This window comes from uncultured Salinibacterium sp. (assembly GCF_963974405.1).
Taxonomy (GTDB): domain Bacteria; phylum Actinomycetota; class Actinomycetes; order Actinomycetales; family Microbacteriaceae; genus Rhodoglobus.
On sequence record NZ_CAXBBH010000001.1, the window covers coordinates 1,078,188 to 1,134,036 of the forward strand.

The window sequence follows — 55,849 nt, forward strand, 5'->3', positions numbered from 1 at the left end:
AGCGCTTCTGCGACCGTTGGCGCCGGCTTCACCGTCACGCATCGCGGGGGAGCGGTAACGACCCGCACCGTGCTGATCGCGACCGGGTTGCGCGAGGTGCTGCCGAAGCTGCCGACGCTTCGCGCGTTCTATGGCACGAGCATCCACTCGTGCATGGAGTGTGACGGCTACGAGTACGCGGACAAGCCGATTGCGCTGATCGGGCACACGGATGACTTGGCGGAGCGCGCACTGCTCCTTTCGCAGTGGAGCCGCGATCTAATTGTCTTCACGCAGGGCGTTGGCCACGTGAGCGACGCTGATGAGGCGATGCTCGCGGAGCGCGGTGTTCGCGTGGATCGTCGTGAGGTGGCGGATGTCGCGGGCGACCGTGATGGTCTGAACGGCGTGGTGCTTGCCGACGGCGAAACCGTACCGCGTGAGGCCGCGTTTGTGCGCCCCGACTATGAGACCGCGCTCGACTTTGCGGCGGGCTTGCAGCTCGCACTCGACGCGGAGGGTCTGATTGTCGTGGACGCTGCCGGCCGCACCAGCACGGCGGGAGCATATGCGATCGGTGATGCCACCCCGCCCGGCCCCCAGCAGCTCATCGTTGCCGCGGGTGACGGCGCTGAGGTTGCCGCGGTCATCAACCGCGACTTGCTCTAGAACTCACTTTTCGGCGCGGCCTCGCGTCTTCAGCATGGTGACGAGGCACGCGGCGAACATCACCGCGGTGATGGGGGCCCAGACGGCTCGTTCAACGGCGCTTGGCGTGATGAGGTTCAGGATGACGCCCACACCCGCATAGGCGGTGGTTATCCAGGCGAGCACGGCGATGAGCCGGCGTGGGGCGAATCTCAGGGGGCCGCGTTCGGTGCGAGCAAGCATTGCTGCCGCCATGACGAGAACGAGGGCGGCAGAGACGCCCGCAAAGATGCGGCCCTGAGCGGGGAGCGTGCCTTTGTTCCCCCGCCTTGGGTGTATTCGCCGAGGGGTGCTCCGAGCACGACGGCGAGTTGGAAGAGCGTGACGAGGGTGAAGAGCACGGCAGCGATGGTGGCGCCGATGCGCGCAGCGCGGTGGATGGGGGTGGTGATCTTATTCATCGGGCGGGCTCCTTGTGGTCGGCGAGTTGGGCGCGAAGTTCATCGAGCCACGTGATCTCGGCGCGCGCGTGGGCTCGTCCCGATTCGAGCGTGGCGTATTGCAACTGGGTGGCGAGAGTGGCTTTCGAGATTTTTCGGGGCGCACGCGAGGCGAGAGCGTCGAGCGTAGTGAGGAGTTCTACGGCGGCGGAGCGACGTTGGTCGAGCAGTTCGATAACGCCTGTGGTGCCGAGTGACGCGGCGAAGAACAGCCGCAAGAGAAAAGGTTCGCGGGAGTTATCTGGCTCAAGGGGCGAGGCCAGCCACGCCTCCAATGCTTCGCGGCCTGGTTCGAGCAGCGTGTACAGGCGGCGATCGGGTCGTGTTGCTTGCTCAACGGTGGTGCTTTCTACAAGGCCGTCGGCTTCGGCGCGGTGGAGGGTGCGGTAGAGCTGCGACTGATCGGCGGGCCAGAAGTGTGCGGCGGTTGTCGAGAACGCTTTGCCGAGTTCATAGCCGGTCATGGGCTGGATCGCGACGAAACCGAGCACGGCGTGGAGGAGAGACATGCTCTGAATATAGGACAAGTCCTATATGGCGTCAAGGAGTGAACCACAACCCGCTCAGGATGCGCTAAAGTAGTAAATCGGTTCGGCTGCGGCTGAATCCTGTGGGGTATGGTGTAATTGGCAACACGGAAGATTCTGATTCTTTTGTTCTTGGTTCGAGTCCAGGTACCCCAGCAAAACATCTAGGGAGCAACTCCCGCCCAGCCCGGCTAGGACCGTCCTATAGCTGCAGCGCTCTGATTCAACTTCCAACTCGCTAAAAAGCTCAAGCCGCGATCAGAGCTATTCGCTATGAGCTGGAGTTTAATCGATCGTAATGTGCGGCTTGGCTGCGGCGCCTGCGCTAGCGCGGCATTGGACACGGGTGGCGGAGTATGCCTCTCCCGATCGAGTTTGCTCAAAGCTGTGGTTAACTTGAGGCGAATCGTACGGTGACGTTTGACCAGATTGGGATGCATCGCAATGACTCAGCGCAACGAGCCGACGTTCCTCTACCATTTCACTCACATCGATCACCTTCCGACTCTTGTTGGCCGAGGGTTGCTTTCGGATAACGGAGCGCAGGCTTCTGGTGTGCTCGCGGTAGAGGTCGGGAATACGAGCATCAAGGATCGACGTCGCGGCCAGTCGGTTCCAGTAGGCGACGGGGGTGTCGTGGCAGATTATGTGCCATTCTATTTCGCGCCCCGCAGTCCGATGATGTACGCGATCGCCAATGGAAACGTATCGACTTATTCCGGAGGCACGTCCCGACTCGTCTACTTAGTCACCACTTTGGAGCAACTATGCGCAGAGGGAACTCGTCCGCTCGTGACTGACCGTAACGCCGCGCTTAAATACGCTGAATATCGAGAATTCGACCCGTCGGATTTGCTAGAGGATGGCTTCGTCGACTGGGACGTCATGAACGCAACATACTGGAATGATCATGATGATGGGCGTGAACGGCGCATGGCCGAGTGCCTGATCCATGAGCGCGTTTCTTGGGCGTCGGTAACCGAAATTGCAACCCAGAATAGTATCGTTGCCGGTGAGGTGAGCAGAATACTGGCGTCTGCTAGATCGTCAATTCCGGTGAATGTCAGACCTAATTGGTACTTCTAGGAGTGTGAATAACATGATCAATCAGGCGCAAGGAAACCTGCTGCGCGCGCCCGTCGAGGCTCTCGTGAATACTGTCAATACTGAGGGAGTGATGGGCAAAGGGATTGCGCTTCAATTCAAAAATGCGTATCCCGAGATGTTCAAGAGCTACTCACATGCGTCAAAAGGCGGCGAGGTCAAGCTCGGTAGCATGCACGTCTGGCCAACCAACACTCTTAGCGGGCCTAAATACGTGATCAATTTTCCAACAAAGGGTCATTGGCGGGCGAAGTCTCGGATGCGGGATATTGAGAGCGGTCTGAAGGATCTCGTTCGCGTGGTCCGAGATTTAGGGATCAGTTCGATCGCGATTCCGCCCTTAGGCTGCGGTAACGGTGGACTCGATTGGCGAGAGGTTGAACCTCGAATTCGAACGGCGTTCGATAACCTGCCGGAAGTAGATGTACTGATTTTCGCACCCGAGGGTGCTCCAGCGGCATCAAATATGGTCGTGAATACGACGAAGCCGGCGATTAGCCCGGGCCGTGCTGCGCTCGTTGGAATGGTCGCTCGATACACTCGACAGGCGCTCAATGCGCCTTCTTTGATCGAGACTCAAAAGCTCATGTACTTCCTTCAGCTCGCTGGAGAACCCTTACGGCTAAACTTCGAGGCAAATCGCTACGGTCCTTATGCTGACAACCTTCGCCATGTGCTCGCGAAAGTTGAGGGTCATCTTTTGACTGGGTACGGCGACGGCAGCTCTAAAGTCCTTAGCGCCGCACCCCTTTCGGTAGTTGCTGGTGCAGTTGAGGATGCCGACCGCGTCCTCGATAAGAATCCAGAGACGAAAACTCGTATGCAATGCGTTCTTGATCTAGCTGCGGGTTACGAATCGGCATATGGTTTGGAACTTCTCGCTACCGTCCATTGGGTGGTTAGTCATAACCAAGATGAATTAACCAAAGATGTCATTGCACAGCATGTCGCAGACTGGTCCGAACGCAAGGCTGGAATGTTTACAGCCGCGCACGTGGATAGGGCACTGTCGGAGCTCCGAGAGCATGGGTGGGTAGCTTAAGCAGAGGTTTACGCTCTGCAGTAGTTGAAGCAAGACGGAGACCGCACTACATTGTGCACTCTCGACAGCTGACCACCTCTGGTAATCACGGCTTCGACGGTTGGGAAAGCTCTGTACTGCGTGCTGCGGCTCCCCGTAAGAAGGCGGGCTGCTGACCGAGGCTTAGACCGTGCACGCGCAGCATATGGATAGGGCTCATTCCCGATCGGGCCAGACTTTGATGCTTCTCTTCACCCGAATTGGAACGCACCTGATTCGGGCCAACTATTGCGGATATTACGCATCTCATACTTTCCAATGAGGCTCAGTCTTCACGCCTACTCCCAAATAATCCGAACACGTGGTTGTCCCGTTGTTGTGGGCGGCTGGGCATGCACTAAATGAAACTGCCGTGAGCAAGAGCAAGAGCGGTGCTGGGTTGGATATGACAGTGCCGAGTTACGGCGGTCGCTAAGCAGTAGGGAGCAATGCATCACGTCGCGTTTTGGCTACTTTCTGGTTATTGCTCACTGCTGTCTTCCAGGCTCTGAGTTTTGCTAATTCAGAAACGATCTCGGGATATGTCAGAGGAACTCGGAGACTCGCGGTTGCCTGATCATGGGGTCCTTTTCCCGAGAGTTCGGTCATCGCGACTTCCATTTCGCGCCAGTGCTCGTCAGTAACGTCAACGTTCCTCAGCCTCCCTGTGTGGATAGACGAGCGGAATCGTACGATGCTCTTGAACAGGAGGATATCTTCAACGCCGCGCTCCCACGCAGTGCGCAGATCGCCAGCAAGTCGGCGTGAGACAGGTTCCCAAGCGCCGTCATCTCCTGCATCCCATATTGGTTCACTCTCACTTAGCAGAGATTGAATATGACGCATCTGAGTCTCGAAGTCCCCGCCGGCAGCTGGCAGGTCAACCGACTTGACGCCCGTGCCAGTAGCGGTGTTCTGAATTGCGGAAATACTTGCTGGCGTACCGGCAAGACGCGAGGCCTCGGATAGCTCATCGATGAAAACCAAATCGTGCGTAAAGATGATTACTTGACGATTTAGCGACTCTTTCGCTAAATACCTTGCAACCTTCTCCCGGTAAGCATGGTCCAGCGATGACACAGGGTCATCGAAAACAACGGCCGAACTCGACTCGAGCATCCGGAGCTCCATAAAGAATGCAGCGAGACCAAGCACGCGAAGCTCGCCTTCGCTCATGACTTCGCCGACCAAGGGATCTCCCGAAAGGGAATTCAGACATAGCTGAAATGAAGAAACTGCGCGATCCGTGCGTTTGGTTATCGAAACTGACAAGCGGTCGGCGCCGAGTTCTTCGAGCTCATTGATTAGAATGTCGCGCAGGCGTTCGGTAATCAACTCCTCAGATAGACGCCCGCTTAGATTGGTTGCTGAGTTTGTTTTACAGCCAGCTTTCGCCTTTTCGGCGATGGTCAGGCGAGCTCGCGCCTCGTCGAGCGCGACGACTTCCTCGGAAGAATCGCTGACCTTTTTCCGCTCAAGCAGCAGTGCGAGACGTTCTCGGTCGCTTGCTTGTTTTTCGGAGTCTAATAAGTCTGTCAATGTGCGGCGCCTGTTGGTAAAAATCTGATCCAAGTTCATGAGGTGAGACTCTGCATCCGCTGAGTCGAGTGCCGCAGGGATCGTTGTATCGAGGTTGCCGTTTTCTCGCTGGGCAATCGAGGATGCAACTAGCTTCTTTCCATTCGCCACCAGCTCGAGAAGACATGTTTCGAGCTCCATCCCTTCACCTTGCGCTGCGGCGCACAACTCCAGCGGTGCGATAAGCAGCGGGTTGTCGATAGCAAGCCTTGCTTCGTTCGCCCACTGTGCCGCAGAGTCTCGTAATGCCTTTAGGTCAGCCTGTGAAGCCTCGCTAACAAACTCCTCTAGCCGCCTGAATCTCGCAGAGGCCGCAGCAGCCAAGGGCTGTTCGCATAGAACGCATACAGCGTCGTTGTCGGTATGCGGAAAGTGTTCGCCCGGGTACGCGACAGACTCGGAAAATGCTCTAGCTTTCTCCCACAAGTTACGCCATATTTGTTCGCCAACGCCTGACAGCAGATTGCCTTCGAGAAGCCGCTGGCTCTCTATTGCTGTTTCTAATGTCGTCTGCATCTGGGCGCGAGCACTTTCAGTCGAGGCGATTCCGTCGCTTCCGACGAGAGTAACCAACTGCTGAATTGCTGCTTTCAACCTTCCGAGTTCGTTGGATCTCCGTTGAAGTGCGGCGATTTGTTCTGGGACAGCTGACTTTGAGAGCAACTCGGCCGCAGCGCTCAGGGCAACAAGCTCAGTTTCCTCTTGTGCGCTCAGAGCTATTTGCTGTAAGAATTCTGTCGCGGAGATGTCATTGCCTACTTGAGTAATGAGTTGAGAAAGAGCCGATTCATCAACGACTCCGCTGATTTCCGGGAGTTCGGACTCAATCTCCGAAGCCAATAGCGCCAATTGGTCCCGCACTAGCGCGATTGCTTTGCCCAGGTCCTCGATTAGTCGCACTGGATAGGGCGCGAAGGGGGCCGCAGCGGCGTCGCTCACTGCACCGCTAGCGGCCGCGGAATCAAAAATGTTCACGTGCTTCAGCGGTGATTCGGGTGCCGAGGTTGAATTCCATTCGAAAATTTCAGACAAGGAATCAGCCAGCACGGCGATCGATGCGGTACTTGGTAGGTTGTTCGCTGACTCATAGACGTTCGGAAGTATCTGGCCACTCCCACCCCGTGCTCTGCACGTTTGGCGCAAGATTCTGGTGTACCCAGATTTTCCTGAACCGTTGCGCCCATAGATGATTGTGAGTCCGTTGGGCGAGAACGTGAGCCGCTCGCCGGATGCCAAGCGGTTCACGTTCACGACGTTGTCTATGTACGCAAGGGACACGGAAGGCGAGGACGACCTCGTATCTATCAGGTCGGCAGCTACGACTCTCGTCTCGACTTCAGAACCTTCGGCTTCTGAGATTGCAATATCTGCAATTCGAATCACTTCGTCGTGATCGAAAGTGCTACTCGCTATCGATTTCAGAGCAGCCGATATCCATTGGGGCTGCCGCCCAGCCCATTTGACGATGCTGTCGATAGCGGATTCCATAGAAGGTTCAGTCGCGGCTGTCATGTTGTCATAGTGGCAGAATCACAAATTTTTTGTCACTATTTTCAGTCGCCTGCTGCAGCTAGCGCTTCACGTCGGACGATGTGCGCGGACGAGATTCGACCAACACTCCGAACTCCAATGGTGCCCTAGCTGCTTTCGAGTATCTGATGTTCGCGGCGGTAGCCTCGGCTACTGATTGCATCCACGCAGAAGCGCAGCGTTTCGCTCCTCGAGCAGCGTCTGCATGTAGCGCCGCAGAAACAGCTTCTCGGCGAGGCGCCCGAGTGACCCGAAGGGGGCCGCGAAGGTGAGGCGATCCTGCATGTGAGTGCGTCCGTCGATCTCTTCGAAGAGATGCTCGTGGTGGTAGGCGGCGAAAGGGCCGCGGACTTGTTCATCCGCAAACCGGTGTGGAGCATCCACGTCAAAAATTCGGATCGTCAGCCGCAGTGGCAGGCCGAAGTGGCGTGCCGACCAGGTGACGACATCGCCCTCGACGAACTGGCCCGAGGTGCGGCCAGCAACAACCTTCTCGTGATGGTGCGTCATCGAATCGAGGTGCAGATTCACGCTCAACGACAGCGCGCACACCTCGGCGATCGGGGCATCGAACACCGTATCGAGCACGATCAGCTGCGTCATGATCTGAGGTTACAGTTCAACGAACGCGAACCTCCCGCCGGACTCGCTGCAACGATGATCCACCGCAGCGGCTGTGCGACGCCGCAGGCCCCGCTGCGGTCGCCAGAAAATCAGCGGTACGGCAACGGAACATGCGCAATGCTACGAAACCAGCGGGATTACCGCGACCTTGCCCTTCGCTCCGGCCACGACCAGCACGTGAGCGGCTTCGACCCCGTCGAGGGCAGCGACGACAGCCGCAACATCCGGCTCTCTCGTCACAGGCTCGGCTCGCTGCAGCACCGTCACTCGCGCGCCGGTGGCAGCGCGAACAGCCTCGAGCAGCTCAACGTTGGTGCCCGACGACACGAGCGTGACGCGACCAACGCGGTGCACCGGTTCGGTATCGACATCGGATGCCCGATCCTTGCGCCAAATCATGAAGTGATACGTAGCGACGAGTCCGGTTGCCGTAAGCAAGCCGAGCGCCTGTCGTGATCGTTCGATGAAGCTCTCGCCGCTGCCGCCATCGAGCAAGAAGGCGAACAACTGGAAGCCGATCACGAGCAACGTGATGAGCGCTACGAGAGCACTCAATCCGAAGATGATGACGAGGAAGACACGACGGCCGGGAGTGGCAACGCGCTCCGGCAGAGGGGCCTCACGGGGTCGCCACGTGAGCCACCAGAGCACGCCGCCGACGACGAGTGCGCTGAGACCCGCGAGCAGCAGACTGCGGATGTTGCCCGCAAGCAGCGGATCGCTCGATGTTGCGAGCAAAGCGTTGATCGTGACGCCAAAGCCGGATGCCGCGAAAGCCAGTGAGACACCCGCGGTCGAGAGCGAAGTTGCTGCACGCACGCCGGCGGACCGCTCGGCGACGATTCGCGAGTGGTACGTGAAGACCAGCGCGCCAACTACGGCTCCCGCGATTGCTGTTCCCAGCGGGTCGAGCAGGCTGGCAATCGGCTGCTGCAGTCCGGTAGCGAGCTCGAGAAGGATCGACAGCAGAATGATGAGGCCAAACGCAAACACGGCGAGCGAAGCGATTCCCGTGATGAACACGAGAAGCACCGTGCTGAAGCCAAAGGTCTGGTTTCGCACGCCCAAGCGCACCCAGTGCCACCGCCACAACAGGGCGCCGCCGATGGCCCAGACGAGAGACTGCGCGACGATTTGCCACAGCGGATCGCTCACCACGACCGAGCGCGAGCCGGCGTCCGCGGCGGCATCGATGAGCTGGGCGAGCGCGGAGACGAGGCCTCCGGCGCCGTAGGTCAGCCCAATCAGGGAGGCGAGGGCGGGTGCTGCGCCCTGAAGGCGCGTCGGGCCCTTGGCAGGGTGCTGCCACATCCAGTAGTGCCACCCCCACACGAGCGCCCACACAATGCCGACCGCGAGCCCCGCAGGGTTCCAGCCGTAGCGAATGGTGTCGGCAAGCCAGGAGAGCAGAGCAATGGTGAAAACGAGCAAAGCAACCGTCGACATGACCACGAGATAGACGGGCCAGAGAATGGATGCGCGGTCTCGCGCCATCGTGCCGTCACGCCAAATTAGCCACCAGAGCAGGCCAGCGAGGGGGCCGGCGACCAGCGCGGAGGCGAGAGAAGTCGCGAGCCCGTAATTGTCGTAGCTGACCTCGATGCGATTGAGGGTGAAGAGACGATCGAGCAGCCCGCTAAGGCCGCTCGCCGCAATAATCACCGTCGCGGCGAGGAGCGCATAGGTGATGAAGCGGCGGACGGTTTGCACGCCGCCCACTGCGGGAGGTGCTGCCGGAGAACTAGTTGTAGAGGTCATCCGCGGAATCCTTGGTCGTAGCAGTACGTGAGCTCCCAGGGGGTGGTCGAGATTTTCCAGTCGCCACCTTCCTCGACAAGAGTGAAGAGATCGTCGTAGCTGTAACTAGAGCCGCCGAAACTGCCGCTGCCCTGTTCGAGAGAGACCTTCACTACAGCGGTGGCACCGTCGATAGTGGTGGAGATGACGGTCATCCGCAGTCCTTGGAGCGGGCTTCGGTCGGCTTCTTCGCATTCGTCGAGAACGCCTGCGGAAACGAAGCTGCGTGCCGTTTCGAAGTCGCTGGCGACCATGGCACGCGAGTACGACTGAACGACGCCCTCGGGCGTGGAGGGATCGATATCGGTGGGCCCGCCGCGGGCGAACACCACCACGATGGCAATAACCACGATGGTGGCGATTACCGAGAGGATTACCGCCAACGTTCGATCGGGTCGAGCAGCTTCCTGAGTCATGGGCTAAGCATCTCTCAGAAATGACGATAAATCTATTCGCTGGAACCTCTAATTTTCCCGTCCTTAATCGGGCGAAGCCCGCAACTCACTCGTCCGTTGTGAGACGAGCGCGCTGCGGGCTTCCTAGCCGGTAGAACGATCAGCGTGATCGCCCCACCAACGCCTAAGGCTGACTGCGAATAATCGAGATCGGACCAGAGTGCTCGGTCACGTTCGTGAGTTCGTGAGATTCAGCATCCGGAGCCTCAGTGGCGACAGCATCTTCGTCACCGAGCACGTTGAGTGTCTCGGTAGCTTCGGCGCGGTCGATGGTTGTGGCCAGCGGAACTTCCTTGATGAACATCAAGAGCACGGCCGAGATCAGCACGAGCGGCACCATGTAGAGGAACACGGGAGCGAGCGAGTCGTTGTACGCGCCGACGATGATTTCGCGAACGGCATCCGGAAGGTCGCGAACGGCGGCGGGCGTCAAGGAGTTGGTGTCTCCCGTCGCGCCCGCGGCTGCAGCCGGAAGGCGAGTATCGAGCAGTTCGGTGAGGCGAGCGACGAAGAGGCTACCGACCACCGCAGTACCGATGGAAGCACCGATCTGGCGGAAGTAGTTGTTCGATGAGGTCGCCGTTCCCACTTGAGCGTTCGGGAACGTGTTCTGAACGATGAGCACGAGCATCTGCATGCTCATACCGAGGCCGAGTCCCATCACCGCGAGGTAGCTGCAGAGAATCCAAATCGGCAGATCCGGCGTCATCGTGGAAAGCAGTGCCAAGCCTGTTGCGATCACGAACGAACCCGTAAGCGGAAGCCACTTGTAGCGACCCGTGCGGCTCACGAGCTGGCCAGCGACAATCGAAGTGACGAGCATCGCGCCCATCATCGGGATCATCAAGAATCCGGCCTGGGTCGCATTCACTCCCGTGACCATTTGCAGGTAGGTCGGCATGTACGCGAGAGCGCCGAACATGGCGATACCCGTGATGAGTCCGGATGCCGTGGTGAGAACGAAATTACGTTCCTTGAACATGTGCAGCGGCATGATCGGCTCAGCAGCGGCGCGCTCGACCATCACGAACGAGAAGCCAGCGACGATTGCCAGAGCGATGAGGCCGATGATGATGAGCGAGTCCCAGTCGTACTGAGTTCCGCCCCAGGTGGTGACGAGAACGATCGCCGTCGAGGCGATAGCGAGAAGAACCATGCCAGCGACATCAATCGTGGGCTTGCCGCGAGTGTTCTTGGGCAACTTAAGCAGCATCACGGCAGCGAAGATGGCGAGCGCACCCAGCGGAAGGTTCATCCAGAACGCCCAGCGCCATCCGATGGATTCGGTGAACCAGCCACCGAGCAGGGGGCCAGCGACGCTCGCGAGAGCGAAGACGCCACCGATCGCACCCATGTAGCGACCACGTTCACGGGCGGGAACCACATCGGCGATGATCGCCTGCGAGAGGATCATGAGGCCACCGCCACCGAGGCCCTGAACGGCGCGGCCCACGATGAGCCAGGTCATGTCGGGGGCGAGGCCTCCGATGATCGAGCCAGCCATGAAGATGGAGATCGCGCCGATGAAGAGGCCCTTGCGACCGATGAGGTCACCGAGCTTGCCGTATACGGGCATCATGATGGTGGCGGCCAAAATGTAGGCGGTCGTCACCCACAGCATGTGGTTCACGCCGTCGAGTTCACCCACGATGGTGGGCAGAGCGGTACTGAAAATGGTCTGATCGAGCGCCGAGAGCAGCATGGTGACCATGAGGCCGGCGAACAACAGCAGAATGCTGCGCTTCGTTGCCGGGTCGCTCGTGGCGGTGTCGTCAGGCGCGGTTGTGGGTGGTTCGTTCGTGGTTGTCATTGAAGTGTGTTCAGTGTTTCTCGTGTAAGTCCGATCGAGCGAAGGTACATAGAGTCGATGTCGGCGGTAGCGCCGGCAGCGATCCACTCCTTGACTGCGATTCGAACGGATGCGACGCAAGTGGCTACGGCAATTTCGGCGACGTATTCGGGGTCGCGGGGGAGCGTAGTTTCTCGCTTGTTGAGGAATTCGACAACGGCAGCAGCCATCGTGCTGTTCAGTTGCGTGAATTGGTGAATCTGGCGGCTCAATAGACGCGGGTGCTCTTGCACGAGCGCCATCCGTTGAGCTTTGAGCTGGGTGCGGGCGGCCATCGGGCCAAAGATTTGGAACATGGTGGAGACGATCGCAGCGACGAGATCATCGGTTTCTGCGGAGGCGACTCCGGCGGCAATTGCGCGCTGAACTTCGCCCATGTCTTGAGTGCCGAGGATCGCGTCCTCTTTGCTGTCGAAATAGTTGAAGAAGGTGCGCGGCGAGATGCCGGCGCGGTCGCTGATCATGTCGACCGTGGCGCCGTCGAGACCCTCGGCCGTGACGATGTCGACCGCAGCGGTTTCGATGCGCAGGCGCGTTTCGATTCGTTTGCGGTCGCGAAGACCAAGGGCAGGAGTGTCAGGCACTCAGCAATAATTGCAGAGACTGCAAAAATGCACAACTGCAAAAAGCTGTGAAAATACTTAGGGGCTAGAGCGCGATCGATTCGCCCGGCTGCAGAACGGTGAACTCGCCGCCGTAGCCCGCCATGACATCCGAAATTCGTGCGGCTGACAGGGCGAGTCCCTTGTCGGAGAGCACAGCATCGTGTGTCTGAATCGCGCGCTTAGGGGCCAGCTCAGCCACGTAATCCATGACCTCACTGATCTTGAGCCACGGAGCGCCCGCGGGGATCGCTGCGTGCTGCACGGGCTCGGGCGGAACAGTGAAAGAGTCGCCGCCGTACCAGAAAGTGCCATTAACGAGAACGCCAACGTTATCGATCAGCGGTATCGACTTGTGGATGACAGCGTGCTCGCTGCCGAAGAATTCCAGCGTCCACACTCCAACGGTTTCGCTCGCGCCGTCTGCCACGGTCGTGACGTTCCAGTTCGAGGCAGCGGCCGCGACTCCGGCCGGACCGAAGATGGGCGCGTCGGGATTGTCCTGGCGAATGCGCGCCAGCTGATCGTCGGACCAGTGGTCGGGATGCTGGTGAGTGATCACGATTGCGGTCACGTTCTCGAGTGAGGGGAGCGGGCTCGTGAAGTTGCCGGGGTCGATCACGAGGCGCTCGCCGTCGTGTTCAAGAACGAGGCACGCATGCTCATACTTGGTCACATTCATGTCCTGAGCCTATGCCGGTGGTGCGCCGGATGCGAGGCCGTGCGACATACTGAAGTGTGGAGTCGATCAAACCCCTGCGTCTTGTTGTCGCGATCAATCCCACAGCATCGTTCGGGCGTGGCAGAAATGTCGGCCCGCGTGCTGTTGAAGCGTTGCGCGCTCTTGGGCATGAAGTCACGGCCCTCGAACAACCCAACTTTGCGTTGCTTCTCAAGCGCGGCCGCAAGGCGGTAGCGAAGAAACCGGATGCTCTGCTCGTGGTTGGCGGTGACGGCATGGTCAATCTGGGAACCAATCTCGTCGCGACAACGAAGGTGCCGCTCGGGATCATCCCCTCGGGCACAGGTAATGACATGGCCCGCGGCCTAGGCATCCCTTACTCAGATACGGATGCCGCTGTCGCCAGTGTCGTGCGCGGCCTGGCGCGACCGACGCGGGCGATCGATGCCGGTAGCGTCACCTACGTCGATGAAGCCACAGGGGCGGCGGCTACGCGGTGGTTTGCGTGCGTACTCTCGGCGGGTTTCGATGCGATCGTCAACGAGCGCGCCAATCTCATGTCGTGGCCTCGGGGTGCCAGCCGCTACACAGTCGCTCTCATCATCGAGCTGCTGCGCTTGCGCCCCATCACGTACAAACTCACTCTCGACGGCACGGTAATCGAGACGACCGGCGCTCTCGTCAGCGTGGGCAACAATGTGTCGCTCGGCGGCGGCATGAAAGTGACCCCGGATGCTCTTCTGGATGATGGTTTCGCCGATGTTCTTATCGTCGAAGCTCTCTCACGCTCCGCTTTCTTGCGGGTCTTTCCGCGCGTCTTCAAGGGGACCCATCTCACTGATCCGCGCGTCACGGTGCATCGGGCCAAGAAGATTCGGATCGAATCTGAGGGCATCATGGCCTACGCCGATGGTGAACGGTTCGCGGCCTTGCCCATCGACATCAAGATGGTCCCGGGCGTGCTGAATATTCTCGACCAGCGACCGTAGTCGCGGGTCGGCGGCTCACGCGGGTCAGCGGGTCAGGGAGGCAGCGGGTCAGCGGCGTTTAGGCTTCGGGCGTCGCGCCGTCGGTCGCGATGCAGGCGTAGTCGGTCATGAGGGCGCCATCGTCGGTCGTGCGCTCGGAAATAATGAACTCCTGATCAGGGCGCTCGCCGTCAGCGACAGTTTCCTTGAAGGCGCTGAAGGTTTCTGAGCAGGCTGACGAGACCGCGTTCTGCAATCCGCCGGCCTCAGTAATGGCGCTCTTGGCAAGTTCGCCCTTGCCGATCACGATGTGCGTGTGCTCCGCCGTGCACGGGGTAACTTCGGCTTCGCTGAGGTTAGATCCCTCTACAAACGTGAAGCAGTCATCCACGAGCAGTTGAGTGGAGCCAATGACGGTCGGTTCGAGCACCTGGCCAGCAGCATCCCGAGGAATTTCTGGAGAGAGTAGAGAGCACCCGGCGAGCGCAACAACGGCTGCAATGCTGAGAAACGTGGCGGTGGTGGCGCGCGTGAAGGCAGTCAAGAAAAATCCAGAGGTTCGAAATTGGCAGATGTGGAAAAAGTTGCCCAAAAGATGTGGCATACTTTTCTAGTTGTTGTGAGGCCCCATCGTATAGAGGCCTAGTACGCCGCCCTCTCACGGCGGTAACGCGGGTTCGAATCCCGCTGGGGTCACAGTAGCAAAATCCCGGTCACGTTCGTTCGAACATGACCGGGATTTCATCGTTAACGGGACACCCAGTCAGGGGGTCAACGGCGGCGTTGTGGGAGGCCGTTGGGCGCTCGCGGGAGTGTCATTTCCATTCACTCGGCGTAACAACGAGTAGCCGTACGAAAAAAGGCGACACAAACTCCATATCGTGTTGAATCAGGCACAGGATGTAGTCCACCCATTCAGAAGACGGGGTCTACAACTCAAGGAGTATTGCTATGTCTGATGTCACCATTGCCCGTCCCGCGATCGAGAACCGGTGGGCTGAAATCGCCCGCCCCACCACGCCAGAAGGCTGGCTCGAACGCGCTCAAGAAGTCTCCGACATCCTCGCGGCCGACGCTGTCGAGCGGGATGCCGCGAACCAGCCTCCGCACGCCGAAGTTGCGCTTCTCAAAGACTCGGGGCTCGTCACGCTTCTCGGCCCGGACGAGCATGGCGGTGGTGGGCAGACGTGGGAGACCACATACAAAGTGATCCGCACCATTGCCCGGGGCGATGGCTCCATCGGGCAATTGCTCGGGTACCACTATCTGTGGGCGTGGGCGGCACGCCTTGTCGCGACCGACGAGCAAGTTATTGCCGTAGAGAAGCACTACACGGAGAACAACTTCCTCTTCGGCGGCGCCGTGAACCCCCGCGACTCTGACCTAGTGGTCACGGATGAGGGCGAAGAGATTGTCTTCACGGGCCACAAGTCATTCTCTACGGGCGGCGTCGTGTCTGACCTCACCGTGCTCGAGGGCATCCTCGAAGGAACCGACACCCACGTCTTCGCTATCGTGCCCACAACTCAGCCTGCGATCGTGTTCAATGGAGACTGGGACAACCTCGGCCAGCGCCTGACCGAATCTGGCTCGGTGCAAATCAACGGCGTACGCACCGGATGGTCGTCAGCGCTCGGCTTCGTGAACAAAGAGTTCCAGCCGCTCACCTACGGCACGCTCAATGTGCCCGCCATCCAACTGGTTTTCGCGAACTTCTATCTCGGCATCGCGCAGGGAGCGATCGAAGCAGCATCCTCGTACACTCGAACCAAGAGCCGCGCCTGGCCCTACGGCGGCGATAACAAAGCTCACGCGAGCGAGGAGTGGTACATCCTGGCTGGCTATGGCGAGCTGCAGTCGAAACTCTGGGCGGATGGGGCCCTGCTCGATGCGGTCGGCAGCGAAATCAGCACCGTGCTTCACGCGCCGCGCACCGAGCTCACCGAACGCCGTCGGGGCGAGATCGCGGTGCGCATTGCAGCGGGAAAATTGCGCATCAGCGACGACGGTTTAGAAGTCGCGACGAAGGTGTTCGAGCTGACGGGCGCGCGAGCATCCGCCAACTCAGTGGGGCTCGATATCTATTGGCGCAACCTGCGCACCCACAGCCTGCACGACCCTGCACCGTACAAGAAGCGCGAAGTTGGTCAGTATGTGCTGCTCAATGAAGTGCCCGAGCCGAGCTGGTACACCTAGCCCTTGACTGCGGCGTCAACAGCCTCTGGCAGATTCTCGAGACGGCTCGTCTCGATGTATTCGTCATTCACAAAGAAAGTGGGAGTGCTGTTGACGCCCAGCTCAACACCTGCGTCGAAGTCAGCCTCGACGCGCGCCTGAGTGGCGGGGTCGGCAATGGCGGCATCGTAGGCGTCCATATCGAGGCCGATTTCTTCTGCCAGCGCGCGGAAGGTATCCGTCTGCGGAGGAGTGCCGCCGGCCCAGTCGCCCTGAGTTTCGAAGAGTCGCTGGTACATGGCCTCGAACTCACCCTGCTGGGCGGCAGCTTCGGCGGCGATAGCGGCATCCATCGAGTTGAGGTGGCTGGGCAGCGGGAAGTAGCGAACGACGTAGTTGATGTCGCCCTCGTAGACCTCGCGCATTGCCTCGACGTACGGGTAGAACTGGCCACATGCGCCACACTCGAAGTCGAGGAACTCGACGATCGTCACGGCGTCCGGCCCGACGTTATCGACGTAGTTCGAGTCGCTGGCCACGGTGGAAGCGAGCTCTTGAGAGCCGGTGGTGCTGTCGGTGCTCGCGGTGTCGGAGTCCGCGTTCTTGGCCGTGACGTACACAAATACGAAGGCGGCAACGAGCGCGAGAATCCCCAGCGCGGCAAAAGTGGGCAGGAGGGCTTTCTTCACACGAGACTCCGAACAGGCTGGGGTTGACGGCGATCGCCCAGTGCTGAGCGTGCATCAAGGCTACGTGAAACCCTGGCTGCGCGGAGGCCGTTCAGAATAACGACCAGCTCCGCGAGCTCGTGCACAAGCACAACTCCCGCCAACCCAAGAACACCCGTGAGCGCGAGCGGAAAGAGGCCAATGATGATCGCGAGCGACAGCACGATGTTGCCCGTCATGATGCGACGCCCGCGCCGCGCATGAAGCAACGCCACCGGAATGAGGCGCAGGTCGCTGCCGGTGAAAGCGACATCCGCCGACTCGACCGCAGCAGCGGATCCGGTAGCGCCCATTGCGATGCCCACATCGGCCGTCGCGAGAGCGGGGGCGTCGTTGATGCCGTCGCCGATCATCGCCGTGGGGGAGTCGTTCGTCAGTCTCGAAATCGCGCTGGCCTTGTCAGCCGGTAATAGCTCGGCGCGCACATCGCTGATGCCCGCCTCGCGCGCGATCGTGGCTGCCGTGCGCGCATTGTCTCCCGTGAGCATGAGAGTGCGGATGCCCGCGCGCGCCAATTGTTCAACAGCTTCGGCAGCCTCGGGTCGCAGTTCGTCGCGGATGCCGAGAAGCCCGATCACGATGCCCTCGCGCTCGATCGCCATCACCGTCATGCCGTCGTCGGCCAGGCGCAGGGCGGCAGGCGACAGCTCGCCAGCATCCATCCACCGGGTGCTTCCGGCGCGCACGGAAACACCGTCGAGCGTGCCCGATATTCCGCGACCGGCATCTTCGCGAACGTTCTCGGCTTCGGCGTGCACAGGCCGCTCGGCGAGTACTGCATGGGCCAGCGGGTGCGTGCTGTGAGTTTCGAGCGCGGCGGCGATACTGAGCACGTCGTCACGGGTCACGGTAGCCAGCGTTTCGACCGCAACAACGCTGGGGCGATTCTGGGTGAGCGTGCCGGTCTTGTCGAAAGCAACCGTGCGGATGCTGCCCATCCGTTCAAAAGCGGCGCCCGACTTCACGATGATGCCGAGTTTGCTCGCCGACCCGATGGCCGAGATGACGGTCACGGGAACGGCGATCGCGAGAGCGCACGGTGACGCGGCGACGAGCACGACGAGCGCACGCTCGGTCCAGAGTTCGGGGTCCCCGACGAGGAAGCCGAAGCCGACGATGGCAGCGGCTACCCCCAGCACAATGGGTACAAGGGGGCGCGCGATTCGGTCGGCTAGGCGGGCACGGTCGCCCTTGCGGGCATTCGCTTCCTCAACCAGGCGCACGATCGTCGTTAGTGAGTTGTCGGTACCGTTCGCCGTGGTGCGGATGCGGAGGGCACCGTCTCCATTGATAGAGCCGGCAAGAACGGTGTCGCCGGTATCGACCGCGGCGGGCAGCGATTCGCCCGTAACCGCAGACGTGTCGACGCTGCCGCGACCGCTCGTGACCACCCCATCCGTCGCCACACGTTCGCCCGCGCGCACGACGAGCAGATCGCCGACCACGATGTCGCGAGCCGGCAGGGTGAGCAGTTTTCCGTCGCGCTCGATCAGCGCCGTGTCAGGAATGAGGGAGAGAAGAGCGCGTAAGCCAGAGCGCGCACGATCCATTGCGCGATCTTCGAGCGCCTCGGCGATCGAGAATAGAAACGCGAGGGCGGCCGCTTCGCCGACGTGGCCCAGAAGTAATGCCCCCACGGCGGCGATCGTCATGAGTAAGCCGACGCCCAGCGAGCCGCGCAGGAGACGGCGTACGGCGCCGGGCACAAACGTTGCCGCGCCGGCGAGCAAACTCACCCTTTGCAGCGCGGTAACGAGCCATTCCGCTCCGCCCGACCACAGTGCAATGACGGATGCCGCAAGCAGAACGCCCGAGGCCGCCGGTAGAGCGAGTCCTCGATCGTGCCACCACGGGGCGAGATCGTCGTGCACCGCGACAGCGGGGCTAGCGCTGGCTCCGTCGGCGGGAGCGGCCGCAGAGGAATCGGCGCCGCGGGGCGTACGTGGGGCATCCACTCCGCAGCATTCTTCGCTCACGCGGTCACCTCCGTCGCCGTTGCCGGGGTGCAACAGAACGGATCATTGCAGTTATCGCCAGCGCACGGTGTGCCGTCATCAACGGCGAGCACAACGTTCACGACGTCGTTGAGAGCATGGGCAAGATGGGGGTCCGAAATCTCGTAGCGAGTCGACCGCCCTTCAGGCGTCGCCACTACAAGTCCGCAGCCGCGTAGGCACGTGAGGTGGTTAGAGACGTTGCTGCGCGTGAGCTCAAGGTCGTGGGCCAGCTGTACGGGATAGCCGGGCTTGTCGAGCAGGGAGAGCAGGATGCGCGCCCGAGTGGGGTCAGCCATGGCGCGACCTAAACGGTTCATGACGTCGATGCGAGAAGCAATGGTCAGCATGTGCTGACTATACAGCGAGTACTGACCGAACATCGACGTCTGAAACTGTGAGTTCTCCCGCGTTGCCCGCGCGCACGTCGGCTATCATGGGGCACGCGAAGGGGAGTATCCCACCTCGTTGTCCTCGTCAATACGAACCACTCAGTAGTGGTTCCGGGGCAGCGGCATCCACTCGGTTTCTGGATGCGGGAGAGACTTTCGAGACCTGCTACGCCTCGAAACCCTCGAATGGATTCTCTTGACCACTCTGCCTATCTGGTTCGAAGTCACGTCGCTGACTGTGCTGCTGATCATCCTCGCAGCCGACCTCATCATGGCGTACAAGCGCCCGCACATCCCGAGCACTAAAGAATCCGCGCTGTGGGTTGGCTTCTACGTCACGCTCGCGCTGATCTTTGCGCTCATGATGTTCTTACTGGGCGACGTGGAGCAGGCCGGACAATTCATTGCCGGTTGGGTCACGGAGTACAGCCTCTCGATTGACAACCTCTTTGTGTTCGTCATCATCATGGGGCGCTTCTCGGTGCCGCGAAAGTACCAGCAAGAGGTGCTGATGGTGGGCATCCTGATTGCTCTCGTGTTGCGCGGAATCTTCATTCTGCTCGGCGCTCAGCTCATCGAGAACTTCAGCTTCATCTTCTACATCTTCGGTGCGTTCTTGCTCTACACGGCGATCCGCCAAGTATTCGAAGACCACGACAGCATGGAAGAAACCGAGAGCGGAATCATCCGTTTCTTGCGCAAGCGCATCAACATTTCGCCGACGTTCGACGGCGGCAAGGTGCGCACGGTCATCGATGGCAAGAAGGTCTTCACGCCGATCCTTGTCGTGTTCGTTGCGCTCGGCATCACCGACCTTGTCTTTGCGATCGACTCGATCCCGGCGATCTTCGGAATCACGACCGACCCTTTCATCGTCTTCACGGCCAACATCTTCGCGCTTATGGGGCTTCGCCAGCTGTACTTCCTGCTCGGCGACCTCATCGACAAGCTCGAGTACCTGCACTACGGCATCGCCTTCGTACTCGGCTTCATCGGTGTGAAGTTGTTCTTCCACGCGATGCACGTCAACGAGTTGCCGTTCATCAACGGGGGAGAGCCGCTGCTGTGGGCGCCCGAAATTGGTACGTGGACCTCGCTCGTCGTGATTCTTGTCGCGATGGCTGTTGCCGTGATCGCGAGCCTTCTCAAGATGAGCCGCGACAAGAAGCGTGAAGCTATCTCTGTCGACAGTGAGTAAAGGCAGCTCGCCGGTAGCGCTCGTCGCCTAACGGCTCAGTCTTCACAACAAACGCGCGGTGTCTGCACCCTGAGCTAAAGCTCGTGGGCGCAGCCACCGCGCGTTTTCGTTGTCGCGAAAAGAGTGCCCGAAGGGCTAGATCGTGGTGACGAGGCGAGACTGCGCGAGGCGCTCCGCCGCGTCCAAGGTGGTGATGCCCTGGGCTGAGGCGTCGCGGAAGATGGTCGTGACCGTGTCACCGATAGCTTCGACGCGCTTCGCGATCGCGTCAGCATCCGCATCGGGTTCTGAAGCCATGTCGAGGTAGATCACGCCGCCGCCGTTGACCACGAAGTCGGGTGCCCAGAGAATGCCGCGCTCAGCGAGGGCTTCAGCACCGTCGTGCTGCGCGAGCTGGTTGTTGGCCGCGCCCACGACACCGCTGACGTTGAGTTCGCGGATGACGCGGGGGCTCAGTACGCCACCCAGACCACACGGAACAAAGATGTCGGCCACCACGCTGTGGGCCTCTTCGACGTCAACCCAGTTGGCATCGAGCTCGGCGGCGAGCAGTTTGCGGTCGAGGTTCACGTCGGTGACGGTGAGCACGGCGCCGGCGGCGGTGAGTGAACGCGCGAGGCGGCCACCGACCTGGCCGAGGCCCGAGATGATGAGGTGGCGACCAGCAAGGTCGCGCGTGCCGAAGAGGGCTTCGCAGGTGGCGAGGATGCTCGCGTGAACGCCAGCGGCAGTCGCGTCCGCGGGTTCACCGGCTCCACCCTGATCGGCGGGGAGACCACAGACGTGTTCGGTGCGCTCCGCGACAACCGACATGAGTTCGGCGCTCGTGCCGACATCTTCTGCCGTCATGTACGCGCCGTTGAGGCTTTCGATGGCGTCGCCCAGATCGAGCATCGCCTCGCGCTTCTGTTCGGTCGTCAGCGTGACACCCATCGGAATATGGATGACCGACTTTCCGCCACCGCGGTTGAGACCGGCGGCCGAGTTCTTGAGCGTCATCGCGGCAGAGAGTCGCAGGGAGTCTGCAACGGCATCCGTCCAGTGTGGGTAGTTCCACATTCGGGCGCCGCCGAGGGCCTGACCGAGAACGGTCGAGTGGACTGCGACACTGATGATCAGGCCGGAGCGCTTGCCCGTTGAAACGAGAACTCTCTCGTGACTGAATTCGGCGTTTTCGAGAGCGGAGACCGGGGCCTCGAGCGTCGTGGATGCTTGCGTAATCATGTACTTCTCCTGCGTGTGGGCCTTGTGGGCAAAACAACAAAATGGCAAGTGGTGGTAGCGCGAGGGTGGCGCGCTCTGGTCAGCATACCGCTGGGCTTCGGTGCTGTCGCCCGTTCCCCAGCGGCTTATGATCTGACCATTGCTTAGACCGTCAGGAACGGTCGTCGCCGCCCCGCTCTGCGGTGTGCGCCGATGACAGAGAGTGCAGTTGATGAGTGACATTTCGGCGGCACCCCAGCCGCCCCGCCGCACCCCCGTGTGGAACCTCGTGAAGTTTCTGGTCATCCCATTGATCGTCATCGCGGGCATCGGTTTCGCGACTCTCGGTAACCAAGATGACCGGGCCACGATTCTCGACAAGGGCGTCGTTGCCGAAGCGGTACCCACGGGCAATACGGTGGCGGAGTCACACCGCGATGGCCGCCACACCGTTCAAGTCGTGCGGCTCGAATTCAGCTTCGATGTCGACGGCGAAACGTACACGGCGTTAGGCGACCACACCTTCGACGAGGAGTCCTTTGACAAAGCCGCGGCCCTCGCGGCGAATGTCGCTGCCGAAGTGCACTATCTCGACGACGATCCTGCAGCGGCAGTCGTGCTCGACAATGACTATCGCTAGCCGACTTCGAAGTCGCAAAAGCGCCTTGCGCGCGGCGTAGACTAGAGAGATTGAGCCGCGTTTTTTGTGGCACGATCGTCGATTCGAAAGAGGTGCGCTATGGGCAAGACCCTGGCAGAAAAAGTGTGGGATGACCATCTGGTCGTCAAGGGTGCCGATGGCACCCCCGACCTCATCTACATCGACCTTCACCTTGTGCACGAGGTTACGAGCCCTCAAGCGTTCGATGGACTTCGGATGGCCGGCCGCCCCGTTCGGCGCCCCGATCTCACCATCGCAACCGAAGACCACAACACCCCCACGCTCGCCATCCACAAGCCGATTGCCGACCTCACGAGCCGCACCCAAATTCAGACGCTGCGCAATAACGCAGAAGAATTCGGTGTTCGCCTGCACTCGCTCGGCGACATCGAGCAGGGCATCGTGCACGTAGTCGGGCCGCAGCTCGGGCTGACCATGCCCGGAATCACCGTGGTCTGTGGCGACTCACACACCAGCACCCACGGCGCTTTCGGCGCCATGGCCTTCGGAATTGGCACGAGTGAAGTCGAGCACGTTCTCGCGACTCAAACTCTGCCGCTCAAGGCCTTCAAGACGATGGCGATCACCGTCGAGGGCGAACTGCGCCCCGGCGTCACCGCGAAAGACATCATCCTCGCGGTCATCGCGCAGATCGGAACCGGCGGAGGCCAAGGCTACGTTCTCGAATTCCGCGGCAGCGCCATCCGCTCCCTCTCTATGGAGGGTCGCATGACGATCTGCAACATGTCGATCGAAGCTGGCGCTCGCGCCGGCATGATCGCGCCCGACCAGATCACCTACGACTACCTCAAGGGCCGCCCGCACGCCCCCGAGGGTGCTGACTGGGATGCCGCTGTCGAGTACTGGAACACCCTTGCGACCGACGATGATGCCGTCTTCGATGCCGAAGTCTTCCTCGACGCCAACACTCTTGAGCCTTTCGTGACCTGGGGCACCAATCCCGGCCAGGGCGTTTCGCTCAGCGACAACGTTCCCGTTCCTGCCGAGATCGCTGATCCCACCGAGCGCGCCTCCGCGGAGCGAGCGCTGGAGTACATGGCACTCGATGCCGGAATGCCGATGAAGGACATCCAAGTGGATGCCGTCTTCATGGGATCGTGCACCAACAGCCGTATCGAAGACCTCCGGGCCTTCACTTCCATCATCCAGGGCCGCAAGAAGGCAGACAACGTGCGCGTCATGGTTGTACCCGGCTCCGCACGCGTTCGTCTTGAGGCAGAAGCCGAAGGCCTCGACAAAATCGTTGAAGAGTTCGGTGCCGAATGGCGATTCGCGGGTTGCTCGATGTGCCTCGGCATGAACCCCGACCAGTTGGCTCCGGGGGAGCGTTGCGCCTCCACCAGTAACCGCAACTTCGAAGGTCGCCAAGGCAAGGGAGGGCGAACCCATCTGGTGTCGCCGCTCGTTGCCGCAGCCACCGCCATCCGCGGAACACTCTCAAGCCCGTGGGATCTCGAAAACAGCCCACTGCCCGAGCAGATGGCGCTCGCCGCTACGACCGCTGAGGAGTCACGCTAATGGACAAGATCACGACCATCAGCGGAATCGCTGTTCCGCTCAAGCGCAGCAACGTCGACACCGACCAGATCATCCCCGCCGAGTTTCTCAAGCGAGTCACGAAGACCGGATTCGACGACGCGCTCTTCTTCGGTTGGCGTCAAGACCCCGACTTCATTCTGAACCGCGAGCCCTACAGCCACGGCAAGATCCTGATCGCCGGCTCTGACTTCGGCACGGGCTCCAGCCGTGAGCACGCCGTCTGGGCGCTTCGCGACTTTGGCTTCCAAGCCGTGCTGAGTTCACGCTTCGGCGACATCTTCCGCGGCAACTCGGGAAAGCAAGGGTTGTTGGCCGCGCAGCTTTCTGAGGCAGACATCGAGTCGCTCTGGGCCCTCGTCGAGGCTGACCCTGAACGTGAAGTGAGCGTTGACCTTGAATCCCGCACCGTAACAGCGGGGTCCGCACAGTTCACATTCGAGATTGATGATTACACTAGGTGGCGTTTGCTCGAAGGCCTCGATGACATCGGCCTCACCCTGAGAAACGAAACAGACATCACGGAGTTTGAAAGCCGCCGCGAATCATGGCGACCCAAGACTTTGCCAGCGAGGTAGAGGTAACGATGAATCCATTGGCTCAAGACGCAACAGCGGCGGCCAAGCGATCCGGTCTGCATTCCAACCAAATCGTCATTAATGGTGGAAAGCCTCTTCGTGGACGCATCAACGTTCGCGGTGCAAAGAACCTCGCTACGAAAGCAATGGTGGCGGCGCTTCTCGCTGACACCCCCAGCGTTCTGAGGGACGTTCCGGCCATTAGCGACGTCGGCGTCGTTACCGGGATGCTTGAGGCCTACGGCGTTACGGTCACCGAGACCGGTGACGGCGAACTCACCCTCGACCCCAAGAACGTACTCAAGGCGCACTTCGCCAAGATTGATGCCCTCGCCGGCTCGAGCCGCATCCCGATCCTTTTCTGCGGACCGCTGTTGCACCGCCTCGGCGAAGCGCTGATCCCCGACCTCGGTGGTTGCCGCATCGGTGACCGCCCCATCGACTTCCACTTGGATTCTCTGCGTGCCTTCGGCGCTGTCGTCGACAAGAGCTATGAGGGCATTCGCCTCACGGCCCCCGACGGCCTCCATGGTGCAAACATCGACCTGCCCTACCCGAGCGTGGGCGCGACTGAGCAAGTGCTGCTCACGGCAGTTCTCGCCCAGGGCGTTACTGAGCTCAAGGGCGCGGCAATCGAGCCCGAGATCATGGATCTCATCGCTATCTTGCAAAAGATGGGTGCGATCATCAACGTCGAGCCCAACCGTGTCATCTTCATCGAGGGCGTCGAGAAGCTCAGCGGTTACAACCACCGCGCGCTCTTCGACCGCAACGAGGCCGCGAGCTGGGCATCCGCTGCTCTGGCCACCGGCGGAGACATCTTCGTTGAGGGCGCCATGCAGCAAGAGCTCATGACCTTCTTGAACATCTTCCGCAAGGTGGGTGGCGCGTTCGATATCGCTGAAGACGGCATCCGCTTCTGGCACCCAGGTGGAGCGCTCAAGCCCGTCGTTATTGAGACCGACGTGCATCCCGGTTTCATGACGGACTGGCAGCAGCCGCTTATCGTTGCGCTCACTCAGGCTGAAGGGCGTTCCGTCGTTCACGAGACGGTGTACGAGAACCGTTTGGGCTTCACGTCGGCGCTCGTCGAAATGGGCGCGAATATCGAGGTGTTCGAAGAGGGAATCGAGTCGGTTAGCCGCCGCGTTCCTCGCCGTCCTCTTGAGCAGGCAGCGGTCATCATCGGCCCGACAGCACTGCACGGTGCGGATGTTGAGATCCCCGACCTGCGCGGTGGCTTCAGTCACCTCATTGCAGCGTTGACCGCTGATGGTCAGTCGACAGTCAGCAACATCGGGATCATTGCGCGCGGCTACGAACACTTCATTGACAAGCTCGAATTGCTGGGCGCTGACTTCGTCTACGAGGGATAGCCGCCGGTGACATCCAGCTCACCGCAGCCGAAGCGTGTGAAGTCGGAGAAAACGGCAGCCTTCCGGGTGCTCGCTTTTCTCTTGCTCCCCACGATGACCGCGTTAGCGAAGTTCACACTGCACGACGCTCATCACGTTCCGGCTGAGGGCGCCTTCGTCATGTCGCCCAATCACTACAGCAACATCGATCCCGTCGTTATCGGGGTCGGTATGTGGAAGATCGGGCGCATGCCGCGCTACATGGCCAAAGCGTCGCTGTTCAAGGTTCCCGTGGTGGGGTGGCTGCTCAAGAAGTCTGGTCAGGTGCCGGTCGAGCGTGTACCGCGCGGACGTCAGAGTGGCGATCCCATGAAGGCCGCTCGTCAGATTGCCGACCAAGGCCTTGCCGTAGTGATTTATCCGGAGGGGTCGCTGACCCGCGAACCCGACATGTGGCCGATGCGTGGCAAGTACGGTGCCGTGCGCACCGCACTCGAAGCGGGCATCCCGCTTATCCCCACCGCCAGCTGGGGCGCGCAAGAAATCCTGCCGCGGTACTCAAAACGTATTAGTGTTTTTCCCCGTAAGACAATTCACATTCGTTTTGGTGAACCCATCGATCTCTCGGAGTACGAGGGCAAGCATGTGGATTCGCGTGTGCTCGCTGAGGCAACGGAGAAACTCATGACTGCCATCACGTCGCTGCTCGAAGAATTGCGACAAGAGAGCGCCCCCGCCGTGCGCTACAACCCCGCCGAGCATGGTCAAAGCGAGACCGGCCGATTCGAGAGTAAGTAACGTGATCAACGACAACGCCGAAACGCCCGAAACTCCCCGCCGCGTCGCCGTTCTCGGCGCCGGCTCCTGGGGAACCACGTTCTCCAAGATTCTCGCTGACGGCGGCAACGACGTTGCGCTGTGGGCACGTCGCCCCGAACTGGCTCGCGAAATCTCGCAGTCCAAACGCAACAGCGACTACCTCCCCGGCATCAACCTGCCACGCTCGCTCTGGGCCAGCGACAAGCTGCATGAAGTTTTGGATGGCGCCGAGCAGGTCTACCTCTCTGTGCCGGCTCAGTCGCTCCGCGAGAACCTGCGCATCGTTCGCGAGCTCATTCCAGAAGACGCGATTATCGTCTCGCTCATGAAGGGTGTCGAAAAGGGCACCGGAGCGCGAATGAGTGAAGTGATTCTGCAGGAACTGGGCGTCGATCCCAACCGGGTTGCCGTGGCATCCGGCCCCAACTTGGCTCTCGAAATCGCTAAGGAGCAGCCGACCGCTGCTGTCATGAGCAGTGCGAGCCTCGAAACAGCAACCGCCGTTGCCGTCACCGCACGCAACCGCTACTTCCGTTCCTTCGTGAACACCGATGTCATCGGTACCGAGTTCGGCGGAGTGCTCAAGAACCTCATCGCTGTCGCCATCGGAATCGTGGATGGTGTCGGCTATGGCGAGAACACCAAAGCCTCGATCATCACGCGCGGCCTTGCCGAAATGACAGACTTCTCGGTCGCCTTTGGCGCTCGCGCCGAGACTCTGGCTGGCTTGGCCGGTCTCGGCGACCTCATCGCGACGTGCGAGTCATCGCTCTCGCGTAACAACACCGCCGGCCGCCTGCTGGGTCAGGGCTACAGCTTCTCTGAAGTCATCAAGCAGATGAACCAGACAGCGGAAGGCCTCTCCTCGGTAGCGCCGATTCTCGAGCTCGCGCTCTCGAAGGGCGTAGACATGCCGATCGCTAGCCAGGTGGCCGAAGTCTTGGCAGGCACGCTCGCCCCGCGGGATATCGCGCCGCACCTCACCACTGACGACCTTCCTCAAGGGGAGTAAACGATGACGACTCAGCCCACACCAACCGCGAGTGGTCCTGTGACAGTGGTGCTGCTGTTTGGCGGTCGTTCTTCGGAACACAGCATCAGCTGCGCGACCGCCGGGGGAGTTCTCTCCGCGATTGATCGTGACAAGTACACCGTCATCCCCGTCGGCATCACTCGGGACGGCGCATTTACGCTTCAGCCCGATCACGCCGAGACTTTCATGCTCAACCCCGAGGCGATGCCCGAGGTCGTAGACAACGGCACGCGCGTACGCTGGCCCGACTCGGCTGCTTCCCGCGAAATGACCGTGATGGAGGCCGACGGCAGCGTTCGCAGCCTCGGCTACGTCGACATCGTGTTCCCCATCTTGCACGGCCCCTTCGGCGAAGACGGCACCGTTCAGGGCCTCATCGAGCTCTCGGGATTGCCATACGTCGGCAACGGCGTACTTGCCTCTGCCATGGGCATGAATAAGCACTTCACGAAGCTCGCGCTCGAGGCCGCCGGTGTTGCCGTTGCACCGTGGGTGACCGTGTCGGCGCTCGACTGGCAGCGCACTCCGGATGTGTGGCGCAAGCGCGCATCCAGCCTCGGGTTCCCTGTCTTCGTGAAGCCCGCGCGCGCTGGTTCCTCAGTGGGCGTGACTAAGGTTTCCAGCCCCGAAGAACTCGATGCTGCCTTCGTTGCCGCCTTTGCGGAAGACACCACCGCTCTCGTCGAACAAGCGATGACCGGTCGCGAGATCGAGTGCGGAGTGCTTTCGGGCCGCGATGGTGGCGAGACGCGGGTGAGCCTCGCGGGTGAGATTGTAGTCACCGGCCGCGACTTCTATGACTTTGAAGCGAAGTATCTGGATGTGGCCGCCGCGGAACTTATTTGCCCTGCGCCGTTGCGCGATGGCGAACTCTGGCAGATGCAGCGTACCGCTGCCCGTGCTTTCGAATCGATCGGCGGCGCAGGGCTTGCCCGCGTCGACTTCTTCTTCGACGGCTCTGAGTTCGTGGTGAACGAGATCAACACCCTGCCGGGCTTCACGCCGATTTCTATGTTCCCCAAGTGTTGGGCAGCGAGCGGAATGAGTTACCCCGAGCTGATCAACGAACTCATAGAACTTGGGCTCGAAACCGTTCGCTAACTCGCGTTAGCGGAGACGTTCGATCCCTGCAGGCTGTGCGCGACGTCGCGGCTGTCGTGTCTAGCGAGCTACTCGGGCGACTCTGTCTCGCTCGGCGCGGGAGTGTCCGAGAGAGCGACGCAGAACCGGTCGGCGGGAATCTGGCTTACCGCTCCCGCGACATCACTGAGCGCCTCGAAACCAGAGACCTCGTCGCCGTCAATATCGGGGTCGCCATCGCTGTCGACGATCACTTGAACCGCGGGATCGCGACCGTACGACGTGAAGACATAGTTGGGGGCGTCGCTATCGTCGCGCAGCCAATCGATGCCGTCTTCGGGGGCGGTGACGCACGCAAGCTCCGCAGTGGGATCGGGAACCGCGACACCGCAGCGCAGCAGGATGGTGGCCGGCTCGCCCCACGCGCCCGTGCCCTGAGCATTCGTCTCGCGCTTGTCGAGCCCCGCGACAGTATCGGGCAACCGCACAATGACGTCGGCGCACGACGGGTTACCCGCGTCATCGCCGGGCTCGAGCGGCACGATCGCCGCGCATCCGCCCAGCGTCGCCAGCAAAGGAACCATCGCGAGCAGGGCGATCAGGGGAGTGCGGGTCGTCGTTCTCATCGCCTTCAGGCTACCGTGAGTTCATGACGATTGACCGCGAGAGCGAGACCCCTGACACTCTCGGTGGCGTTGGTGAACTTGCTGCCTTGAAGCGCATTTTTCCCCGCCTGCCTTCTGCCGCAGCCGAGCTCATTGGCCCCGGCGACGATTCTGCCGTGTTGGCGACGCCTGACAAGCGCGTCGTGATTACAACGGACATGATGATCCACGGGCCTGATTTTCGGATGGCGTGGTCGAGCCCGTACGACCTCGGCTGGAAAGCCGCGGCCACGAACCTCTCAGATGTCGCTGCGATGGGGGCTGTGCCCACCGGTCTGGTCGTTGCGATTGCTGCCCCGAACGACACCCCCGTCTCGTCGCTTGAAGCGATTGCCGACGGGCTGCGCGAAGGCTGCGAGGCGCTGGCTCCCGGCAGCGGAGTCATTGGTGGCGACCTTTCGGTGTCGACCGTTCTCACAATTGTCATCACCGCTTTCGGCGATCTCGAGGGGCGCGCTCCCGTGCTGCGCTCGGGTGCCCGCGTCGGTGATGTGATTGCTGTTTCCGGCACGCTGGGTCTTGCGGCCGAAGGGCTGCGATTGCTGTTCACCGAGGGCGTCTTAGACGGGGAACCGGATGCTGCAGCTGCCGCTGCACTCGCGACCCAGCATCCCGACGCCATCGCCGCCCAACTCAGGCCAGCGCCTCCCATCGCGGACGGCAAAGCCGCCGCGCTCGGGGGAGCCACTTCGATGCTCGACCTCAGCGACGGGCTCGCGATTGATGCGCGCCGCATTGCGACGGCTAGCGGAGTGGGTCTCGACCTGTCATCCGAAGCGGTGGGTGGTCGAGTGCAACTCGATGGTGGCGAAGATCACTCGCTGTTGGCGACGTTCCCCGAGGGGGCAACGTTGCCGGCAGGTTTTCGGGCGATCGGCCGCGTGGTCGAGGGGGAAGGGCTTCTCGTCGATGGTGTTGCGTACACCGAGCGTGGTGGCTGGGACCCGTATGCCGGGTGGGATGGCGTGGCGGGGTAGCGCTCGTTCGAATTAGGCCTCGCTGGGCTGAACCCAGTACAGCGTGGTGTCGCCGTAGTCTTTGCGGCGGTCGAGTTCGAGACCGGCGGGCCACTCTGGCTCGGGGTCGCGTGAACTGCGTTCCACGATCACGAGGGCGTCAGGGCTCAGTTGCGGTGCGAGCAATGCGAGAGCAACGTCGAGTTCGGCATTGCCGAGTTCGTACGGCGGGTCGATAAAGACGAGATCCCACTGATCGCCGGATGTTTCCAAAAAGGTGTGCACGGCGCGGGCGGCGGTCAGAATGATCGGTTTTGAGCCGCGAGGAGCTTTAGCGGCGATGAGCGTCGCGTTCTTGCGGCAGGTGTCTGCGGCGCGGGAATTCTTTTCTACGAGCGTCACGTGCGGTGCTCCACGGGAGGCTGATTCGAGGCCAAGGGCTCCCGAGCCTGCGTAGAGATCGAGTACGCGCGCGCCTTCGATGGCGTCGCGTGCTTCGAGCGCGGAGAAAATCGCTTCGCGCAGGCGGTCGCTCGTGGGGCGGGTGCCCGCGCTCGGTACGGCAATCGTGAGGGAGCCGGCGTATCCGGCGATTATGCGTGTCATAGCGATTCGAGCCTAGCCGTCTGAACAACGCCAGTGGTCGCGGGTACTCTTCTAGAGTGACCTCGCCTCTTGATCAGAAGCTCAGCGCTGTGCTGGGCGGGCGTACCGCTACCTCCATGCAGCGTGGGCTCGGCTTGCTCACGGTCGGTGACCTTATGACGCACTATCCGCGTCGGTATGCGAAGCGTGGGGAACTCACGGCTTTGGCCCAATTGCCGTTGGATGAGGCGGTCACGATTGTGGCCGAGGTGCGCGAAGTGCGTAACCGTCCGATGCGCAACAAGCGTGGCTCAATTCTTGAGGTGTCGATCAGCGATGGCACGGGCATCCTGACTCTCACGTTTTTCAATCAGGCGTGGCGGGCTAACGAGCTCACGCCGGGGGTGCGAGGAATCTTTGCCGGCAAGGTGGGGCGATACCGCGGCACTCGTCAACTCGCGCACCCCGACTATGAACTCTTCGACCGTGACGCTCTCGAGCTGAAGAAGCCAGAGCAAGCCAAGGGCTGGGCAGAGCAGCCGATCCCGATCTATCCGGCGACGTCAACGGTCGCGAGTTGGCAGATTCAGAAAGCGGTTGAGGTCGTTCTCGATACGCTCGGCCCGCTTGACGATCCGGTGCCGGATGCCGTGCGTCGCGAACGCGAACTGCTTCCGTTCGGTAAGGCGCTTGAGCTCGTGCACCGCCCCAAGGTCGACTCGGATTGGCGGAGCGCTCGCGATGCCTTGCGTTTCCAGGAGGCATTCGTGCTGCAGTCGGCTCTCTTACAGCAGCGTCAGAAGCAGCGGGAGTCCGAGGCGGTTGCGCGCGCCGCTGGCTCCTTGCTCGAGGGCTTTGATGCGGCGCTACCGTTTACGCTCACGGGGGACCAGCAGTCCGTGGGCGAGCAGATCTTTCACGACCTGGCGGAGCCGGTTCCGATGAACCGCCTCGTGCAGGGTGAAGTGGGTTCGGGTAAGACGCTCGTGGCATTGCGGGCGATGCTCGCGGTGGCACAATCGGGTGGTCAATCGGCCTTGCTTGCCCCCACTGAGGTGCTGGCTCATCAGCACTTCCGTTCGATTGTGCGCACGCTTGGTCCCGACCTCGCCGCCGAACTCCGACCTACGCTCATCACGGGGCAGTTGTCGACGGCTGAGCGTAAGAAGGCGCTACTGGCAACCGTTTCGGGGGCTTCGCGCATCGTGATCGGAACGCACGCTCTCTTGGGCGACGCTGTCAGTTTTGTAGATCTCGGCCTCGTTGTGGTCGATGAGCAACACCGCTTCGGCGTTGATCAGCGTGAGGCCCTGCGGCTCAAGGGAGCCAAGCCGCCGCACGTGCTCGTGCTCACGGCCACCCCGATTCCACGCACCGTCGCGATGACAGTCTTCGGAGACCTCGACATTTCGTCGATCGCGGAGTTGCCTGCCGGCCGCCAACCCATCAGCAGCCACGTAGTGCCTTTGGCCGAAAAGCCAGGCTGGGTGTCGCGAGTGTGGCAGCGACTCGCTGAAGAGCTCGCGATTGGTCGGCAGGGTTTTGTCGTGTGCCCCGCTATCGATGCCAAGACAGCCGAGCCTGGCAGCGAACCCGCGCCGAAAGCATCCGATGATCCAGATGCTGGCCCGCCACGTCCCATCGCTAACGTCACCGAGGTGCTGGCATCGCTGCGCAGCAACGAGGTGCTCGCGGGCAAGAAGATCGAGGCGCTCCATGGCAAGCTCTCGAGCGACGAGAAGGACGAACTGATGCGGGCGTTTGCCGCGGGCGACATTGAGGTGCTCGTCGCGACGACGGTGATCGAGGTGGGGGTCGATGTGCCGAACGCCTCCGTAATGGTTGTGCTCGATGCTGATCGGTTTGGGGTCTCGCAATTGCATCAGTTGCGCGGTCGAGTAGGGCGTGGTGGTGTTCCGGGGCTGTGCCTGTTTGTCACGGCCGCTGAAGTCGAGTCGTTGGCTCGCGAGCGTGTTGAGGCTGTCGCATCCACTCTCGATGGCTTTGAGCTGGCCAATAAAGACTTGGAGTTGCGCCGCGAGGGCGATGTTCTTGGCGGAGTGCAGTCGGGTGGGCGTTCGAGTCTCAAGCTCCTGCGTGTGGCCAACGACGGTCAGCTCATTACTGAGGCGCGCGAGGCCGCGCAGGGAGTGTTGGTCGATGATCCGACGCTCGTCGAGCATCCGGCCCTAGCGGAGGCGTTGAAGCGTCGACTCGACGAGAGCTCCGAAGCGTTCCTGGGCAAGAACTAGGGTCGATATCGGCGAGCAGGGCACGTGGTTGGGCGAGTGCACATTCCCCGCACAGCGAACTCTCACTCGGCGAGCAAGGTTGAGCCACTATCGTGGAGGCATGAGTCGGATCGCTGTTGTTCCTGGGTCGTTTGACCCTGTCACCCTGGGCCACTTAGACGTGATTGAGCGGGCAGCAAAAACGTTTGACGAGGTGCACGTTCTTGTCGTGCATAATCCCGGCAAAACTGCCCTGTTACCCATAGCGCAGCGCGTCTCGCTCATTGAGCAAGCGGTGGCGGATGCCAGGCTCGTCGGCAACATCCGGGTCACGAGTTGGAGCATGGGCTTGCTTGTCGACTACTGCACAGAGGTCGGTGCGAGTGTGATTGTGAAGGGCATCCGGTCTCAAGTGGATGTCGCCTACGAAACGCCCATGGCGATTGTCAACCGAGATCTTGCTGCCGTCGAGACGATCTTCATGCTGCCGAATCCGGCGCACGCGCACGTCTCGAGTTCACTGGTCCGCCAAGTTGCCGCACTCGGCGGAGATGTTGCCCCCTATGTTCCGCGCGCCGTTTCTGATTTTTTACAGGCGCCTCGCGAATAACACCGGCACAATGGAGTTATGACTCTCACTCTCGGATACAAAGCGTCAGCTGAACAATTCGCCCCACGTGAACTCGTAGAGATCGCAGTCGCGGCCGAAGCGCACGGCATGGAGAGTGTTTCCGTCAGTGACCACTTTCAGCCGTGGCGTCACGAAGGCGGTCATGCACCGTTTTCGTTGAGCTGGATGGCGGCCGTGGGGGAGCGCACGAGCACGATTCGCATCGGCACGAGCGTGATGACTCCAACGTTCCGTTACAACCCTGCCGTGCTTGCTCAGGCGTTTGCGACGATGGGCTGCCTTTACCCGGGGCGCGTCATGCTTGGCGTGGGAACCGGCGAGGCGCTCAACGAGATCGCCACCGGATTCCGTGGTGCCGGCGAGCAAGATTGGCCCGAGTTCAAGGAGCGCTTCGCTCGCTTGCGCGAATCGGTTCGCCTCATGCGTGAGCTCTGGACCTCAGACCGTGTGTCTTTTGACGGCGAGTACTACTCCACCCACGGCGCAAGCATTTATGACCGCCCCGACGAGCCGATCCCGGTGTACATTGCTGCCGGTGGCCCGATGGTGGCTCGCTATGCGGGGCGTGCTGGCGACGGCTTTATCTGCACCTCGGGCAAGGGCATGGAACTCTATAACGACGCGCTCATTCCTGGCGTCAAGGAGGGTGCGGCCAAGGCTGGCCGCAGTTTCGAAGACATCGACCGGATGATCGAGATCAAGCTCTCCTACGATACCGATGCCGAACTCGCCCTTGAGAACACACGTTTCTGGGCGCCACTTGCGCTCTCCAAAGAACAAAAGCATGACATCACCGACCCTGTCGAGATGGAACGTGCTGCTGATGCCTTGCCGATCGAGCAGATCGCGTCACGGTGGATCGTGGGCAACGATCCCGACAAGATCGTTGAAGAAATTCGGCAGTATGTGGATGCCGGACTCAACCATCTTGTATTCCATGCGCCCGGCGGCGACCAGCGTCGTTTCCTCGAACTCTTCGAGCGCGACATTGCTCCGCGATTGCGAGCGCTGTAGGGCTGCGGATGCAGGTTTCTTAAGCAACGAGGGCGGATGCGTGAAGCATCCGCCCTCGTTGCTCTGTCGGCTGGAAACGCCGACTCTCTCGGTTGAACTAGCTCGCGACCGCGGCAGTTTCGGTTGCACGTGCCTGGTTCGCCGAGTTAGTGCTGACCTCGATTTTGCGAGGCTTCGCTTTTTCTGAAACCGGGATGATCACGCTGAGCACACCATTGTCGTAGCTGGCGCTGATGTTTTCGCGGTCGATGCCGGCACCAATGCTGAACTGGCGCAGGTACGAACCATAACGACGCTCTTGCGAGAGCCACTTGGCTCCTTCGCGTTCGCCTGCGGTGCGTTCAGCGCGAATCGTCAGGAGCTGGCCGTCAACGTCAACGTCAACGGAGCCGGGGTCTACTCCCGGGAGGTCGGCGCTGAGGACGTACTCGTCGGCCTGGCGGTAGAGATCCACGGGCATGGGCTGGGTGCCGACGCGGGACTGGGCTGCTGTAGTGAGCCGCTCAAGTTCGGCAAAAGGATCAAATGACTGTGTCATGGGAAACCCCTTTCTCAAAGTTGAGTCCCTTTGACTCAACAATGAAAAATTAGCACTCTGACCCTGCGAGTGCCAAGTTTTTTGCCTTCACGTTCGCTGAGAACGTACGCTCCTCAGGAAAGCAGTTAGCGAGCAAGCGCCGCGACGAACCCGCCCACAAAAGTGTCGCCCAAACCGATAGTGGTGGGGGTCAGGGTGTCGAGTTGTAGACCGGGAACGGTCACGGCGCTTGCTCCGAATGTGGCCGCGAGCTCGAGGGCAACAGCGGTGCCGGCAGTGCTCGTGGGGAAGGCTTCGACCCGCGCGTAGTCGGCAGCGGTGAAACCATCGCCATACACATACCGCGTGCTTGCCATCACGACACCGCCGCGCAGGGCGTGTGCGTAGTTGTGCGGTCGATCTCCGAGAGCGATTGACCAGTACTTCGTGTGCACGACAAGCACGCGCGCGGGGATAAGAGCGTGGAGTTGAACGAGGTCGAGGTGCAATTGATGGGCATCCAGAAGCTCAACACGTCGGCCGAGGTAGGCCTGCATTTCGTCTTCATTCATGCTGTACACGTCAATAATGTCGATGAGGGCATCGCGCACACGGATGCTGAGTTCAGGTACGTGGTAACCAGCGTCTTCGTAGAAGACGATGGCGCTGTCGGGAAGGTGATTCATGTGCCGGCGGATGCTCGTCAACCGCTGGGTGAGTACTCCCGGTTCTTGAATCACATTGAAACCCGAGAACATGAAAACGTCAGTGTTAGAGAGTTCTGCGCCTAGCTCATCGCTGAGGCGGAGTTCGCGATTGGGCGGGTCGTTGGTGAAGATCACACGGTTGGGGTGCGGGGAACGGATTGCGATATCGCCTGCGACGACACTCGCACCCTCGCCAAACTGCACGATGAGGTGGGGGTCGAGAGAGTCTTCCTGCGCGCTCGAAATATAGCGCGTACTCTCCGGCAATAAGCGACGCACGTTGTCATCGATGCTGACGAGGTGCACAGTTGCCGGGATATTGAGCGCCTCCATCGCGATGGCTGCCCGCACACACGTGCCACCGAGCGTGATCTCGGTGGAGAAACGCGCCGCGAACTGCTCAACGATGTCGGAGGAGGCGACGAAGCGTTCCCCTCCGACACCGTCGCGCACGAAGGCGAGCAGCGCAACAAGAAGGTCGCGTTCGCTGGTAATGGGCAATCGGGCATCCAACTCTGCTGCAGTCACTGAATACTGGGCCACGAGCGACTCGAGCACGGCGGAATCCCAACGGATCTCGTAGTCGACGGTGCCGCCGAGGCCCAGCATCAGTTTTTTAGTCATGAGTCAGTTGCACTGAGACGCTCAGTACAGGTCGGCCTTTCCTTGAGCGTTGAACAGGTTGATCTTCTGCGCGGCTGTCACCTTCATTGCGGCGATGCTCGGAGGCTGAATCTCGTTCGGCTCTCGCATTCCGATGTCAGCGAGCATCTCACGCATCTTCAAGTGGTACGAGACCTTGATATCGCTCGAGATGTTGATCTTGTTGACGCCGCGCTCAACGGCGCCCGCGATTTCGGTGTCGGGGTTGTTGGATCCACCGTGCAAGACGAGGGGCATGTCGAGCTTGGCCTTGATTTGCTCAAGAAGTTCAAGCTTCAGTTCTGGCTTCATCGTGGACGGGTAGATACCGTGGCTGGTTCCGATCGCGATAGCGAGGCTGTCGACGCCGGTTTCCTGAACAAACTGCACGGCCTGGTCGGGGTCGGTGTAGATGATGGTGTCGGCTCCGTCTTCGCCGTAGTCATCCATCTTTCCAATGGTGCCGAGCTCGCCCTCAACCGAGAGGTTCACGGCGTGTGCAAGTTCCACGACGTGCTTGGTCAATGCCACATTCTCTTCAAACGGGAGCATCGATCCGTCAATCATTACCGAGGTGAAACCTGCTTGGATCGCGGCCAGTACTTGGTGGTGGTTGGCGCCGTGATCGAGGTGAATCGTCACCGGCACCGTCGCGCGGTGAGCGCGGGCGATGACGGAGTGAAGCATGTCGGCACCGATATGGCTGAGCTCATCGGGGTGGATCGCGATGATCACCGGCGCATTCTGTTCCTCGCTGACCTCGAAGATGCCGTTCATCATCGCGTAATCACTGATGTTGAACGCGGGCACTGCGAAGTTGTTGGCGTTAGCCACGGCGAGTAGGTCTTTGCCATTGATCAGCATTCTGGGTGTCTCCTTGTTTGATGTTGTCGTACTGGTGAGATGAAGGGGGCAGACAGCGCTTAGCTCTTGACCGAGCCGGCCGCGAGTCCGCCAATGAAGTACCTCTGGAAGAAGAGGAAGAGGATGAGGACGGGGATGGCTCCGAGGATGCTCATCGCCATCATTTCGTTCCATTCGAACGAGTGCTGGCCCATGAGCAGCTGGATGCCGATAGGCACAGTGCGCATGTCCTCTGTGCGTGTGAGGGTAAGGGCGAAGAGATATTCGTTCCACGAGATCATGAACGTGTAGATACCCACTGACACGATTCCTGGAGTAGCGATGGGAACGAGGATGCCCCACAGCGCCTTCATGGAGCTTGCTCCGTCAACCTTTGCCGCTTCATCCAACTCTCGAGGAAGAGTATTGAAGTACCCGGTCATCATGATGATCGCGTAGGGGAGCGTGAAGACCATGTAGGTCAGGATCAGCCCCGCATAGGTGTTGTAGAGACCCAGGGTGACCATCAGCCCAAAGAACGGAATCAGAAGGGTGATGGGCGGTACTGCTTGAACGCTCACAATGATCATGTTGAGCGTCTTCTTGAAGCGGAACTCATAGCGGCTAAATGCATAAGCCGCCAAGATCGCGACAATGAGTGTCAGCACAGTCACCGATAGCGACACAACATAGCTGTTGATGAAGAAGCGAACCTTGGTGGGGTCGCCGAGGATCGTCGCGTAGGCATCGAAGGAGAAGCTCTCGGTGAGGATGCGCGGTGGGAACTCGAAAATCTCAGAGTTCGACTTGAACGAACTGATGAGCATCCAGAACACGGGGAAGCCGGCAAAGACGGCACCGATGCACAGGGCGACAATAACCCCGCTTTGGCGGCGACTGCTTTTTGCGTTTTAGTCATCGACATTGTTAGTCCCTCGACTTCTGGTGGCGCACGTAGAAGAACGCGAGAACCATAGAGAGCAGCAGCACGATCACGGCGCTCGCCGAGGCCTGGGAGAATTCGTAGCTACTGAATGCGGCCTTGTACGTAAATGTGCTCAACATTTCGGTGTCGTTGATCGGACCACCGCCAGTGGTCATCCAGATCAAGGCGAACTGTTGGGATGTCCAGATCAGGTCGAGCATCGCCATCGAGATGATGATCGGTTTCAGCTGGGGCAAAGTGACGTGGATGAACTGCTGAATCGGATTGGCGCCGTCTACGGTGGCTGCCTCGTAGAGATCACGAGGGATGCCCTGCAAGCCTGCCAAGAGGCTCACCATGAAGAACGGATAGCCCGCCCAGATGTTGATGAAGGTCACGGCGATCAATGCGGTGTCGCGCGACGATAGCCACTCGATGCCGGTGTCGCTGAGGCCAAGAGTGATGATGACGTAGTTGATGACGCCGTTGGGGTTGAGGAGTAGGCGCCAGAGCACCGCAATGATCGCTACCGTGAACAACCAGGGCATGACGTAGATTGCGCGGAACAGGGCCTTGCTGAGCGAGCTGAGAAGTCGCGTATTCAGCAGCATCGCGAAGCTCAAGCCCAAGACGAGGTGAGCGCCAACACTGACGAAGGTGAAGTACAGCGTGTTGCCGAGAGCCTGAGCGAAGACTCCGTCGGTGAGAATCTCGACGTAATTGGCGAGACCAACGAACTCAGGGTTCTTATTGACGATGACGTTGTCGAAGAACGAGTAGCCGATAACAAGAATGATCGGCAGCATCATCAGCACGAGCAGCAGGGCTGCCGTGGGGGAGATGTAGGCGTAGGGAATCAGTGAGCGCTTGAAGGTCGGCCTGGGCTGACGTATGCGCGGCGGTGCATCTTTGAGCAGAGTGTTCACGGCTCAGTCCTCCTCATTGAGTGGGGTCGCGCCAGAGGTGGCCTCTGGCGCGACCAGGGTTCGTTCAGTGGAGTTGTTGCTCCTAGAACTCGCCCATCCACTTTTCTTGAGAGTTCGACAGCATGTCGTTGACTGACTGATCTCCAGTCAGCATCAACTGCAGCTCTTCATCGAATTCACGCATGAGCTGTTCGGCAACGGGAAGTCCGACGAACTCGTTGGCGGGGTAACCGCTGGAGTAGATGTCGAACGCCTGCTTGAAGAGGTCGTCACTCTGCGAGAAGTCGGGCTCCGCGGTGTTGTTGCCGGGGAACGCGTTCGCGAGCGTCGACAGGGTCGAGTTGGTGTCTTTGCTCATCATGAACTCGACGAGCTTCCAGGCCTCTTCTTGGTGATCTGAGCTCTCTGATACTCCGATTCCCCAGGCTGCGTAAGGAATACCGCGATCTCCTTCGAAGCCGTCAACTGCGGGGAGCGCACTGACGCTGAATTCGAGGTCAGGGTTACTTTCGCGGATGAGGTTGATATGAGCGAGCGAGTCAATCATCATTCCGACGCGACCATTGGTGAACTCTTCGACCTTGTCTTGTTCCTTCATCGTGAGCGCACCGGGAGCGATGACGCCGTCATCCCAGAGTCCCTTGATGTAGTCGATGGCGCTTGTCACATCATCGTTGGTGAGGTCGGGCTTGCCATCTTTGAGCATGCTTCCGCCGGATGCCCACACCCACGACATGACGTCGTTCTGGATGCCGTTGGGGGCTTCAGCGGAGAGGGGGAGAACCCAGCCGGAGGTCGTGCTGTCGAGATCGTTGAGGGCGTTCGCCGCTGCCTCGAACTCAGAGCGGGTGCTTGGTGGGGAATCGATGCCTGCTTCGGCGAGAAGCGCGTCGTTCGTGAACATCGGGTAAACGAAGTTGATGACGGGAATCATGTAGGTGGAGCCATCGAGTTCAATCTGAGCGGCGAGCTGGCTGTCGTCATAGTCGGCGTCGTCCATGGGGGTTGAGAGATCAGCGAGCGCGCCCTGTTTCGCAAAGTCGCTGATCCACGCACCGTCGAGTCCGACGACGTCTGACATGGTGCCTGCTGCCGCACCGGCGAAGAGCTGTTCCTTCGTTGAGGCGTAGGGTCCGCTCAACAATTCAACTTTAATTCCGGGGTTGTCTGCTTCGAACTCATCCATGAGACCGCGCAGCGCATCTGCCGGGAGTTCTGGTTCCCACCACTGTGCGAATTCGAGAGTGACCGTTCCGCTACTGTCCCCGCCATCGGGTGCTCCGCTGCATCCCACCATAAGGCTGATGGCAGCAGTTGCACCGAGAATTCCGAGCACTCATCGCTTCGAGTGAGCTTCCTTGCTCATTTCTTGCTCCAATCGTAGTGTGCACTTTTTCGCGGCTGTTTGCGTTTTCATGCACGATTGATTCGAGATTAGATGCACGAAACAGCAAATGTCAACACAAAAGTCGCAGATATATGCTAATAATTGCTTATGTTCGCATCAGAAAACCCGGAAGAGTCGGGATCACCCCGCCGACTGCCCGCCGGTCGAAAGGCCGACCTGGCCAAGTACATATCCGACGCCGGAGAAGTTACCGTCGCGGAACTCGCCGAGCGATTCGACGTCTCGACTGACACCATTCGACGAGACCTTGATCGCCTTGATGCGGATGGTCTCGTGCTGCGTACCCACGGAGGCGCGGTCAGTCTCACCTCAGTGCCGAGAGTCGATACAGGGCTCGACTTGAGATTGCGTTTTCACGCTCTCGCTAAAGATTCGATAGCGGCGGCTGCCGCGAGGCTTGTCGACGACAACTCAGTGATCATGATTAACGCCGGAACCACGACGCTAGCTCTCGCTCGTCAGTTGAGCGAACATCGCGGACTGACGGTCGCCACGAACAGTCTGCTCATTCCCGGAGAAATGTCTCCGGATGTCTATCGGGGCATGTATGTGTTTGGCGGCTCAGTTCATCCCAGCGATCAAAAAACGATCGGTGCGGTCTCGTTTCAAGCGAGTTCGGGAGCAATCGAGATGGACGTGCAGTGCGACCTCGTGCTCTTGGGGGTCGGCGCTGTCTCTATCGAAGCGGGATATTCCACAAGCAACCTCGAAGAAGCAGCAATGATGGGGGAGATGATGGAGCGCGCTAGTCGCGTCGCAATCTTGGCCGACTCATCCAAGTTTGGTCGCAGGCTCTTCGCTCAAATTTCAGAATTGGGCCGTGCGGACTACTTCGTCACGGATGCGGAGCCGCCCGAAGAGCTCGGCAATGCGCTGCGTGGTGCGGGAGTTCAGGTTATCGTCTCGCCGGCAACCGCCCAGTAGTAGACCCGCAACCGCCTTCGCGTTCGTGCGGACGCCCCCTCACGAGCAACGGCGCCTGTGATCATGCGCCCACGAGCGAGGTCGGTTGTGAGGCCGACCGTCGCCGGAGTGATCCGGCGACGGTCGGGTGCGGTGTGCTCATCGAATGATGAACCGCGGGTAGTTCTTTTCAGCACGAGCCCGGGCGTCAGCGAGACGCTCACGCCGGAGCTGGTTCTCAGCCAGCGCCTCAGGGCTCGCGATCAGCCGCGAGGTGCGCGGTCTACGGCTCCACGTAATGAGAGCGACACCAAGATGCAGGGCAACTCGGTCGATGACTCCTACGCGGCGAGTAGCGGCTCGAAGCGACTGTTCGGTCTGGCTGGGTTCGGGCGGATGGCTTTGGCGGTCTTTCAGAGGCGCCAGTGTTGCGTTCATGAGGTGATCTTTCGTGGCAGAGATGAATGATGGAGGTGCGCGGAAACGCGCTGCTAAAGGTGGCGACCCAACGGCATCCCCAGCGATCGCGAGTCGCTAAGCGGCAAAGATCATTGCGTTGCGAGTAGCTCACCCGAATGAGGAGGCAAAGACTCGTCAGTCAATCGCAGTCGTACGATGATCGAGTTGGGTCGAGTGCTCCGTGAGCGCCGCCACCGTCAGAACCGGTGAGCGGGATCGCTAACCGGTCAGGCGGAGAAGGCGCCGACGGAGCCGGCGAATGTCGGAATCATTCCGATTGTTGAAATAAACACGCGAGGCTCCTTTCGATTGTTGGCGTTCGCTCAGTATAGGGCGAGAGTTCGTTCGACGACAAGTACCAAGTTAGGTTCTATCCAACGCCGTGATGATCGCGTCGGCGAGCTCTTCGGGTTTCGTGAACTGGGGCCAATGCCCTGTCGGCAAGTCGATGAGTTCCAGATCGGCGAGTTGTGCGAGTTCCGCTGCGAAAGGTGCACCGTCGCGCATCCACTCCCGCACTTGGGCACTGGGAAACTCGCAGCAGATCACTGTCGCGGGCACGCTGAAGCGCGCCGGCGTGGAAAGCGACTGCGGGCTGCTAGCGACAAGCGCAGGCTGGGGAATCGCGATCTCTCGAAACCATTCGCGCAGTTCCTCGGTGAGATCGACGAGATCTTCGTCGTCGAAAACGCTCCAGTTGGGAAGAGGGATTTCACCTTCCACGATGGGCAGCTCGGCGTTGATGGGCATGCCATCGGGGAGCGGCACAGTGTCGACGTGCACGATTCTCGCGAGACACGTGGGCCGAGCATCCGCTACCGCGTGAGCGATAGGGCCACCGCCGCTGTGAGCCACGAGCGCGATTCGAGGGGTCGGTTGATCACCTTCGCTGCCATCTTCGCCCTCGTCGGTTTCGACGTGGGCGAGTCCATCAACGACCTCCACGACGGCGGCGATGTGGTCTGCCAGTGTGATGGTGGCGCGGTGGGTGTCTCGGCGCCGTAATCCAGGCAGGGTGAGCGGATGCGCCGTGTGGCCGGCATCCCGCAGCGCCCGCGTTACCGGAGCCCACGAATCGCCGTCGAGCCAGAAACCAGGAATGAGAATGACGTGCATGGAAGACCTAACGGTGGTAGTCGACGAGGGGCGAGCTGACAGCCAGACTGATCGAAAACGCGCCGAGATTCATAGTGACTCCTCATTGAGTAGACCGCCCATTATCCGCCCGCTGGCCCGCCAACTCAATGCTTGCGCGATTGGTGGGCCCACATCGTGTCCAGTCCGCGCAAGAATAGACACATGCCCGTTACCCCGACTGCTCCCCATATCGGCTACGCCGCCATGCTCGAGCGGTTTCATCCTCGCGAGGTGATGGGCTTCGCTCAGCACGCTGAAACTCAAGGGTTTCGTGGAGTGATGGCGGCCGATCACTATCAGCCGTGGGTGCCGCAACAGGGCCAAGCCTCGTTTGTGTGGAACGTGTTGAGCGGGCTCGGCGAGACCACGAGCGGCGATCTCGGCACGGGAGTCACGGCGCCAACCTTTCGCTGGCATCCTGCCATGGTCGCTCAAGCATCCGCCACACTCGCTGCAATGAATCCTGGTCGTCACTGGTTGGGGCTCGGCAGTGGGGAAGCGATCAACGAGCACATCGTCGGCCAGTACTGGCCAGAAGCTCCGGAACGTATCAACCGGATGTTCGAAGCGGTAGAAATCATCAAGAAGCTTTTTGCCTCGGGGCTTTCGCACAAAGACGTTCGCCACGACGGGCAGTTCTACCGGCTTGAATCGACGCGGCTCTGGACGATGCCCGAAGTTGCTCCCGAAATTCTGGTTGCCACTGCCGGCCCCGTTGCCGCCAAACGCGCGGGCAAAACGGTCGACGGGCTCATTACCGAAGCAGCGCCCCTCGACAAAATTGACCTGCTACTCACACGCTTCGCCGAGGGAGCGCGAGAGGCCGGGCGTGCGCGAGAAACCCAGAGCCGCGTGCTGCGGCTGCACTTGAGTTGGGCCGAAACCGATGAGCAGGCCATGAATAACGCGCTCACCGAATGGCCGAACGGTGGTCTCCGATTCGCTAAGAACGACATCCGCTCGCCCTTTGAGCTCGAACAACTCGCGCGCATGGTGCGACCAGAAGATTTTGAGGGGCGGATGCCCGTCAGCGCCGACCCTGACGTGCATCGTGCCTACATCCAGAGCTACCTTGACGTCGGCTTCGACCGGATCTATGTGCACAACGTGGGGCGCAATCAGCGAGAATTCTTGGATGTGTTCGGTCGCGACGTTCTTCCCGCACTGCGCAAGTAGGAGCGCGCGCACTCCATGCCTCACACTAGAAGCGTGAGAATGAGCGCCTGGGCTGTGCCCGGCATCCCTGAAATCGTGTCCGGTGACGACCTCGTTGAAGTGATCGCGGCGGCACTCGTTGCCGACTCACACGATGCCAACTCTGGTGGGCTCGTGGACGGGGACATTATCTCTGTCACCTCCAAAATCGTGAGTAAAGCAGAGGGTCGCACGGTCGAAGCGGCGGATCGCGAACAAGCGATTACCGATGAAACTGTGCGCGTAGTTGCGTCTCGGGAGCACCCCAACGGCGTCACTCGGATCGTCGAAAACCGCCTGGGTCTTGTGATGGCGGCGGCAGGAGTTGACTCCAGCAATACCCCAGAGGGCGTTGTGCTTCTGCTGCCCCTCGACCCCGATGCGACAGCGCGCGCGCTCTGTGCGGGGCTAAGACAACGATTCGGCGTCACGCTCGGTCTCATCATCACGGACACCGTCGGTAGGCCGTGGCGTAAGGGGCAGGCCGATATTGCGATTGGTGCTGCGGGCATCCACGTTCTCGATGATCTTCGCGGTACCGCTGACGCCTCTGGTCGCCCGCTCGCGGTGAGTGTGACTGCGCTCGCGGATGAAGTGGCGGCGGCTACTGACCTCGTCAAGGGCAAGGCTGGCGGGTTGCCGGTTGCGGTGCTTCGCGGCCTTGGTCGCCACGTTAGCGATGTTGAGGCGCCCGGTGCTCGCTCTCTCGTGCGCAGCGGGCCCGAGGATATGTTCAGTCTGGGCACGAAAGAAGCATGGATGGCGGGCTTCGATGAAGCTCACGATGAGAGTGCCCTCAAAGGGGAATAATGCTCGACTGTCGGTGAAATTGCCTCTACGATAATCGGATGGGGATCCTCATTTCGCTGGCGTATTTTGCGTTGCTCATCTCAGTGCTTATCGATGTCATTCTGATCGATGAGTCACGAATCAAGAATCTCGGCAAAGTCACGTGGATCTTCATCGTGATCATCATGCCCTTCATCGGCAGCATCCTGTGGTTTGCGGTGGGGCGCGAGTACGACTCTTCGAGCACCAATTTTGGTTCCTTTGGTGCGCCTGAGAGGCAGGCGGCCGCATTTTCTAACACCACCAGTACGACCGAAGCGGAGATCGCGAAGCTCGACGCCGAGATTGAGTATTTTCAGGGGCAAGAAAAGATCCGTGCCCTCGAAGAGGAACTTCGCAAACGTAAGCAATTGCCGTAGCGGCAGACGGGTGTAAGACTCAATTCATGGATGTCCCTAGCTCCGGGTCGCTGCCCGACAACGTGTTCCACGCCCGCTGCGATGCCATTATTCGCAGTGTCTCGACGGTAATTGACGGCAAAACCGACGCGGTGCGCTTAGCCCTGACGGTGCTGCTGGCTGAGGGGCACCTCCTGATCGAAGACGTTCCCGGGGTCGGTAAGACGATGCTCGCACGGGCGCTGGCACGCACCGTGGACAGTACTGTTTCGCGGGTGCAGTTCACTCCTGACCTGCTGCCTGCCGATATCACTGGCGTGTCGGTGTACAACCAGAACACTCGAGAATTCGAGTTCAAAAAGGGTCCCGTTTTCGCCAATATCCTCATTGGTGATGAGATCAACCGGGCTAGTCCCAAGACTCAATCAGCGTTGCTCGAGTGCATGGCAGAGTCCAGCGTCACCGTCGACGGCAACACGTACCGGCTTGAGTCACCCTTCATCGTGGTTGCGACGCAGAACCCTATCGAGATGGAGGGCACCTATCCGCTGCCCGAAGCTCAGCGCGACCGCTTCATGGCTCGCATCTCTATGGGATATCCGGATGCCGCGGCAGAACTTGAGATGCTGCGCTCTCGTGAACTTACGAGCCCCCTCGATGCCCTAATCCCCGTCGTTTCGGTTGAGCAGCTGCGTGAACTTATTGCTACCGTGCGACGCGTGTTTGTGAGCACAGCGGTTGAGGAATATGCCGTGGCCATCGCGCAGGCGACTCGTCGAGATCCCGAAGTGCGGTTGGGCGCAAGTCCGCGGGCCACGCTTCACTTGGTTCGGGCGGCAAAGGCGCGGGCGGCGATCGATGGACGTGACTTTGTCTTGCCTGATGACATTGATGCGCTTGCCGTGACGGTGCTCGCGCACCGCATGATGCCAGCGCGACATTCGGCACAGGCATCCACTGTTTTGACGGGTCGCTCTATTGCGGACGTGATTGAGCGGATTGTCGCGGAAACCCCGGTTCCCGTCAGCTCAGTGTCGGCTTAGCGAGCCGTCATGCCTCGCTTGCGTCCCCTGAGAAATCTCTACGTCGCGCTGAGGGTCGTGCGGCTCACTCGCCGTGGTCGTACTTTCGCCGCGCTGGGAATTCTCGCGATTCTGGGGGGCTATGCGCTCAGTATGCCCATTTTGTTATATGCCGGATGCTTCGCTCTCGCGTTGCCGCTCATGGCGGCTGTGTTCGTGCGTTCGAGAGATTCTGCGCTGTCGGTGACTCGGCGGTTCGCCTTCCCCGTTGTGGAGGCAGGAACCACGAGTCGTGTCACGCTGCGAGTCGATAACAACGCACGCACCGCTCTTCGCGGAGTGCACTGGGCAGATGGGTTGCCGTGGCATCCTTGGGGCACAGCGAGCGGCTGGTTGCCTCCGCTTTCGGCTCGACTGGGAGGCCTAGCCCAGCGCAATGCAGCCCAACTCACCTATTCGCTTACTCCGCAGGACCGCGGGATTTTTGAGATTGGTCCGCTCGCATTGCAGAGCGGCGACCCGCTCTCGCTTGCTCTCGGCTCGTGGAGTGTCGGTGGCGTCACGGAATTGACAGTTACTCCGCGTGTTGTTGCGCTGTCCCAGTCTGCCCTTCTTGCGCAAGCGGGCGATGGTGAGGCGCGCGTTCTGCAGCGTCGTTCTGCCGGAGATGATGACGACGCTATGACCCGCGAGTATCGCCGTGGGGATGCCATGAGGCGAGTGCACTGGCGAGCATCCGCCCGACACGGCAGCCTCATGGTGCGGCAAGAGGAACAGCACAGCTACCCCGAAGCTCGCATCATTGTTGACACGAGGCTGGCGGGGTATCCGGATGCCAGCCGCTTGGATTCTTCTCGCTTGCCAACTGGCGTCGTTGCGGCTGCCGCGCGCAGCCCCCGCTTCGAGTGGGCTGTCAGTATGCTCGCCTCCGCCGCCGTTCAGTTGAAGCGCGAAGGCTTCCTTGTGGAGATCATCGAGACGGGGCCCTCGCAGTTGGCGGAGGCGTCGATTGTGCATCGCCGTGCCGCAGACGAGCAAGAGTTTCTCACTCGCCTTGCGACGTTTGGCCCCGTCGATAGCGCGCCGGGGTGGTGGGGCGAGCCCGTTCCGAGTACAAGTGCGGGTGGTTCTGTCGTGGCGCTCGTGGCCCATCCGGAGGCCGAGACTGTGTCGTACTTGCGTCGGCAGGCACTTCCCGGAGTTTTTGCGGTGGCATTCGTCGTGGAGTCCTCGTCGAGCTTTGGAGATTTTACGCGCACAGGGGATCCTTCTCGACCGTCTGTCGGCGAAGAGTTGCGCGCGGACGGCTGGATCGTTATTTCCGTGCAGGCTTTCGACGATGTCGGCGACGCGTGGAAGCTTTTTGTTGCGGAATCAAGGACGCACCGTGACAACAACTGAAGCGAGCCGAGCGCGCAGCGTGCGCACTCACGAACAGCGTGTGCGGGTCTGGTCGCTGAGCGGCACTCTAGCTCTCGCGTTGGGCGTCGCTGCCAGCAGCCTGGGAGAAGTTCTCACCGAGGGCGCGTGGTGGTTCCCTTACATCGCTGTGGTGGCTGTGGTGCTTGCGGTTTCGGCGCTGGCTCACACCTTAATTTCGAGAGCCTGGATTGGTTCTCTTATTGGCGCGGGTGCTGGCGTTGCAGCGCTCACTCTCTTCTTTGGGGCGAGCACCGCCATTGTGGGCATCGTGCCCACTGGAGATACTTTCGGCCGTTTTGCGTTTCTTGTCACGCAGGGGCAGAGATCCATGGAGTCTCAGCGTTTTCCGGCGGATGCCGACTCCGGCATCGTGTTCCTCATCTGCCTGGGAGCGCTAGGGCTCTCGATCGTGATGGATGCTATTGCGTTCGTGTTGCGCAAGCCGGCGTTCACGGCCTTGCCTCTGCTCATTCTGCTTGCGGTTCCTGCTTTTGTGCGCAGCGAACTGCACGATGCTCTGAGCTTCGCGGTGACTGCCCTTGCCTACGTTGGCATTCTTCTCGTGGCGGGGGAGCGAACGACGGCGCGCGCCGCCGGGCCGGTCGTGGCGAGCGCTTTAGCCTTGGCTCTCATCGTTCCCGTGGTGCTTCCGAGCGTTGACCCAACCGAGGAGACGCTCAACAGGCCGGGAATCATTTCTACCGGCGTTAACCCGATCCTGAACCTGAGCAGCGATCTTCGTCGTGGTTCTCCGTTGCTCGCCCTTACGTACACGACTGAACAGGGGGATGAGTACCTTCGGGTTGCTGCTCTTGATGAATTCAGCGATGAAACGTGGAGCCAGTCGGAGCGTGACATCGACGACAACAACACTGTTGACGCGTTTGGGCCAGCTCCGGGGCTATCTGACGAGGTTCCCCGCACCGAGAAGGTCATGCAGATTCAGATTCAGCGCTTGCGGGGAAAGCTGCTGCCCATTCCCTATGCGGCCACGAGCATCTCCGATCTCGGCCGTGGTTGGGCGTGGGACCCCGAAGGCTTGACAGTGTCGAGTTCATTCGCGAATACGATGGACCAGAATTACGAAGTCTCGTACATCACAGCTGCCCCGACGATTGACCAGTTAGAAGCCGCCCCGACAGATCTGCCGGAGGGGTTTGAGAAGTATCTTGCGCTTCCCGAGTCTCTGCCGAGTGCGGTGGTTGAGACCGCGCAGCAAGTGGCCGGGGCCGCACCAACGCGATTCGATCAGGCGCTCGCGCTTCAGTCGTTCTTTCGCAATGGCGATTTTGTGTACTCGGAAGACGCACCGGTGGCCGAAGACTATGACGGCTCTGGGGCCGAGGTGCTCGGTGAGTTCCTCTCGGCCAAGAGCGGATATTGCGTGCATTTCGCTTCGGCTATGGCGGCGATGGCGCGCAGCCTCGACATCCCCTCCCGTGTTGTCGTTGGCTTCACGCCCGGGCAGCGTCAGTCTAATTCTGAGGCAGACCCTGAGACTGATGGCGAGCGCTACACCGTCACGACAGACAACTTGCACGCCTGGCCGGAGCTTTATTTTCCGAGCATCGGATGGGTTCGTTTCGAACCAACAACCTCGGTGGGCAGCGCTCCCCGCTTTGCGCAGAGTGTGAATGATGACCCCAGTACTCCCGACGTTGATGAGTCCCAGCCCGAACCGAGCCCGACTCCCACCTCCACGTCAACGCCGGCCGCTCGCCCTGAGGTGCCGCGTGATGATATCCCCGGGGCACCTATCCCTGGTCAGTCGGAGGTCTCGCCGTGGTGGTTGCTGCTCCTCACGATTCCATTCGTGTTGGCGATTCCCGCGCTTGTGCGCAGCATCCGCCGAGCTATTCGTATGAGGGCAGTTGCGCGCGGCGACGTCGCTAGCGCGTGGCGAGAGCTCTGTGACAGCGCCGCCGACCTAGGAATTCCGGTCTCGAAGACTGGGACGCCACGTCAGCAGTACGAAGAGCTGGCCGCTCACGTCGGTATCGCGCCATTGCACCCAAAGCCAGCGGGGCGTGGCCGGGGGTCGGCATCGTCGTCGCTTGCGGTAGTGCTTACCGCGGTTGAGGCATCGGCGTTTAGCCCGCGAAAGCAGACGGTGCGCCGCGAAGCCGTGTCGAACGCGCTGGCGTCATTGCGAGCATCCGTGGGGTGGCGGGCCAGGATCGTTGCGGCGCTCGCTCCTCGCAGCGTATTCGACCGCTAGCGCAACGAGCCGACGCAGGCAGCGAGTGCCGACTACGGAAGTGGGTGCCGCCGTTAGGCGGGGCTAAACCCGATGACGGGCTTGCCGGTGATTGGATTGCGCAGAATGGATGCCGTGACCCCATAAACATCGGCAATGAGTTCTTCTGTCAGCACGCTCTCGGTCGCGCCGGCGGCGACGACTGTGCCGTGGGAAAGCACGATCACGTGGTCGCAGTAGCTTGCTGCGAGTGAGAGGTCATGCAGGGCGGCCAGCACGGTCACGCCGGTGTCGCGCAGGCTCGACAGTAGTTCGAGCACGGCTAGTTGTGCCGCAATATCGAGGTGGTTGGTTGGTTCGTCGAGGGTGAGCAGCTGTGGCTGTTGGGCGAGGGCGCGCGCGAGCATGACACGTTGTTTTTCGCCCCCGGAGAGGCTCTGAAATTCGCGCTCGCGGAAGGTCGTCATCTCTACGGTCTCAAGACTGGCGGTGACGATCGCTGCGGATTCGGGGGAGTCGGCCTCCCACAGTGAGTGGTGCGGCAGCCGGCCAAGCGCGACGACCATTCCGACGGTGAGGGCGCTGTCGGTGGTGGCGTCTTGCTCGACGAACGCGGCGAGGCGGGCGCGTTGGCGGCGCGGCATCCCGAGCAGGTCGTGGCCGCCGAACGTGACGCTGCCGGAGGCGGGAGCCTGCACGGCGGTGAGGGCGCGCAGTAGCGTAGATTTTCCGGCACCGTTTGGCCCGACGAGCGCGCTGAGCGAGCCGCGCGCGACAGTGCAGTCGACGTTGTCGATGAGCAGGGTGCCATCGGTCGTGACGTGGATGCGTTCGGCGGCAAGGCCGGAGTTGTCGCTCATGTGGAGCTCTTTCGCCTGGTGAGCAGAAACGCGAAGATGGGGGCGCCGATCATGGCGGTGACGATGCCGACGGGGATTTCGCGGGGGTCAAAGAGGGTGCGAGCGAGTGTGTCGGCCCAGACGAGAAAGACGGCACCGAGGAGGGCGCTGAGGGGCAGCAGCGCGCGATGGCCGGGCCCGACGAGCAAGCGCACGGCATGCGGCAGAATCAGCCCCACAAAGCCGATCGAGCCGCTGACCGAGACCATTGCTCCGGTGACGAGAGCGGATGCCGCAAGCAGCCCCCAGCGAGTGGCGCTGACATTCACCCCGAGCGACGCTGCCTGCACGTCGCCGAAGGCAAAGGAGTCGAGCAGGCGTCCCGTCAGCATCACGGGGATACCGATCACGATGATGGCGACCATGGTGATGCCGACCGCGGGCCAGCGTGCTCCGCTCAGTGAACCGAGCAGCCACGAGAGCACTTCGCGGTAGGAATCGCCCGTGACGCTCCAGAAGATAACAAAGCTCGTGATGGCTGAAGCGAGAGCAGAGACGGCGATGCCAGCCAATACTGTGCGGGAGGGCGTGATCGCACCGAGCGACCCGGCGAGCAGGAGTGTGAGCGTGAGTGCGAGCAGTGCGCCGATGAATGCGGCGAGCGGCAGCAGCACGGCAGCGCCCAAGAGCAGCACCGAGACGGCACCGAGAGCAGCACCGGATGACAGCCCGAGCAGGTAGGGGTCGGCGAGGGGGTTACGCGTAATCGCCTGCATCACGGCCCCGCTCAATGCGAGCCCCGCACCGACTGCCGCTGCTGTCAGCACGCGAGGCAACCGCAGTTGCCACACGATGCCATCTCGAAGCTCGCTGAGCGGGCTCACCCCGATTCCGAGATGACTCGCGATCGACCGCCACACCTCATCAAACCGGATGTCGGCAGGGCCGATCGTCACCGCCACCGTGATCGACACCAGCAGTGCGATCGCGAGGGCGGAGCCGAGAGCGAGCGGAGAAACTCTAGCCATCAAGCTCCGCAATCTGAGCCGAGAGGCTCTCGGCCGCTTCAACGCTGCGCACGCCAGCCTCGCTCGCCGCGAACGGCACCACGAGGTAACGGCCGGCCTTCACAGCACTGAGGTTAGCGGTTGCGGGGTTCGCCTCGAGTACACCGATTTTCTTGTCGGCGGAGTTCCAGGCGGCATCCACGAGCACGATGAAGTCGGGGTCGGCGTCAACCACGGCTTCCCAGTTGTAGGGCGCCCACGTCGATTTCACATCGGCGGCGATGTTGGTGAGGCCTACTGTGTCGAGCAGCAGTTGGGGAGCTCCGATTCCGGCGCCGACGTAGGGGGTGTCTGAGCCCGAAGAGAACCACAGGGCAGTGCGGGAGTCGCCGTTGGCATCGATCGCCGCCAATTGAGCTTGCTGTTCGCTGACGAGGGGTGCGGCATCCACGCGGAAGATGGAGGCAACGGTCTCGATGTCGCTGAATACGTCGTCAAAGCTGAGCTGTTCTGGCTGCTCTGCGCTCTGGCAGGCTGAGGGGGCGACGAAGGTGTTGATGCCGAGGGCGGTGAGGTCGGCGCGCTCGCCGGCTCCATCCGCGCTGAAGGTTGACTCCCAGCCGGCGAAGACGAGGTCGGGTTCGAGGTCGAGCACGGCTTCTTCGCTCGGCACGCGTTCGGCGATCGACGTGAGACCGGCGGCATCGGATGCCCACTGCTCGGGCACGGGACCGTCCTGAAAAGCGGTACCGATAATGCGGTCGCCCAGACCGAGCGCCAACAGCATCTCGGTTGTCGACGACTTGATCGTGATGACGCGCTCGGGGGCGGTGTCAAAGGTCACCTCGAAGCCGCAATTGCTGAGGTCAACGCTCTGCGCTGCAGCATCGGGGGATGGAGTCGTCTCGGGTGCCGCGCTGGCACAGCCGCTGAGAGCAAGAGCTGACACTGCCAGCAGCGCAGCACTACGAATTGCGGTGCCGCGACGGAAAGGGGAGCGGGAAAGAACAGACATGAGGCCTCTCGAGAAACGATGAAATGGGCGCTCGAACGCGCCACGCACAATAAAGACAGTTTCAAGAAGACCGGCAGCCCCATCCTGGGCAAACCAACCACGCCATACCAAGCGCACGGGTCTGTTGCACCAGTCTAGAGAAACGCGGATGCTCGTGCGTACACCGACCCACACAGCCGTCGTCGCTCATCCGTGGGTCAAGAGACTGAGCGATCGCTGACCGGGGGCGACAGCGAGGGCCTCGCGGGGGTAGAATTGTCGATCGTGTCTAGAATCAGCGAGAACCCGTACGCCGTGATGGTGCGCGATCTCATTCACCGTCCCGGTGAGATGAGAGAGCACTCCATCGATGTCGTCGTACCCGAAGCCTTTGGCAATGCCGTTATCGCGGTACCGGAGGGTTCTGAACTGGCGATCGACGGCCGTTTTGAGTCACTGCACGATGGCGTTTTGGTTGATGCTGTGATCTCTGGTTCGGCGAAGGCTGAGTGCGTTCGTTGCCTCATTGATGTCACGATGCCTGTCCGGGTCGAGTTTCAAGAACTTTTCGCGTATTCTGAGGACGAAGCTTTTGACTACACGGTTATCGATGAGCATGTCGATCTAGAACCTGTAGTGCGGGATTCGGTAGTGTTGTCACTTCCATTCCAGCCGGTCTGTCAGAAAGATTGTCTCGGCCTGTGCCCTGAGTGTGGGGTTCGGTTGCTTGATAATCCAGGACACGAACACGAAGCGCCCATCGATGCTCGCTGGGCAGCGTTGGCCGGACTCCAAGATTTCACGCAAGACTCGCATGATCACAACGTGACCGATGCGGATGATTCACCTGAGACCCAAGAAGAAAAGAGTTAGTCATGGCAGTACCCAAGCGCAAGATGTCGCGGGCAAGCACCCGCATGCGCCGCGCCCAGTGGAAGGCAACGCCTACCGCTCTCGTCAAGACCATTGAGAACGGCAAGACCGTTTACAGCCTCCCGCACCGCGCCAAGGTAGTCGAAGACTCCGCCGGCACCCCCCTGTACATGGAGTACAAGGGCCGCAAGGTCGCTGACGTATAACTAGTCTCCCCATACTCGAGTCAAATAGCGATGACGGGCTCCAGCTCACCTGCTGAGCTCTCCGCTGTGCTCGGGGTCACTATTGACCCCGAGTTGCTCACGCTTGCGTTGACCCACCGCTCTTTCGCGTACGAAAACGGCGGCATCGCGCACAATGAGCGACTCGAATTTCTTGGTGACTCAATACTTGGCCAAGCAGTAACGGTCAAGCTGTATCGCGATAACCCGGAGCTTGACGAGGGAGACCTTGCCAAGCGTCGGGCTAGTCTCGTTTCTTCTGTAGCTCTTGCCGAAATCGCGCGCCTCATTGGTCTTGGTGCGTACATTCGGCTCGGCAAGGGTGAAGAGCAGACGGGCGGCCGCGAAAAGCCGTCCATTTTGGCAGACACCGTTGAGGCAATCATTGGTGCCGCCTATCTCGACCTCGGCGGGGACGAAGCCACTGCGCTCGTCCTCCGCCTCGTCGCCCCGTTGCTGGCCGATCCGGCGCGGTTCGGTGCAGCGATGGATCCTAAGACGAGCCTTCAAGAGCTCGCCGCCCAGCTCGGGCGTGGGGCTCCCGACTATCGCATCGAAGATAGCGGCCCCGATCACTCCAAGCGTTTTCACGCGAGCGTCTGTCTCGACGATGAAGTAATCGCCACGGGCACTGGCTCAAGCAAGAAGCAGGCCGAGATGGCTGCGGCGCTCGAAGCCTGGACGATCCTCCAAGCTGCAGCAAAGTAACCGGCGTGCCCGAACTTCCCGAGGTTGAGGTTGTGCGCGCAGGGCTTGAACCGGCGGTCACCGGCGCGGCTGCGGCATCGGTCACCGTCTTCGACGAGCGCTCATTGCGTCGCCATGAGGGGCCGAGTGAAGACTTCATCGACCGTCTGACCGGTCGCACATTCCTGACGCCTCAGCGCCGGGGCAAGTTCATGTGGCTGCCTCTCGCCGACAGTGCCCACGCAGACAGTGCTGACACTCACGGCGAAGCCCTCGTCACGCATCTCGGGATGAGCGGGCAAGTGCTTTTGCGCGATCGGAGCACGGATGATCGGCTCACGCGCATCCGCATCGAACTTGATCATCCTGACCACGGCGCACTGCGCCTCAACTTTGTCGACCAGCGTATTTTCGGCTCGATGGCGATCGACAGCATGCTGCCCACCGTTGATCAGCCCGCGTTCGCGGTGCCGAGCCAAGTGGCGCACATCGCGCGTGACCCGCTCGACCCCTTCTTCGACGACGCCAAGTTTTTGCGATCGCTGAAGGCCAAGCGCACCACGGTGAAGCGGGCGCTGCTCGATCAGACGCTGATCAGCGGCATCGGCAACATCTACGCCGACGAAGCGCTCTGGGCCGCGCGCGTGCACTACAACCAGCCCACCGAGACCCTCAGCCGCGCGAAAGCGGTGCAGTTGCTCGCGGAAGTGCGGGCCGTGTTCTCTAAGGCTTTAGCCGAGGGTGGCACGAGTTTCGACACGCAGTACCTCAACGTGAACGGCGAATCTGGCTACTTCGCGCACTCACTCAACGTCTACGGCCAGCAAGGTCGGGCGTGCCCGCGCTGCGGTCGCGAGGTCGTGCGTGAGAACTTTATGAACCGCGGCTCACACTTCTGTAAGTTCTGCCAGCGTCTGCGGTGACTGCCTGTCTTATTCTGAAGGCTCAATCGCCACTTTAGATGTGTTGTTCCTCGGC

56 protein-coding genes and 2 tRNA genes (1 of these 58 running past the window's edge) are annotated in these 55,849 nt (G+C 60.8%); 30 read left to right on the top strand and 28 right to left on the bottom strand.

Translation table 11 applies throughout. The features are described 5' to 3' along the window. On the top strand, positions 1-648 hold the 3' portion of the coding sequence (locus tag AACZ26_RS05295; RefSeq protein ID WP_339619696.1) for an NAD(P)/FAD-dependent oxidoreductase. 294 nt of this gene lie to the left of the window's left edge; only the last 648 of its 942 coding nucleotides appear in the window; the start codon falls outside the window, past its left edge; its stop codon occupies positions 646-648. A 3-nt stretch (positions 649-651) separates the two neighbouring features. On the opposite strand, the gene AACZ26_RS05300 is transcribed toward AACZ26_RS05295, so the two are convergent. From AACZ26_RS05300 to AACZ26_RS05310, 3 genes are read right to left on the bottom strand one after another with little or no spacing between them, the layout of a single operon-like run. Beyond that, positions 652-870 carry a hypothetical protein gene (locus tag AACZ26_RS05300; RefSeq protein WP_339619697.1) on the bottom strand — a complete coding sequence of 73 codons (219 nt, stop codon included), beginning with the start codon at positions 868-870 and terminating at the stop codon, positions 652-654. Beyond that, on the bottom strand, positions 840-1,088 hold the full coding sequence (locus AACZ26_RS05305; protein WP_339619699.1) for a hypothetical protein: 249 nt from the start codon (positions 1,086-1,088) through the stop codon (positions 840-842). Before AACZ26_RS05305 ends, AACZ26_RS05300 begins: the two co-directional genes overlap by 31 nt. Next, positions 1,085-1,636 (bottom strand): PadR family transcriptional regulator, encoded by a 552-nt coding sequence (locus tag AACZ26_RS05310; RefSeq protein WP_339619700.1) that lies wholly within the window; start codon positions 1,634-1,636, stop codon positions 1,085-1,087. Before AACZ26_RS05310 ends, AACZ26_RS05305 begins: the two co-directional genes overlap by 4 nt. A 102-nt stretch (positions 1,637-1,738) precedes the next feature. Here AACZ26_RS05310 and AACZ26_RS05315 point away from each other — a divergent pair. From AACZ26_RS05315 to AACZ26_RS05325, 3 genes are all read left to right on the top strand, one after another. After that, positions 1,739-1,810 (top strand) — tRNA-Gln (locus AACZ26_RS05315). A gap of 288 nt (positions 1,811-2,098) precedes the next feature. Continuing rightward, positions 2,099-2,740, top strand: a complete 642-nt coding sequence (locus AACZ26_RS05320) for a DUF4433 domain-containing protein (RefSeq protein WP_339619702.1) — start codon at positions 2,099-2,101, stop codon at positions 2,738-2,740. Between the two features lie 13 nt (positions 2,741-2,753). Then, complete coding sequence (locus AACZ26_RS05325; protein WP_339619704.1) at positions 2,754-3,800, top strand: macro domain-containing protein; 1,047 nt, start codon at positions 2,754-2,756, stop codon at positions 3,798-3,800. Positions 3,801-4,250: 450 nt separating this feature from the next. Here AACZ26_RS05325 and AACZ26_RS05330 read toward each other — a convergent pair whose 3' ends face one another. The 7 genes from AACZ26_RS05330 to AACZ26_RS05360 all read right to left on the bottom strand — a co-directional run bounded on the left by AACZ26_RS05330 (position 4,251) and on the right by AACZ26_RS05360 (position 12,935). Beyond that, the gene (locus tag AACZ26_RS05330) at positions 4,251-6,884 is read right to left on the bottom strand and encodes an AAA family ATPase (protein WP_339619705.1); all 2,634 of its coding nucleotides are present in this window, start codon (positions 6,882-6,884) and stop codon (positions 4,251-4,253) included. Between the two features lie 192 nt (positions 6,885-7,076). Continuing rightward, positions 7,077-7,529 carry an SRPBCC family protein gene (locus AACZ26_RS05335; RefSeq protein WP_339619706.1) on the bottom strand — a complete coding sequence of 151 codons (453 nt, stop codon included), beginning with the start codon at positions 7,527-7,529 and terminating at the stop codon, positions 7,077-7,079. Positions 7,530-7,670: 141 nt separating this feature from the next. Continuing rightward, positions 7,671-9,308: a DUF5671 domain-containing protein gene (locus AACZ26_RS05340; protein WP_339619707.1), complete on the bottom strand. Its 1,638-nt coding sequence runs from the start codon at positions 9,306-9,308 to the stop codon at positions 7,671-7,673. Then, positions 9,305-9,763, bottom strand: coding sequence for a hypothetical protein (locus AACZ26_RS05345; protein ID WP_339619708.1), 459 nt, complete (start codon positions 9,761-9,763; stop codon positions 9,305-9,307). The genes AACZ26_RS05340 and AACZ26_RS05345 overlap by 4 nt, the downstream gene beginning before the upstream one ends. A 163-nt stretch (positions 9,764-9,926) precedes the next feature. Next, complete coding sequence (locus tag AACZ26_RS05350) at positions 9,927-11,612, bottom strand: MDR family MFS transporter (protein WP_339619709.1); 1,686 nt, start codon at positions 11,610-11,612, stop codon at positions 9,927-9,929. Further along, positions 11,609-12,235 carry a TetR/AcrR family transcriptional regulator gene (locus AACZ26_RS05355; RefSeq protein WP_339619710.1) on the bottom strand — a complete coding sequence of 209 codons (627 nt, stop codon included), beginning with the start codon at positions 12,233-12,235 and terminating at the stop codon, positions 11,609-11,611. Before AACZ26_RS05355 ends, AACZ26_RS05350 begins: the two co-directional genes overlap by 4 nt. A 64-nt stretch (positions 12,236-12,299) precedes the next feature. Then, positions 12,300-12,935: an MBL fold metallo-hydrolase gene (locus AACZ26_RS05360; protein ID WP_339619711.1), complete on the bottom strand. Its 636-nt coding sequence runs from the start codon at positions 12,933-12,935 to the stop codon at positions 12,300-12,302. Between the two features lie 56 nt (positions 12,936-12,991). Between AACZ26_RS05360 and AACZ26_RS05365 the strand changes: the two genes are divergently transcribed. Further along, positions 12,992-13,924: a diacylglycerol kinase family protein gene (locus AACZ26_RS05365; protein ID WP_339619712.1), complete on the top strand. Its 933-nt coding sequence runs from the start codon at positions 12,992-12,994 to the stop codon at positions 13,922-13,924. Positions 13,925-13,982: 58 nt separating this feature from the next. Here AACZ26_RS05365 and AACZ26_RS05370 read toward each other — a convergent pair whose 3' ends face one another. Beyond that, positions 13,983-14,447, bottom strand: coding sequence for a hypothetical protein (locus tag AACZ26_RS05370; RefSeq protein ID WP_339619713.1), 465 nt, complete (start codon positions 14,445-14,447; stop codon positions 13,983-13,985). Positions 14,448-14,526: 79 nt separating this feature from the next. Here AACZ26_RS05370 and AACZ26_RS05375 point away from each other — a divergent pair. Together AACZ26_RS05375 and AACZ26_RS05380 are read left to right on the top strand one after the other, a co-directional pair. Next, positions 14,527-14,599 (top strand) — tRNA-Glu (locus AACZ26_RS05375). Positions 14,600-14,854: 255 nt separating this feature from the next. Then, positions 14,855-16,099 (top strand): acyl-CoA dehydrogenase family protein, encoded by a 1,245-nt coding sequence (locus tag AACZ26_RS05380; protein ID WP_339619715.1) that lies wholly within the window; start codon positions 14,855-14,857, stop codon positions 16,097-16,099. Here AACZ26_RS05380 and AACZ26_RS05385 read toward each other — a convergent pair. The 3 genes from AACZ26_RS05385 to AACZ26_RS05395 all read right to left on the bottom strand — a co-directional run bounded on the left by AACZ26_RS05385 (position 16,096) and on the right by AACZ26_RS05395 (position 19,150). Continuing rightward, the gene (locus AACZ26_RS05385; RefSeq protein ID WP_339619716.1) at positions 16,096-16,767 is read right to left on the bottom strand and encodes a thioredoxin domain-containing protein; all 672 of its coding nucleotides are present in this window, start codon (positions 16,765-16,767) and stop codon (positions 16,096-16,098) included. The genes AACZ26_RS05380 and AACZ26_RS05385 overlap by 4 nt on opposite strands. Then, positions 16,764-18,677 carry a cation-translocating P-type ATPase gene (locus tag AACZ26_RS05390; RefSeq protein WP_339620633.1) on the bottom strand — a complete coding sequence of 638 codons (1,914 nt, stop codon included), beginning with the start codon at positions 18,675-18,677 and terminating at the stop codon, positions 16,764-16,766. Before AACZ26_RS05390 ends, AACZ26_RS05385 begins: the two co-directional genes overlap by 4 nt. A 101-nt stretch (positions 18,678-18,778) precedes the next feature. Continuing rightward, complete coding sequence (locus AACZ26_RS05395) at positions 18,779-19,150, bottom strand: metalloregulator ArsR/SmtB family transcription factor (RefSeq protein ID WP_339619717.1); 372 nt, start codon at positions 19,148-19,150, stop codon at positions 18,779-18,781. Positions 19,151-19,382: 232 nt separating this feature from the next. Between AACZ26_RS05395 and AACZ26_RS05400 the strand changes: the two genes are divergently transcribed. Next, positions 19,383-20,390, top strand: coding sequence for a TerC family protein (locus AACZ26_RS05400; protein WP_100388549.1), 1,008 nt, complete (start codon positions 19,383-19,385; stop codon positions 20,388-20,390). A gap of 135 nt (positions 20,391-20,525) precedes the next feature. Here the strand turns inward: AACZ26_RS05400 and AACZ26_RS05405 are convergent, their stop codons facing one another. Beyond that, positions 20,526-21,614 (bottom strand): Glu/Leu/Phe/Val dehydrogenase dimerization domain-containing protein, encoded by a 1,089-nt coding sequence (locus AACZ26_RS05405; RefSeq protein ID WP_339619719.1) that lies wholly within the window; start codon positions 21,612-21,614, stop codon positions 20,526-20,528. 211 nt (positions 21,615-21,825) lie between these two features. Here AACZ26_RS05405 and AACZ26_RS05410 point away from each other — a divergent pair, with 211 nt between their 5' ends. The 7 genes from AACZ26_RS05410 to AACZ26_RS05440 all read left to right on the top strand — a co-directional run bounded on the left by AACZ26_RS05410 (position 21,826) and on the right by AACZ26_RS05440 (position 28,697). Continuing rightward, on the top strand, positions 21,826-22,233 hold the full coding sequence (locus AACZ26_RS05410; RefSeq protein ID WP_339619720.1) for a hypothetical protein: 408 nt from the start codon (positions 21,826-21,828) through the stop codon (positions 22,231-22,233). A gap of 99 nt (positions 22,234-22,332) precedes the next feature. Continuing rightward, positions 22,333-23,793 carry a 3-isopropylmalate dehydratase large subunit gene (gene leuC / locus AACZ26_RS05415; RefSeq protein ID WP_339619721.1) on the top strand — a complete coding sequence of 487 codons (1,461 nt, stop codon included), beginning with the start codon at positions 22,333-22,335 and terminating at the stop codon, positions 23,791-23,793. Beyond that, a complete protein-coding gene (gene leuD / locus AACZ26_RS05420; protein WP_339619722.1) occupies positions 23,793-24,389 on the top strand; it encodes a 3-isopropylmalate dehydratase small subunit in 597 nt (198 codons plus the stop codon). Before leuC ends, leuD begins: the two co-directional genes overlap by 1 nt. An 8-nt stretch (positions 24,390-24,397) precedes the next feature. Further along, a complete protein-coding gene (gene murA / locus AACZ26_RS05425) occupies positions 24,398-25,765 on the top strand; it encodes a UDP-N-acetylglucosamine 1-carboxyvinyltransferase (RefSeq protein WP_339620634.1) in 1,368 nt (455 codons plus the stop codon). A 6-nt stretch (positions 25,766-25,771) separates the two neighbouring features. Further along, positions 25,772-26,542 carry a 1-acyl-sn-glycerol-3-phosphate acyltransferase gene (locus AACZ26_RS05430; RefSeq protein WP_100388554.1) on the top strand — a complete coding sequence of 257 codons (771 nt, stop codon included), beginning with the start codon at positions 25,772-25,774 and terminating at the stop codon, positions 26,540-26,542. Between the two features lies 1 nt (position 26,543). Continuing rightward, positions 26,544-27,575 carry an NAD(P)H-dependent glycerol-3-phosphate dehydrogenase gene (locus AACZ26_RS05435; RefSeq protein WP_229820307.1) on the top strand — a complete coding sequence of 344 codons (1,032 nt, stop codon included), beginning with the start codon at positions 26,544-26,546 and terminating at the stop codon, positions 27,573-27,575. A gap of 3 nt (positions 27,576-27,578) precedes the next feature. Further along, the gene (locus AACZ26_RS05440) at positions 27,579-28,697 is read left to right on the top strand and encodes a D-alanine--D-alanine ligase family protein (RefSeq protein WP_339619723.1); all 1,119 of its coding nucleotides are present in this window, start codon (positions 27,579-27,581) and stop codon (positions 28,695-28,697) included. A gap of 68 nt (positions 28,698-28,765) precedes the next feature. Here the strand turns inward: AACZ26_RS05440 and AACZ26_RS05445 are convergent, their stop codons facing one another. Then, positions 28,766-29,302, bottom strand: a complete 537-nt coding sequence (locus AACZ26_RS05445; protein ID WP_339619725.1) for a DUF3515 family protein — start codon at positions 29,300-29,302, stop codon at positions 28,766-28,768. 23 nt (positions 29,303-29,325) lie between these two features. Here AACZ26_RS05445 and thiL point away from each other — a divergent pair, with 23 nt between their 5' ends. Continuing rightward, positions 29,326-30,318: a thiamine-phosphate kinase gene (thiL, locus tag AACZ26_RS05450; protein ID WP_339619727.1), complete on the top strand. Its 993-nt coding sequence runs from the start codon at positions 29,326-29,328 to the stop codon at positions 30,316-30,318. 12 nt (positions 30,319-30,330) lie between these two features. On the opposite strand, the gene rsmD is transcribed toward thiL, so the two are convergent. After that, complete coding sequence (gene rsmD, locus AACZ26_RS05455; RefSeq protein ID WP_339619728.1) at positions 30,331-30,903, bottom strand: 16S rRNA (guanine(966)-N(2))-methyltransferase RsmD; 573 nt, start codon at positions 30,901-30,903, stop codon at positions 30,331-30,333. 116 nt (positions 30,904-31,019) lie between these two features. Here rsmD and AACZ26_RS05460 point away from each other — a divergent pair, with 116 nt between their 5' ends. The 3 genes from AACZ26_RS05460 (at position 31,020) to fgd (ending at position 34,758) form a co-directional block, all read left to right on the top strand. After that, a complete protein-coding gene (locus AACZ26_RS05460) occupies positions 31,020-33,134 on the top strand; it encodes an ATP-dependent DNA helicase RecG (RefSeq protein ID WP_339620636.1) in 2,115 nt (704 codons plus the stop codon). Between the two features lie 100 nt (positions 33,135-33,234). Next, entirely contained in the window at positions 33,235-33,723 is a 489-nt protein-coding gene (gene coaD, locus AACZ26_RS05465) for a pantetheine-phosphate adenylyltransferase (RefSeq protein WP_339619729.1), read from the top strand. A gap of 18 nt (positions 33,724-33,741) precedes the next feature. Beyond that, positions 33,742-34,758, top strand: coding sequence for a glucose-6-phosphate dehydrogenase (coenzyme-F420) (gene fgd, locus AACZ26_RS05470; protein ID WP_339619731.1), 1,017 nt, complete (start codon positions 33,742-33,744; stop codon positions 34,756-34,758). A 97-nt stretch (positions 34,759-34,855) separates the two neighbouring features. Here the strand turns inward: fgd and AACZ26_RS05475 are convergent, their stop codons facing one another. From AACZ26_RS05475 to AACZ26_RS05500, 6 genes are all read right to left on the bottom strand, one after another. After that, positions 34,856-35,296 (bottom strand): Hsp20/alpha crystallin family protein, encoded by a 441-nt coding sequence (locus AACZ26_RS05475; protein ID WP_339619732.1) that lies wholly within the window; start codon positions 35,294-35,296, stop codon positions 34,856-34,858. 125 nt (positions 35,297-35,421) lie between these two features. Beyond that, a complete protein-coding gene (locus AACZ26_RS05480; RefSeq protein ID WP_339619734.1) occupies positions 35,422-36,606 on the bottom strand; it encodes an ADP-dependent glucokinase/phosphofructokinase in 1,185 nt (394 codons plus the stop codon). 21 nt (positions 36,607-36,627) lie between these two features. Then, positions 36,628-37,488, bottom strand: a complete 861-nt coding sequence (locus AACZ26_RS05485; protein ID WP_339619736.1) for a ketose-bisphosphate aldolase — start codon at positions 37,486-37,488, stop codon at positions 36,628-36,630. 59 nt (positions 37,489-37,547) lie between these two features. Beyond that, positions 37,548-38,294 carry a carbohydrate ABC transporter permease gene (locus AACZ26_RS05490; RefSeq protein WP_339619738.1) on the bottom strand — a complete coding sequence of 249 codons (747 nt, stop codon included), beginning with the start codon at positions 38,292-38,294 and terminating at the stop codon, positions 37,548-37,550. Between the two features lie 100 nt (positions 38,295-38,394). Next, positions 38,395-39,318 (bottom strand): sugar ABC transporter permease, encoded by a 924-nt coding sequence (locus AACZ26_RS05495; RefSeq protein WP_339619739.1) that lies wholly within the window; start codon positions 39,316-39,318, stop codon positions 38,395-38,397. 82 nt (positions 39,319-39,400) lie between these two features. Next, a complete protein-coding gene (locus tag AACZ26_RS05500; protein ID WP_339619742.1) occupies positions 39,401-40,654 on the bottom strand; it encodes a sugar ABC transporter substrate-binding protein in 1,254 nt (417 codons plus the stop codon). Positions 40,655-40,813: 159 nt separating this feature from the next. On the opposite strand from AACZ26_RS05500, the gene AACZ26_RS05505 reads away from it, so the two are divergent. Beyond that, a complete protein-coding gene (locus tag AACZ26_RS05505; protein ID WP_339619744.1) occupies positions 40,814-41,650 on the top strand; it encodes a DeoR/GlpR family DNA-binding transcription regulator in 837 nt (278 codons plus the stop codon). Positions 41,651-41,788: 138 nt separating this feature from the next. Here the strand turns inward: AACZ26_RS05505 and AACZ26_RS05510 are convergent, their stop codons facing one another. After that, positions 41,789-42,067 (bottom strand): hypothetical protein, encoded by a 279-nt coding sequence (locus AACZ26_RS05510; protein ID WP_339619746.1) that lies wholly within the window; start codon positions 42,065-42,067, stop codon positions 41,789-41,791. 384 nt (positions 42,068-42,451) lie between these two features. Next, positions 42,452-43,204, bottom strand: coding sequence for an alpha/beta hydrolase (locus AACZ26_RS05515; protein ID WP_339619748.1), 753 nt, complete (start codon positions 43,202-43,204; stop codon positions 42,452-42,454). A gap of 183 nt (positions 43,205-43,387) precedes the next feature. Here AACZ26_RS05515 and AACZ26_RS05520 point away from each other — a divergent pair, with 183 nt between their 5' ends. From AACZ26_RS05520 to AACZ26_RS05545, 6 genes are read left to right on the top strand one after another with little or no spacing between them, the layout of a single operon-like run. Then, positions 43,388-44,401 (top strand): TIGR03557 family F420-dependent LLM class oxidoreductase, encoded by a 1,014-nt coding sequence (locus AACZ26_RS05520; protein ID WP_339619749.1) that lies wholly within the window; start codon positions 43,388-43,390, stop codon positions 44,399-44,401. A gap of 39 nt (positions 44,402-44,440) precedes the next feature. Then, a complete protein-coding gene (cofE, locus tag AACZ26_RS05525; protein ID WP_339619750.1) occupies positions 44,441-45,229 on the top strand; it encodes a coenzyme F420-0:L-glutamate ligase in 789 nt (262 codons plus the stop codon). Between the two features lie 38 nt (positions 45,230-45,267). Then, positions 45,268-45,627: a PLDc N-terminal domain-containing protein gene (locus tag AACZ26_RS05530; RefSeq protein ID WP_339619751.1), complete on the top strand. Its 360-nt coding sequence runs from the start codon at positions 45,268-45,270 to the stop codon at positions 45,625-45,627. Between the two features lie 26 nt (positions 45,628-45,653). Continuing rightward, positions 45,654-46,649, top strand: coding sequence for a MoxR family ATPase (locus tag AACZ26_RS05535; protein ID WP_339619752.1), 996 nt, complete (start codon positions 45,654-45,656; stop codon positions 46,647-46,649). A gap of 9 nt (positions 46,650-46,658) precedes the next feature. Then, entirely contained in the window at positions 46,659-48,029 is a 1,371-nt protein-coding gene (locus AACZ26_RS05540) for a DUF58 domain-containing protein (RefSeq protein WP_339619753.1), read from the top strand. Further along, on the top strand, positions 48,016-50,268 hold the full coding sequence (locus AACZ26_RS05545) for a DUF3488 and transglutaminase-like domain-containing protein (protein WP_339619754.1): 2,253 nt from the start codon (positions 48,016-48,018) through the stop codon (positions 50,266-50,268). Before AACZ26_RS05540 ends, AACZ26_RS05545 begins: the two co-directional genes overlap by 14 nt. Positions 50,269-50,321: 53 nt before the next feature. On the opposite strand, the gene AACZ26_RS05550 is transcribed toward AACZ26_RS05545, so the two are convergent. Genes AACZ26_RS05550 through AACZ26_RS05560 form a run of 3 tightly spaced genes read right to left on the bottom strand, consistent with a single transcriptional unit; the run spans position 50,322 to position 53,108 of the window. Then, positions 50,322-51,107 (bottom strand): ATP-binding cassette domain-containing protein, encoded by a 786-nt coding sequence (locus AACZ26_RS05550; protein WP_339619756.1) that lies wholly within the window; start codon positions 51,105-51,107, stop codon positions 50,322-50,324. Beyond that, a complete protein-coding gene (locus AACZ26_RS05555; protein ID WP_339619757.1) occupies positions 51,104-52,114 on the bottom strand; it encodes a putative F420-0 ABC transporter permease subunit in 1,011 nt (336 codons plus the stop codon). The genes AACZ26_RS05550 and AACZ26_RS05555 overlap by 4 nt, the downstream gene beginning before the upstream one ends. Continuing rightward, entirely contained in the window at positions 52,107-53,108 is a 1,002-nt protein-coding gene (locus AACZ26_RS05560; protein WP_339619759.1) for a putative F420-0 ABC transporter substrate-binding protein, read from the bottom strand. The genes AACZ26_RS05555 and AACZ26_RS05560 overlap by 8 nt, the downstream gene beginning before the upstream one ends. A gap of 264 nt (positions 53,109-53,372) precedes the next feature. On the opposite strand from AACZ26_RS05560, the gene AACZ26_RS05565 reads away from it, so the two are divergent. Genes AACZ26_RS05565 through mutM form a run of 4 tightly spaced genes read left to right on the top strand, consistent with a single transcriptional unit; the run spans position 53,373 to position 55,794 of the window. Further along, positions 53,373-53,960 (top strand): YceD family protein, encoded by a 588-nt coding sequence (locus AACZ26_RS05565; protein WP_339619760.1) that lies wholly within the window; start codon positions 53,373-53,375, stop codon positions 53,958-53,960. A gap of 2 nt (positions 53,961-53,962) precedes the next feature. Then, positions 53,963-54,166, top strand: a complete 204-nt coding sequence (rpmF, locus tag AACZ26_RS05570; RefSeq protein WP_129071820.1) for a 50S ribosomal protein L32 — start codon at positions 53,963-53,965, stop codon at positions 54,164-54,166. A 30-nt stretch (positions 54,167-54,196) separates the two neighbouring features. Beyond that, positions 54,197-54,892, top strand: coding sequence for a ribonuclease III (gene rnc, locus AACZ26_RS05575; RefSeq protein ID WP_339619766.1), 696 nt, complete (start codon positions 54,197-54,199; stop codon positions 54,890-54,892). Positions 54,893-54,897: 5 nt separating this feature from the next. After that, positions 54,898-55,794 (top strand): bifunctional DNA-formamidopyrimidine glycosylase/DNA-(apurinic or apyrimidinic site) lyase, encoded by an 897-nt coding sequence (gene mutM, locus AACZ26_RS05580; RefSeq protein ID WP_339619767.1) that lies wholly within the window; start codon positions 54,898-54,900, stop codon positions 55,792-55,794. The last annotated feature ends 55 nt before the right edge of the window (positions 55,795-55,849 follow it).

Bases quoted from the DNA above. Each gene is read 5' to 3' on its own strand.
- AACZ26_RS05300 (WP_339619697.1), bottom strand. From the start codon at position 870: ATGCTTGCTCGCACCGAACGCGGCCCCCTGAGATTCGCCCCACGCCGG.
- AACZ26_RS05305 (WP_339619699.1), bottom strand. From the start codon at position 1,088: ATGAATAAGATCACCACCCCCATCCACCGCGCTGCGCGCATCGGCGCC.
- AACZ26_RS05310 (WP_339619700.1), bottom strand. From the start codon at position 1,636: ATGTCTCTCCTCCACGCCGTGCTCGGTTTCGTCGCGATCCAGCCCATG.
- AACZ26_RS05320 (WP_339619702.1), top strand. From the start codon at position 2,099: ATGACTCAGCGCAACGAGCCGACGTTCCTCTACCATTTCACTCACATC.
- AACZ26_RS05325 (WP_339619704.1), top strand. From the start codon at position 2,754: ATGATCAATCAGGCGCAAGGAAACCTGCTGCGCGCGCCCGTCGAGGCT.
- AACZ26_RS05330 (WP_339619705.1), bottom strand. From the start codon at position 6,884: ATGGAATCCGCTATCGACAGCATCGTCAAATGGGCTGGGCGGCAGCCC.
- AACZ26_RS05335 (WP_339619706.1), bottom strand. From the start codon at position 7,529: ATGACGCAGCTGATCGTGCTCGATACGGTGTTCGATGCCCCGATCGCC.
- AACZ26_RS05340 (WP_339619707.1), bottom strand. From the start codon at position 9,308: ATGACCTCTACAACTAGTTCTCCGGCAGCACCTCCCGCAGTGGGCGGC.
- AACZ26_RS05345 (WP_339619708.1), bottom strand. From the start codon at position 9,763: ATGACTCAGGAAGCTGCTCGACCCGATCGAACGTTGGCGGTAATCCTC.
- AACZ26_RS05350 (WP_339619709.1), bottom strand. From the start codon at position 11,612: ATGACAACCACGAACGAACCACCCACAACCGCGCCTGACGACACCGCC.
- AACZ26_RS05360 (WP_339619711.1), bottom strand. From the start codon at position 12,935: ATGAATGTGACCAAGTATGAGCATGCGTGCCTCGTTCTTGAACACGAC.
- AACZ26_RS05380 (WP_339619715.1), top strand. From the start codon at position 14,855: ATGTCTGATGTCACCATTGCCCGTCCCGCGATCGAGAACCGGTGGGCT.
- AACZ26_RS05395 (WP_339619717.1), bottom strand. From the start codon at position 19,150: ATGCTGACCATTGCTTCTCGCATCGACGTCATGAACCGTTTAGGTCGC.
- AACZ26_RS05405 (WP_339619719.1), bottom strand. From the start codon at position 21,614: ATGATTACGCAAGCATCCACGACGCTCGAGGCCCCGGTCTCCGCTCTC.
- AACZ26_RS05410 (WP_339619720.1), top strand. From the start codon at position 21,826: ATGAGTGACATTTCGGCGGCACCCCAGCCGCCCCGCCGCACCCCCGTG.
- leuC (WP_339619721.1), top strand. From the start codon at position 22,333: ATGGGCAAGACCCTGGCAGAAAAAGTGTGGGATGACCATCTGGTCGTC.
- leuD (WP_339619722.1), top strand. From the start codon at position 23,793: ATGGACAAGATCACGACCATCAGCGGAATCGCTGTTCCGCTCAAGCGC.
- murA (WP_339620634.1), top strand. From the start codon at position 24,398: ATGAATCCATTGGCTCAAGACGCAACAGCGGCGGCCAAGCGATCCGGT.
- AACZ26_RS05440 (WP_339619723.1), top strand. From the start codon at position 27,579: ATGACGACTCAGCCCACACCAACCGCGAGTGGTCCTGTGACAGTGGTG.
- AACZ26_RS05445 (WP_339619725.1), bottom strand. From the start codon at position 29,302: ATGAGAACGACGACCCGCACTCCCCTGATCGCCCTGCTCGCGATGGTT.
- thiL (WP_339619727.1), top strand. From the start codon at position 29,326: ATGACGATTGACCGCGAGAGCGAGACCCCTGACACTCTCGGTGGCGTT.
- rsmD (WP_339619728.1), bottom strand. From the start codon at position 30,903: ATGACACGCATAATCGCCGGATACGCCGGCTCCCTCACGATTGCCGTA.
- AACZ26_RS05460 (WP_339620636.1), top strand. From the start codon at position 31,020: ATGCAGCGTGGGCTCGGCTTGCTCACGGTCGGTGACCTTATGACGCAC.
- coaD (WP_339619729.1), top strand. From the start codon at position 33,235: ATGAGTCGGATCGCTGTTGTTCCTGGGTCGTTTGACCCTGTCACCCTG.
- fgd (WP_339619731.1), top strand. From the start codon at position 33,742: ATGACTCTCACTCTCGGATACAAAGCGTCAGCTGAACAATTCGCCCCA.
- AACZ26_RS05475 (WP_339619732.1), bottom strand. From the start codon at position 35,296: ATGACACAGTCATTTGATCCTTTTGCCGAACTTGAGCGGCTCACTACA.
- AACZ26_RS05480 (WP_339619734.1), bottom strand. From the start codon at position 36,606: ATGACTAAAAAACTGATGCTGGGCCTCGGCGGCACCGTCGACTACGAG.
- AACZ26_RS05485 (WP_339619736.1), bottom strand. From the start codon at position 37,488: ATGCTGATCAATGGCAAAGACCTACTCGCCGTGGCTAACGCCAACAAC.
- AACZ26_RS05490 (WP_339619738.1), bottom strand. From the start codon at position 38,294: ATGCTCATCAGTTCGTTCAAGTCGAACTCTGAGATTTTCGAGTTCCCA.
- AACZ26_RS05505 (WP_339619744.1), top strand. From the start codon at position 40,814: ATGTTCGCATCAGAAAACCCGGAAGAGTCGGGATCACCCCGCCGACTG.
- AACZ26_RS05510 (WP_339619746.1), bottom strand. From the start codon at position 42,067: ATGAACGCAACACTGGCGCCTCTGAAAGACCGCCAAAGCCATCCGCCC.
- AACZ26_RS05515 (WP_339619748.1), bottom strand. From the start codon at position 43,204: ATGCACGTCATTCTCATTCCTGGTTTCTGGCTCGACGGCGATTCGTGG.
- AACZ26_RS05520 (WP_339619749.1), top strand. From the start codon at position 43,388: ATGCCCGTTACCCCGACTGCTCCCCATATCGGCTACGCCGCCATGCTC.
- cofE (WP_339619750.1), top strand. From the start codon at position 44,441: ATGAGCGCCTGGGCTGTGCCCGGCATCCCTGAAATCGTGTCCGGTGAC.
- AACZ26_RS05530 (WP_339619751.1), top strand. From the start codon at position 45,268: ATGGGGATCCTCATTTCGCTGGCGTATTTTGCGTTGCTCATCTCAGTG.
- AACZ26_RS05535 (WP_339619752.1), top strand. From the start codon at position 45,654: ATGGATGTCCCTAGCTCCGGGTCGCTGCCCGACAACGTGTTCCACGCC.
- AACZ26_RS05540 (WP_339619753.1), top strand. From the start codon at position 46,659: ATGCCTCGCTTGCGTCCCCTGAGAAATCTCTACGTCGCGCTGAGGGTC.
- AACZ26_RS05550 (WP_339619756.1), bottom strand. From the start codon at position 51,107: ATGAGCGACAACTCCGGCCTTGCCGCCGAACGCATCCACGTCACGACC.
- AACZ26_RS05555 (WP_339619757.1), bottom strand. From the start codon at position 52,114: ATGGCTAGAGTTTCTCCGCTCGCTCTCGGCTCCGCCCTCGCGATCGCA.
- AACZ26_RS05560 (WP_339619759.1), bottom strand. From the start codon at position 53,108: ATGTCTGTTCTTTCCCGCTCCCCTTTCCGTCGCGGCACCGCAATTCGT.
- rpmF (WP_129071820.1), top strand. From the start codon at position 53,963: ATGGCAGTACCCAAGCGCAAGATGTCGCGGGCAAGCACCCGCATGCGC.
- rnc (WP_339619766.1), top strand. From the start codon at position 54,197: ATGACGGGCTCCAGCTCACCTGCTGAGCTCTCCGCTGTGCTCGGGGTC.